Below are 42302 nucleotides of genomic sequence, written 5' to 3'. Positions count from 1 at the left end.
AAAGCGAGCATCTGGAGGGGAAATCAACCACAACTCACTACCTGGTAAATAGCAACAAAGTATGTGAAAACAGCCTTCATTTTAAATTAGAAGCGCTTTCATTCCAGTTAACCAAAACGACTCTTCAGAAGTTATCACCCTAGTTTATGTAATCACTGTCTTGTTTGATAATCAAGCTGACCATGTTCATTAAAAATCGTTATTTGCCTAACCGAAATGGACGAAGTCAAATAGTTGCTTATAGTAAATTATGTTATGTGAAATGAAAAACCAGTAATGGAAAATCCATTACTGGTTATATCGGCCCATCCTTTAAATTTTTAGTACTTATTAAAAGAAAAATCGTAATATCATCAAGGAAAGCACTCCAATCATAACCGTACCCAAGAGACTCCTCGTAAAAATGGCAACCAGGAAAGCTGGTAAAGCTGCGGCTAAATTCAATGCATTATCCTTAATTGAAAAGACCTGTTCCGATAATAGTAGCTCTTGAGCCAACAACGCCGCCATTACAGCCACTGGCACATGCTTCAGCCAGTCAATGCCCCACTCAGGAATCTGCATTTTACTAAGCAGCATCAATGGAACGACTCTAGGTATGAAAGTTACAATCGAAGTCCCTATGATGACAACAAGGATATATCCGCTTATTTCCATCTGCCAATCACCATCCCTATCGTTGAAGCTACAATCGTCGCTACTATGACGCCAGTACTGCCAGGAAAGAAGAAGCTTACTGCAACAACGATTAATATGCTGCTAATTGCGACTGCAAGATCTATAAAAAAGGCTTTTTTACTTAAAATTTGCAAAACTAAAAGGCCGATGAACATCGCTGGCAAGGCGAAGTCCATCCCATATTTTTCGGGATCAGGAATCCATTGTCCAAAGAAACCGCCGGCCATATTTGCAATGAACCAATTTAAATAGGCTGCAAGATTCAAACCAAGCATCCATTTAAAATCGAGTTGTTTCTTTTTCTGTGCTGATGTGACGGCCACCCCAAACGTTTCATCCGTTAATAGGGCTCCCGTTATCATGTTTTGTTTCAAACTTTGATGCCTGAAATATGGTGCCAATGCAGCACTAAGTAAAAGATGACGACTGTTAACAAAAAAAATCGTAAAAATAATGGCCGATACTGGATGACTTGCAGCTATCATCCCAGCCGCTATGAATTGTCCTGACCCTGCATAGAGTAAAAGCGACATAAATGCCACTTCAATCATACTTAAGCCTGACGTTTTTTCTACGACTCCTGCAGCAAAACCGATACTTAAATATCCCAATAATGTAGGTATACAATCCTTAACTCCTTGCCAAAAGCCTTCCCCTCCTTTAACTTCGGAAAAGCCATCACTTTTCCATTCAGCACTATCCTGACTCATAAGAATTCCACCCTTATTTTAATAAGTTCCTTCAATTCCCCCCCAGCTTGCCGAGCAGAATTGGCAACTCACTATATATTTCAATGATTTCTTCTATCCGCATTCTCACTAAACCGCTTGAAGAAGGGGCAACGAATTCCATTGTCCGCTTCGATGAAGGATCTCCTTGCAGCCCCCAAAAGATCTTCCGTAATTGACGATATTCCTGATAGACACCCTTGCCAACAAAACAGACAAGTTTAGGTTTATACTTTTCAATTTTCCTTTTTAGCTGCTTCCTTCCTTTTATGTACTCTTCTTTAGTGATTTCGTCAGCACCTTTTGTAGGCCTGGAAACGATATTGGTAAAACCATAACCTAAATCCATCAATGACGAGTCTTCAGTTGGGTGATATTTCCTTGGCGTCAGCCCTGACTCGAAGAGGATTTTCCAAAAACGATTGTTTGGATTCGCATAATGGTGGCCAGTCTCTCCTGACCGAATGCTTGGATTGAAACCAACAAACAATATATCCAGATTTTCCTTCAAATGATCATCGATGCCTTCCATTATAAAACTCCTTTTCAAATCTCTTATATAATTATTGTACAAAACTGAAAAATATTTAACTACCTTTTCCGCCAATTTCACAAACTTATATCCAAAAACTTAACAACGATTTAAGTAGAATGAAAGATGATAACTCCATAATTTTATGACATCCTGTCAAATGGAATATTGAAGATCTATTGCACCTCTTGAATTCAGTATTCTTTTTTCACAGAAAGATACATGCTATAAAACTAGAAAAAACTACACTCACGTCTCTTTATCTAATGAGTGTAGTTTAAGGAATCAAATGACCCCGACCAATTAACACAGCCCCTTTCATTTATTTCCCTAATGAATAGAATGACTGATTAATATGATATACCTTTGCTTAACCAATCGGCATGTACGAATCCGAGGGCATTTCAAACCTACAAAAAAACAGCCATCTGATGGGTGGCTGCTTCTTCATATAACTTATAGTGGGCTATCTACGCGAACATATTCAATCTGATCCAGTGGTATTGTAATGATATCTAAGTTACTTTCATAGCCCGGAGCCGTTTCTGTTAATCGAATTATTTCATCGGTTACTTCATGTAACACTCCCACGATTAAATCACTGCTCGTAGCCACTTCAATCGTGTTCCCAATGTAATGTCTTAATTGTCTATAAAAAATACTAGCTAACAATGCATTCTCCTCCTTAAATAGGCTCTCTAACTGAATTTTGGGCGTAAAGCGGAACAAGTACAACAGATCCAGCTGCTTCAGTTATTACGATATAATCTTCCTCAATAACACTTAATATTCCCGTCACAGGTGCAAAATCAGTTGAAACCGTTACCGTTCTTCCTAGTAATCTTCTTAAAACCCCTTTCAAATCATTGTACGAATCTCCTGATGCCCCTGGGGCTCCAGGTCTCCCCGGAGCTGTTCCATTTTCAATAAGCCATTTATAGTAGAGATAGTCGCAGGAATTCTTTTTATATTGCTTCTCTTGCTTCTCACTGCTCATTTTTTTACCACCTTTTTTATTTTCTATTTTATTCCTTCATCATTTTTCACTTCTTTATTTCCTTCATCCCCAATGCTCGGATTTCTTTTTTCCTCTTCCTTTTTGCAACGGTCCCCCTTCTTTTCCTTAATACAGCACTGAACTCGTTGTCGATCGAGAATGTGTATCCTTGTATGGTTCCAACCGAAAATGAATTTCGATCTGGATTTTTGCTACTATGTTACCTAGATTCGATCTCCTTGAATTCCTTGATCCATCAGAGTCAATTGCTTTCTTTGAGGATTTTGTCATATTGCTGCGCCTTTCTTATATCGCTTCAAAAGTAGTATATTGATGACTGGTCTTTCGGCTTGGACTAAACAACCTTTTTTTTAATTACTTGAATTATTTTTTGAAGGTTTTACAAATCCATGTCCATTTCTTTAAAGGCTGAATATGATACAGTTGAGGTGATAACTATGAAATATAGACAAATAAGGGATTACATAAGCTTAATTCCTTCATGCTACAAAACATCTGAACTAATCGAAGAATGTCCGGATACAGGGTCAAGTCAAGCAACTTACCCATTTTTCAAATGTTCACTTCCTATTAATATTGTTTTTTCAGAAGCATTAAATAATGGTTATTATGTTAGATGGGGGCAATTTGATGCTGACGATATTATTTGTTGTGCCGTAACTAGGACGGATCAAGAGCCCATCTCATTCTTAAGACAAGAAATAAACAGCGTTATTTCCCCATTTTCTTCAAATCAAATTAAACTTCTTTCATTTCCTGAATCGGGTGAAGTTTCCCCAAGAGGGAAGATATCATGAAATCAATAAGAGTAATGATGGTGTTAGATGCGATGGATGTAAGTGGAACGGAAACGCATGTTTTGAGTCTTGTGAAGGAATTACAGTCTAGAGGGATTTATACAGCAGTTGTTACAGGAAACGGGAGTATGATAAGTCGATTACGAGAAACGGGATGTAAAATTCATCAAATGAATTTTCCTAAAACATTAACAATCAATTCCGAGGCAGAATCTCTATTATTAAACAGTTTGGTAGATTTGTTACGAAAAGAACAAATTTCACTAGTGCACGGTCACCAGATTACATCCGGCAACATCTCTGCCAAGGCAGCGAAACTCTCAAACATTCCATTCGTATTCACTCTTCACGGGACATACTTCCCTAAATCCGACATAAAAAGTGTCTTACGGATTACAGATGCCGCAGTTGCAGTTAGTGAACCGGTAAAAAAACAAATTCAGCCATTTTTCCCTAAGAATATTTCAATAATTGCAAATGGTATTGATACAACCGATTTTTCCCCTTCCCCTTCATTGGAATTAAGGAAAAAAATGAATATTCCTCCGAAAGCTAAAGTAATTCTTTACTGCAGCAGGATAACTCGACATAAAGCAAAAATCTGCATGCTTTTAATCAAAGCCTGCAGGGATTTAAAATTAAAGGATATTCCCAACCTTCATGTGATCATCGTAGGCAACGGAAGCCAACTAAAGGATATTAAGAATATGGCAGCAAGTATCCATTCTTCGTGTAAGGAAGAGTTCATTCATTTCACCGGGGAACAACAAAATGTGAAGGACTATTATGCACTTGCAGACTATGTTGTAGGTACTGGCAGGGTCGCTTTGGAAGCAATGGCATGCGAAAGACCCGTTATTTCGTGTGGAAATCTCGGATACTTTGGTGCAGTGAATAGTAATAACTTTCAACAAGCGTGGGAATGCTACTTTGGGGATCATGCTGCAAAGCAGGCCAGCAGCCAGGCCATTATTTATCGGGACTTACGAAACCTCCATCAATCAAGTATTGGGGTTCAAACAGGCAGGGATTTAAGAAAATTGGTATTGGAACATTTCGATAGTAAAAAAAATATATTACCGCTTATTGAATTATATGAAAGCACAATTCAATCATTTGAACAGCAGCAGGCCATAAATTAATGGTTCTGCTGCTGTTTTGAAATATAATACTCTCACAATGATAAAGATGTTCTAGGATAGGGGTGCTCTTGATTCTTTGCTAGGAGAATAAAACTACATAGATATTGGAGGCATAAGTCTCTCGATTTTTAGGATAACTAAAAAGCGTATACTTAATGGACACAGCTATGGGGCTGGGAACTGATTGAGTCTATAAATAGGATCTAGTTTCATCGAATGACTTTAATGACTTTTCTCGTAGGTATTTATGTACCTACGAGTTTTCATAATAGGTAACTGAATTTCCTTTTGTATACATCAACCTCTGCCTAACTCGGGAATTAGGAAACATTCTGCTGTTGTTGTTCGATATGATCATCTTTTCTTGCTGTGGACATCTTATTGATGGTAAAAAGAATTCCTGAAAGCCATATAATCACGATGCCTGTATAGATATATATATGGGCTTCAATCGGAATCCATGCGGCTAATAGGGTTCGTACATTGATTAAGATAATGAAACCACCTACTAAAACACCCATTAATTGAGCAGGTAGCATTCTGACGAGCCAGGCTGCAATTGGTGCCGCAACCACTCCGCCAATAATCAACGCGGCCACCCAAAGCCAATTGACCGCTTCCCATCCAAGAGAAAGGATAAAACCAAGACTTCCAAAGAAAGCGATGGCAAATTCACTCGTATCTACAGTTCCTACGGCTTTTCTCGCAGTCATCCCTTTTTTTGACAATAAAACAGGCGTTGCAATCGGGCCCCATCCACCTCCGCCAGTTGCATCACAAAAGCCGGCAAAAAGGCCCAACGGAATGGATTGTTTTGCGGTTAATGGGTTTACCGTTTCGTTTTCCTTTGACGGTTTAAAAATAAATAAAAAGCGGAATAAAACGTACACACCAAGGCCAAATAAAAATATGGCAATATACGGTTTAGCTAATTCGGCAGGAAGGTTGCTCAGGAAACATGCACCTACAAATGCGCCCACCGAACCTGGAATGATCAAGCGATAGACCATATTTTTATCCACGTTCCCAAACTTTATATGTGAAGCTCCGGACACTGCTGTGGTCACTACTTCTGATAAATGAACGGATGCCGATGCTACTGCAGGGGCAATCCCGAATGTCAACAATAAGGAAGTGGAACTCACCCCATACCCCATTCCAAGTGAACCATCTATTAATTGGGCTAAAAACCCGATAAAGGCTAAAACAATTAACTTTTTCATGACCTTCCCCTTTTTCAATAAAATAGAACCTTGATAACATCGACCCGACAGACGGTTACAGTTGCCTGAATAGATCATTCAAATTTCTTTTAAGACACGAAGAGGCACCTAACCAAAATGAAATGACATGTTGGTTAGGTGCCTTCAGTTTTTCTGATCAGCCCAATGATTTACTTATTCAGCTTCTACTGGCAAAAGCCTAGCTAAAAAACGATATCTTTCTTTTAGGGAATATTTATAAACATCCTCTATTGACTCTTTCAACAACTTAGATTTTGCCTCTTTTGAAAATGAACTCTTCTTAATAATCATCCTTGCTTCAAAAAGGAATTCAAGATACTCTTCAAATGACTCATCATATACTTCCCCTAAGTCATTCCGGATTTTTTTTGCCAGTGTCGGACTTGCTCCATTGGTAGAAACACTTATGGAAAGCATGCCTCTATTCAATGTAGCCGGAATATGAAAATTACCCAGCTCATGATTACTAATTACGTTTACTAACTGACTTTGGGATGTATTCTCATAAACTCGTTCATTAACTAATGTAGAGTTTGTTGCAACTATGATTAAAAAGGCATCTTTATAGTCGGTTTCTTCCACTTCTTTTAGTAAAACTCGAACCTTGCCTTCTTTTTCCAATAGTTGAAATCCCTCGCATATCTCAGGGCTTACGATGGTCACTTCAGCACCAGCTTCCAACAAGGGGCCGGCTTTAAAGTAACCTATTTTTCCACCGCCGATAATGACACACTTCTTGTTCGCGATATTAAGCGTAATTGGATACATAAGCTCCCTCTCCACTCACTTCATGAATTCGTTCTGATATTGCATGTTCAATCTTTGGATGATAACCTAAGTAACGGCAAAGTATGATTTTTTGCCTTCCCTTTTTTTGGATCTTTCTCAGCCTATTTTCGATTGACTTCATTAAGATACCAGTAAACAATAGGTAAGGAATGATAAAAACTTGGTTTGGTCGGGATTCCTCAGCAAAATCCAATGCTTCTTCAAAGCTTGGTGTGGCAGCTGTCAAATAACATTCCTGGACCCGGCTTTTAGGAAACCTGTTCCTAAGCAAATCCGCTATTCGGCCTAAATCCCTTTTCACATCGGGATCACTGCTGCCCCTTCCGACCAATAAAACCAAAGAATCCTCAGTAACCCGCTCTTTTGTTTCTTCCAACCGTTCCACTAAAATGTCAACCATTTTATCACTGACACCAATCGGTCTTCCGTATCTCAAGTCAACTGCAGGGAACCGTTTTTTCATTTTGTTCAATATGACTGGTATATCATATTTTGCATGTACAGCAGTCAGCAATAGAACGGGAATAGCGATGATTTTCGTCGCTCCTTTTTGTACACACCGTTCGTAGGCGTCTTCTATCGTTGGAGTTTCCAATTCTAAGAAGCAATACTCCTGAATGGAATTTGGCTGTGCTGCCATACAAACTTTAATAAAGTCAATGGCTTGGGCTGAAGCTTCTTTAACGCGGCTTCCATGGCAAATGTATAAAATGGCTTCCATTAAAATGCCTCATTTGCCAACAAATTTTCGGCTTGTTTTGCTTCAAACCATTTAATTTTTTCACGCAAATTAACGACATCGCCCACGACTATCATGCAAGGGTTCGAAATCTGTTCGTTTTTGGCCGTATCCACTACATTAGCCAAGGTACTGACAGCTGTCCTTTGTGTTTTTAAAGTCCCCCAATGGATGAGAGCTACCGGAGTCTCTGGACTTTTTCCATGCTCCATAAGTTTTCCTTGAATATATGGCAGGTTTTTAACACCCATGTAAATGGCTAATGTATCGATTCCTTTTGCAAGGGCTTCCCACTTGATATTATCCTCTTCATCCTTTTTCCGATGACCGGTGACGAACGCGAAAGATGATGCGTGGTCCCTATGTGTAACTGGAATTCCTGCATAGGCTGTAGCGGCAATTCCAGCTGTAATTCCTGGTACAATTTCAAAGCTCACTCCACTTGTGGCAAGGGCTTCCGCTTCCTCTCCGCCTCTACCGAAGACGAATGGATCGCCACCTTTCAATCGGGTGACGACTTTTCCCTTTTTTGCATATTTGATCAGGAAACGATTGATAGTATCTTGCTGCAATAAATGGTAATCCGGAAGTTTACCGCAATTAATCAACTCTACATCGGCTTTTGCATAATTTAATAGATCTTTATTGATAAGTCGATCATATAAAATGACATCAGCTTCTTGAATGCATTTTAATCCTTTTAATGTAATTAAATCTGGATCTCCGGGACCGGCTCCTACTAGATATACTTTCCCCATTTATGCAACCTGCCTTCCCTTAGAGAATCGTTTCGAATTCCGATAAAATGAAACCAGCTCCATTTTTAATTTTCTTTTTTTCGTATAATGAGATGTCGTCCACCTCAGGCATTTTCAAATAATGCTTTTCCAGCTCGATATCAACAAGTTCAAACGCCTTTTCATCTGAATCGGCAACAATGATGACATGGATTGGCTCTTCCTTGATAGTGACTTCAAATCTGTATAGATTCATGAATTGCTTACCTTCCCCTATTAAACGGCCACTTCGGCCATTATATCATCAAGCTTACTTTGTAACTCTGCTATTCCTACCCTTTCCACAAAATCAAGGAAGGTTTCGGATAGAAGCTTTGTTTCTTTGAAAAATAGGATTAGTTCTTTCAGAACATGATAGAGCTGTTCAGCTTCCACTTTTCCTTTAAGTTTTTCATTGAACTTCCCGCCTTCATTCAGCGTTCCTCCGACGTATATCTCAAAAGCTTCGACCATCTTTTTGTCCTGATTTTTCATTTTTATGCCTTGAAGCCCTATTTCGGCGATTGCTCTTTGACCGCAATTATTCGGACAACCGACCATATGCATCCTTACAGGCACATCGAGATCTATTTCCTTGTCCAGTGTTTCAGAAATGGTCCTCATTCGTTTTTTTGTTTCAACGAGTGCCAGGTTACAATACTCGATGCCTGTACAAGAAACGGAATAACCAATGAATTTTTTTGGTTGATATGGAAATCTTTCAAAGATGGATTCCTGTTTTAATTCCTCAAGTTTTGCATCCGGCACATTTGGAATGATTAAATTTTGAGAATTACAGTTGCGGATTTCACCATTTCCATATTTCTTCGCAAGTTCGGCAAACTCGATCACTTCGTCTGGATTTAGACGACCAACTGGTATATTGACTCCAACATAGTTCAGACCATCTTGTTTTTGTTTATGGATGCCATAGAAATAACCTGCATTCCATCCCTTCACTGCACTTTCTCCCTTTTCAGGAAGCGGCCCCGTGTATTCCAGCAATTTTTCCTTGAATTGTTCAGGACCCCAGTCAGCCACAAGGAATTTCAATCGGGAGCGATGACGCTTTTCACGGTAGCCAAAGTCACGGAATATGGTCGTGATGGCTGCTGCTACTTCGACTGTTTTTTCAGGTAAAATGAATAAGTCAAGTTCTTCTGCCAGCATCGGAACGGAGGAAAGCCCCCCGCCCACTTTTACGTGAAAGCCAACTTCCATTACTCCATCAATTTCTTTTGTAGCTGGATTGAATGAAACACAGTTGATTTCAGCATTCGAAGCATTATGGATATTAGCACTAATGGACATTTTATATTTCCTTGGAAGGTTCGAATAGTCTTCGTTAAGGCGGAAATACTCAAATACATCATTTAGGACTTCACGTGTATCAAAAATTTCGTCAGGGTCGATGCCAGCTAATGCATTCCCGATGATATTACGTGTGATATCACCGCATGCACCGGCCGTAGTCAGTCCAACCTGTTCTAAACGGCTTAAGATATCCGGGACTTGTTCGATGGTCAACCAGTGAAATTGAATGGCTTGACGGGTTGTAATATCATATACATCCCTCCCATAATCTTTAGCGATGTTAGCTAGTGCCATTTGTTGATCATAAGTCAGGATACCTCCGGGAATAACGACACGCATCATCCAGTAACCAGCTTCTTTTGGCCGTTGCAGGTATAGGCCTGCCCATTTGAACATATCCCAATTCTCTTTAGGAATGGAATCAAAACCATTTGCAGCGTAATGTGGAATATCATCGAATATCTTCAATCCGTCTTTTTCCAATTTCCAGATTTCCGTTTTATTTTTAGCGATTAGTGGATTTTCCGACCAAAATTTCTCGTAAACCATTACATTTCCTCCTTGATTAGATCGCTTTCTTTGCTGTCAAATAGCCGATTACCTGTTCAACGCATTCTTCAATGCTGTATTGGTCGGATTCTAAAATGATTTCCGGTTGTTCAGGTTCTTCGTATGGAGAGTCGATTCCGGTAAAGTCTTTAATGATTCCCTTACGCGCCTTGTCATACAGACCTTTTGGATCACGCACTTCGCACTCTTCGATCGGACATTTTATGTATACTTCAATAAACTCGCCTTCTTCGAGTAAATCACGTACAATCTGCCGATCAGCTCTAAAAGGTGATATGAAGGCGGTCAATACGAACTGCCCACTATCCACGAAGAGCTTGGAAACCTCACCTATCCGCCTGATATTCTCGGTTCGATCCTCTTCAGAAAAACCTAAATCTTTATTTAAACCATGGCGGATATTATCACCATCCAAAACATAACTTCGAATATTCCGATTATATAACTCTTTAGCGACCGCGTTAGCAATCGTTGATTTTCCGGAACCCGAGAGTCCTGTAAACCAAAGAACTGTGCTATCATGCCCGTTCTGCTTCCGGCGGAGCTCTTTGGTCAATGACGTTTCATGCCAAGTGACATTCGTACTTTTACTCATATAATAATCCCCCTCATCATGTGATCCTTCAATTTATGTCCAATCAGTTATAAACTTCATTCTTTTTTAGACCTTCGATCAGCACCTCGATGACTTCTTTACGGCTAAAGGTAGCTGGAGGAATTTCTCCATTTCGCAACATTTCCCTTACCTTCGTTCCGGAAAGGATGACATGGTCTTCCTTTCCATGCGGACAAGTTTTAGCTGAAGCCATATTGCCACATGCTTTACAGTAAAAACTATGTTCAAAGAATAATAGTGTGATCCCTAATTCATCCGCGTTAAAATTCCCAAAGATTTTTTGAGCATCATATGTGCCGTAATAATCGCCCACACCCGCATGATCACGTCCGACGATAAAATGGGTGCAACCATAATTTTTACGGACCATCGCATGGAAAATGGCTTCTCTTGGTCCTGCATAACGCATGGCAGCAGGGAAAACGGCAAGAGAGACACGATCCTTGGGATAATATTTATCAAGCAGCACTTTATAGCTCTCCATTCGTACATCTGCCGGAATGTCATCGGATTTAGTGGCCCCTACAAGAGGGTTTAAGAATAAGCCATCGACAATCTCCAAAGCTGTCTTTTGAATGTATTCATGCGCACGGTGAACAGGGTTCCTCGTTTGGAATCCGACAACGGTTTCCCAGCCTTTTTCAGCAAAGGCTTTCCTTGTCTCAACTGGGTCCAAATAATGGGCTTGAAATAGCGGACGCTTTATTCTCTTGACTAATTTTATTTCTCCGCCGACATATACATCCCCGCGGTTATATAAATTTCTTACTCCAGGATGCTCCCCATCATCCGTTTGATATACTAAAGTCGCTTCCAATTGTTTATCGGGAGTGAAAATATCAGAAACGGAGAGGACCCCATATGTTTCACCCTCATGAGTCAGCTTCACTTCTTCACCTATAATAAGAGATTCTGCAGCTTTTTCAGTCAAAGGCAGCGTAATCGGGATGCTCCAAACATGGCCGCTGCTAAGTCTCATATCCTTGACAACTGTCTCATAATCACTTTTCGTAAAGAATCCTTTAATCGGACTGTAGGCACCAGTGCCTATCAATTCAAGGTCACTTAATGCTATTTCATCAATTTCGATTGACTTTGTTATTTTACTAAAATCATATTTTGGTTCCCAAAGATCGATTAATGTTCCTCCGTGCGGTAGACTGATTGTCATGCTAATTTCCCCCTATGGTTTCTATTTATTTTAAGATAAATGCAATCCGCATTCTGTTTTTTGCGCACCTTGCCAACGGCCTGAGCGTAAGTCATCGGCATTGATGGCAGGTGCTGTACACGTTTTACAGCCAATGCTCGGATATCCATTATCATGCAGGATATTATACGGAAGTCCATTTTTGTGGGCGTAACGCCAAACATCTTTCCATGTCCAATGAATGAGTGGACATATTTTAATCGATTTGAACTTATTATCCTTGTTGATATACTCGGTCAGCGCCCTTGTTTCGGATTGCTCCCTCCGCAGTCCAGAAAGCCAGGCTGTTGCCGTTGAAAGCACATCAGTAAGCGGAGTGATTTTCCGGATGTTACAACACTTATTGGAATCACTAACCCATAATTCATCTCCATATTCCGCTGCTTGTTCCTCAAGCGTCAAGGCAGGTTTCTTCATTTCGATCGAAAGCTTTGGATATCTCTTTTTCACTTGATCGATCAGTTGGTAAGTTTCCTCGAAATGTACATCTGTATCCAGGAAAACAATTTTTGCCGATGGGTTGACCTTCGCCAATAAATCCGTAAGCACGATGCCTTCAATACCAAAACTACAGGCATAAATGAGTTTGTTTCCATATTGTTCATTCGCCCATTGCAGAACTTCCAAAGCACCTTTTGTCTCACTATCTTCAGGAAATGCAGGTAAATCCCCGGTGTTGAAATTTTTATAATTTATTAATGCAGCCAACTTTATTACCCCCTCTAAGAACTTGCTCTATGTTTCACAGGTTAGAGTAACTGTAGATCCATTCCCGTTGTAATCTTCTCGAGTTATATGATCCTAGGAAAAAGAGACGAATCTAACCAATACTCTTTTTATATCAGTTAAACCCGCCTCTAGTTTTTCTAGTCAGCAGATACCTTATTTAATTCTTAGTTTTTCATTTCTTTCCATTTGAATGATTTTACCATCTTGGACAATAAGTGTAATGGATCCATATTTCATTGAATTAAGCATTTCTTGAAGTCGTTCAAATATTTCTGCAAGCTGATTCTCTTTATCCAAACCTGTTCCCCCTTTAAGGAATTCCGGAATATCTTTTTTTAGAGGCTGATTAAACGAATTTCTTAAATTTATATAATTCCTAACAACCTTACATTGCTATGGTTTGCCAATAATTTTTTCGAAAAACAAAAATCTTTCCATGATGGAAAGATTCCAAGGTAAATATTCATTACCTTATCTTCCAAAATGATCAACATTTTGTTGGATGTAGCACCTTGCATATCATGCAGGTTGCTGGACTTCAAAGGGCCAATTCCCTCCGTCGCTCTGGATAAGTTTTATTATTTTAAATATTAACATAAATTTAATCCTTGTCAATGGAGTTTTCTTATAAATTAACTTGGTTTAATATACTGGATGAACTGTTATTTTTATACACACTATTCCATTAATGATTTTATGTTCATTTAAATACGAAAATAGACTCATTTTTTTAGTTAAAGTCTCCAAAAAAATGCGCCTATTTCATTAATTAGCCTATTATTGACGTCTGGAATTATTTTTAAAAAAAATATTCGAATACCAGTCCTTTTGTTGAAGTCGATAGCTTGCAGCCATTAATTCCTTAATTGAATCGCTTCTACAAATTCCTGAACCTGACTCTGAACCCGATCCACTAAATTCAAATCATTAATCGGGTTTTCTGAATTCTGTTTATCTATTTCCTTATCCACAAAATATATGCCCTGCAACGGCTCGCCTTTCAATATTGAAATTAATGGTTTAAGCGCGTAGTCTATCGCCAATAAATGCCTGTTACTTCCGCCAATCATAATTGGCAGCACTGGCTTTCCCTTAAAAGCTCCTTCTGGCAGCATATCAATCAAGGCTTTCAATATGCCTGTGTAAGAGGCCTTATATACAGGTGAACCAATAATAATTCCTCTAGCTTCTTGAATTTTTTCTGAAAGCTTTAAAATTTCTTCACTATTATATTTCCCCTGGAATAAATCATCTGCTGAGAATTCCGTAATTGAGTAATAAGTTGTGGTAAATCCTTCTTTTTCAACTAAAGATTGAATATGTTTTAGTGATATGTCCGTTCTTGATGGAACCGCTGGACTTCCTGATAAAATTACGATTTCGCTCATTATAAATCCCCTCCATGTTACATGATTTCCAGATAAAATCCTCATAATGTCATATCGTGCAGTATGTATTTATCGTAATAGTCTGAAAAATATAAGTCAAATTTTACACACCTGTTTATTTAATTCACGAATTGACTTCGTCAATAAGAATGATCGCTACCCATTCAAAAATAAAACGGTCATATTTACGACTTGATGCTCATGCCTTTAAATATGACCGTTTTATTATGTATGATTGTTTTTCCCATGAATACCATAAACCAAAAGTTGAGCAATGCTCTTAATTCGCTCAGCAGTAAAATATGGTTCCTTTTTCTGTTGATGAATCTCATAATGAGTGGATAACGCCAATGTGAAGGAAATGATCCCTACATTAAATAGAATAATATCAGAAATATAATGTATCTCTCCGCTATCTATTCTTTTTTGTATTTCTACATGTTTGGCATTCGGCTTGAAAATCTGATCCACATATTGCTTTGAAATATCTTGATCGAATTGCGTTTCCCGAAATAATATCGAAAATTGTTCTTTATTTTCCAGAATTTTGTTTATCATGGTGCAAACGTGATTCTCCACAAGATCATCCGTAGATAGATGGCTAGTCCCGTCTTCAGACTCCTCTTTTTCATTAGGAGTAATTGTAGCCAGAAGCAAATCTTTTTTGCTTTCAAAGTATTTATAAATAGTAGCTTCGGAAACATTGCATGCAGAGGCAATTTCATTCGTTCTTGTCATGTCAAAACCTTTGGTGGCAAAAAGCGTCCGGGCTACATTTATGATTCGTTCTTTGGTTTGCTGCCCTTTTTTCAAAAATATCAACCTTCTTTTATAAAGATAAGACCGGTTTCACCAATCTATTTCCCATGATATCTCGATGGTGCTAATCGGTCAATATTACCATTGATCTATAGAAATCAATATTCCCAAATATCATATATAGAAAATCATTTAAAAGATGCATAGCCATCATCAACCATGACTACACTTCCATTGATTGCATCCGCTTCTTCCAAAGATAATAGATAGACAGCATTTGCGATTGCTTCTGGCTTAATTAATTTACCGCGCATTTGACTTGCATGCAATTTATCGATGATTCCCATATCCTTATAGCCTTGTATGATTGGAGTGTCAACACCCCCTGGTGCAATGCCCACTACGCGTATTCCGTAAGCACCCAATTCCAAAGCAGCTGTCTGTGTCATCATCCTTACGGCGCCTTTAGACGCTTGATAGGCGAAAGTCCCGTGGGAAGCTAAGTAGCCAAACACAGAGGCTGTATTTATAATGACACCATTGTTACCTAGTTCCTTCATTTTTCGTCCCGCTGCCATGATTCCAAAGGCCACTCCATGCTGGTTCACACCAATCGTTTTGAAGTACCCTTCCATATCTTGATCGAGGATCATCCCACCGCCCCCGATGCCGGCATTATTAAACATGATATCGATCCTTCCGTATGCTTCCACCGCTTTATTGATTAACGCTTCAACCTCTTCAAGCTTAGAAACATCCGTTTTTACATAAATGGCCTCTCCGCCATCCGCTTTAATCCGTTCAACGGTTTCCTGTCCCATTTCATCATTAAAATCCGCAACAACGACCTTGTCCCCTTTTTCTGCGAATTTCAAGCATGCTGCTCGGCCAATTCCGCTTGCTCCTCCTGTAATAACTGCAACTCTTGCTGTCATATACATTCCCCTTTCAAAGCCAAAATAAAAATGTAAGTAAATACTTACTTTTTTTATTATAGAACTATAGAATAGTAAATTCAAGCAATATATTATTTTAATCACTTTCAGTCAATAATGCATAAAAGTAAAAGCTGTCCTAATGATAGGATAGCTTTTACTTTGGTTAACAGGTTTTCAATTCTTCTTTAAATATGGATGTCTTCACCATTTCTATGAAAAGCTGCATGAAACGATCATCCCCTGTTAATTCTGGATGAAAAGCACTGACAAGGACATGTTCTTGTCTCGCAGCCACAACATTCTCTTCATAAACAGCCAATATCTCCACATCTTCTCCAATACCATCCGCGAATGGCGCCCGGATGAAAACTGCCTTAAAAGGTTCTTCCAGTCCTTTGATTGATAGTTCGGCCTCGAAACTATCCCTTTGGCGGCCAAACCCGTTTCTTTTCACGGAAATGTCCATTAGTTCAAGATAGGCCTTCTCATCACCATTCAATTCTTTGGCCGCCAATACCATCCCCGCACATGTACCGAAAATAGGTTTTTTATGTTCGAAGAAAGTTTTGATCGGTTCCATAAATCCGTATCGATCCATTAGCTTTCTCATCGTAGTGCTTTCTCCGCCTGGAATGATTAAGCCATCGATTTCATGCAACTGTTCGGGTTTTTTTACTATTATTGCTTGTTGGCCGGCAGCTTTGATTTGGTTCAAGTGTTCTTCGACTGCACCCTGTAATCCCAAAACACCGATAGTTATCATATTACCATCCACGTTCCTGCATCCGTTCTGCTGGAGCTAGTTTAGAAATATCAATTCCTTTCATTGCACTGCCCAACTCTTTGGACAACCGGCCAATCAACTCATAATCGGTGAAATATGTAGTAGCTTGAACGATTGCCGATGCGAATTTTTCTGGATTCTCTGATTTAAAAATACCAGATCCCACGAATACGCCATCTGCTCCCAATTCCATCATAAGCGCTGCATCTGCTGGAGTGGCAATTCCGCCAGCTGCAAAGTTAACTACAGGCAATTTTCCTGTCCGTTTGATTTCTCTTAAAATTTCGAAAGGGGCACCGATATTTTTTGCTTCAGTCATTAATTCATCATCACTCATGATGCTCACTTTACGAATTTGGGACTGTACCTTTCTCATATGACGCACAGCTTCCACAATATTACCCGTACCTGGTTCTCCTTTTGTACGAAGCATCGATGCTCCTTCGCCAATACGGCGTGAAGCTTCGCCTAAATCACGGCAACCACAAACGAAAGGAACTGTGAAATCACTTTTTAAAATATGATATTCTTCATCGGCAGGAGTCAGCACTTCACTTTCATCGATATAGTCCACTCCCATGGATTCCAGAATCCTTGATTCAACAATATGGCCAATCCTTGCTTTAGCCATGACCGGGATAGATACAGCATTCATTACTTCCTCAACGATTCGCGGATCCGCCATTCTTGCTACTCCACCAGCAGCACGAATATCTGAAGGAACCCTTTCCAATGCCATGACTGCAACAGCACCTGATGCTTCAGCGATTTTTGCTTGTTCTGCATTAATGACGTCCATAATTACGCCACCTTTTTGCATTTGTGCCATTCCTCTTTTTACTGTGTCAGTTCCTAATAATTTTTCCATTTCTCTTCCCCCTAATATTTGCATTTTTTAGATTTGTTAGGCTTAGTATAAAAAAATGTTGACCGCATTGAAAGTGTCAGTTTTAATAAATTTAATGGGTTCAGTTAATTTTATCTAAAAAGGTGGAAACAAAATGAATATGCTAACTTGTGATTTAAATCGATTTAGTGAAGTTCCTTTGTACGAACAATTATATTCACATATTAAAAAAGAAATCATTGATGGCCGTCTACTTTACGGCACAAAACTGCCCTCCAAACGTAAATTGGCAGAGTTCCTTCAGATTAGTCAAAACACTGTCGAGACTGCATATGAACAATTAACTGCTGAAGGATACGTTGAAGTCATACCAAGAAAAGGTTACTATATTCAAACATTTGAGGATCTAGAGTATACACAAACCAACCAAGTTTCCTTGGAAAAAATTAATGATAAAGAAGGGGAAGTGTTGTATCATTTTCATCCCAGCCAAATTGACACGGAAAACTTCCCTTTTGAAAAATGGAGAAAATACACGAAAAATAAAATTGATGAAGCACATCAAGAACTTCTTTTACTGGGGGATTCTCAAGGAGAATATGAATTACGATGTGAAATTGCCCATTATTTGTATCATGCACGCGGAGTTCAATGCGTTCCCGAACAGATCATCATTGGTGCAGGAATGGAAATTTTATTGCAGCAGCTTGTCCTTCTTTTCGATAAAAATACCATTTATGGTGTTGAAGATCCAGGGTATCACTTGATTCACCGGATATTACGCAGCTACCCAAATGAAGTCCATCCACTGCAAATTGATGAAGAAGGCGTAAAGGTCAACCCAATTGAGAATTCAAAGATCGACGTAGTGTATGTCACTCCATCACATCACTTCCCCTATGGGACAATCCTATCTGTTAACAGACGGACTCGATTGTTGAACTGGGCTCAAGGTGCAGCAAACCGCTATATTATCGAAGACGATTATGATAGTGAATTTCGTTATAGTGGAAAAACAATTCCTTCCTTACAAAGTATGGATGCTGGTGAAAAGGTGATTTACTTAGGATCATTCTCCAAATCTTTGATGCCATCAATTCGGATCAGTTATATGGTTCTTCCCGCCCCATTGTTACAAATGCATCAACAGGAATTATCCTTTTACCATTCAAGCGTTTCACGGATTGATCAACATGTGTTGACACAGTTCATGAAGGAAGGGGATTTCGAAAAGCATTTAAATCGGATGAGGAAAGTTTACAGGCGCAAGTTGGATAAAGTGATCGATCTGTTTAAACCCCATGAGCAAATAAACATCATTGGTGAACGCTCAGGATTACATATCGTTCTCATCGTTAAGAACGGCATGGACGAACAGACACTTATTCAAAAGGCAAACAAAGACCATATTAAAATATATGGACTTTCCACATATTCAATCGAAAAAATTGACGAAAATCCTCCAAAAATCATTTTGGGCTTCGCGGGGATTCCTGAAGATGAATTGGAAAAGGCCATTCACCTTTTATTGAAATCATGGGGTTTATGAAGACGTGAACTTCTTTAAGTTTGTCGATTAAAATGGGGTTCGGAATGCTCTCATCCCGATTCCCTTTCATGATTTTAATATAAGACTTTTATTTGTGATGAAACCAAATTGAGGAATTTTGCGACACTCCTGCCAAAAGTCTGGAGCCTCCTCACCGCTAGATGCTTGCGGTGAGGAGCTTGGCAAGGAACCGGCGGGAAGAAGCCTATTTCAATATGTGGACCGCAAAAAGAATGCTACGGAATCCGAATAATGCGGAACGGTCGAATAAAGTGCGATGTAGGACGAAAAAGTACGGTGTACGGCCGAATATTTGCTCCGGCTGAAAACAACTGAGACGTTTTTTTAAAAAAATACTGCAGGCAAACTCGCTTTTCTTCGAGTTTGTCTACAGTCTGAGAAGTTCACTGTCGTGAACTTCTTTTTTTAACTATTAGATAAATATTGTTCCAACATATCCTTTGGTACCATGCTACCACCTGTCGCCCAGATGATATGTGTGGACTGGTTCATTTTATCCAGCAGTAACATGGAAGTCATCATACTGGAATCTAATCCTGAAGGCCTTCCGACAGCCAGTCCATCCGCTTTAATCAAATTATCGATTCCAAATTCCTGTGCCGAGACTTTATCATGAAGACCTGTCATCAATCCGGGCGTCATGCATGGTGAATACGTCGGCTCTGCAAAAAACAATGAACATCATCCTCGAAGGCCAGCTTAAGCTCATATTTGATACCACCGGGACCACCGCCGACACCGCATGGTAAGTACACAAATAAAGGGTGATCTTCGTCAATTGGAATTGGCATATCTTTCAGCTGATTCTTCTGGCGTGTTGCAGCCGCCGCGTAACTGAGCAGCAGAACCATTGAATTTTCAGCATCAATAAAATGGCAATCGGGATTAAGTGAGCTTCATAACGGCCTTCTTACAGCTTTACTATCATCATCATATACTTTTACAATGACACCAAGACTTGTCAATTTTTCCTTTTTCCACTGTTTGCCATCTACCGACATATGGACGTTACGAAAGGCATTAACAATATAATTTGCGAACCTATCCAATCTGTCCTCTGCCGATTTAACTCTGTTCCGCTTGGACGATTGGATCTTCTTGAACGGCTCCGTAATCTGGATTCAGCAAGAAGACTTCCATCCATCTTTATAAGATTTTAAAGTAATGGATCTTTCGCCTTCCACTCCGTCATCGATAAAACCTGCGATTTTTTGCTTCTCCATAGCAGTCCCTCTTAGAATATGTATAAAAACAGTATTCATCATCTGCTATAACGCAACAAACTGCCATGGAGATTAATCATTTTTTTAGGGAAAATCAGCTTAGAATGTCAAATTCACTTTTAATTTCCCTCGCACACTATTAATAAACCAAATTTCCTCAGCGCTATTAAGGTCAGTTTTTAAAATGGGCTTTTCCTTGATTTCCTTCTTCCTTATTAATTCTTGACGAAAAGTTCCAGCGAGCAGACCTGATTCCACAGGAGGGGTATAGTAGTCACCATTTATCTTCACCACTACATTCCCGTTCGTGAATTCCGTGATGAATCCTTCTTCATTCCAAAGTAGAACGTCAACGAAGTCAGGATTATTCTTTTGAAAGCCTTCATATACATCACGATTAGTCGTCTTATGACAAAGAAAGGGATTTCCACTTGATATTGGAGTTTCAGCCAAGATAGCCGTTAATTCTGAATCAAGCGGCTTAATTGCTTGTCCGGAAACTTCCATTTCACCATTTTCTTTAAGCAGTACCCTTACCTTTTGCAATTTGCCTTGGTTTAAATCCGCATACTTTTGGAGTTCATCTCTAAGTTTCATTTCAAAGAACTGATAATTGAAGTAATCAGCAGATTGTTTCATTCGATCTATATGATCATTCAACAAATAATATTCGCCATCGCTTAGCTTCATCGATTCCAATAATTCGTAAGCAGGCCTTTCCACCGTCAATAATTTGGCCTTTAAAAAGGCTTCGTCATATTCTTCGGTTAACTCGGAATCCCAAGTGATTCCCCCGCCTACCCCATACTCGGCATTACCTGTTTCCTTTTCGATCACGACCGTACGAATCGGCACATTAAAAACTGCTTCGGATTCAGGGGTGATAAACCCGATTGCACCGCAATAAACTTCACGTGGTGAATTCTCGATATCAGTGATGATTTCCATTGTTTTTATTTTAGGTGCACCTGTTATCGAACCACATGGAAAAAGGGCCTTGAATATATCAATGATTGTTGTTCCTGGTTTCGTATCAGCTGTTATTGTGGAGGTCATTTGCCAAACGGTCGGATATTTTTCAATTTCCTTAAGTTTTGGAACCTTGACGCTTCCTGGTTCTGCAATCATTCCCAAATCATTTCTGAGCAGGTCCACAATCATGTAGTTTTCAGCTTGATTCTTTTCCGAGGCTGCTAACCAGTCTGCATTGTATTGATCCATTTTCAGTGTCGTTCCCCGCTTTACCGTTCCTTTCATAGGCCTTGTAATTAGCTGATCATCTTCCCAGCGGAAAAACAACTCGGGTGATGCCGAGAGGATACGATGTGTCCCAACGTTCAAATATGCACTATAATTCGATCGTTGAGCTCTCTTCAAGCGATCAAAGAAAGCGAAGTCGTCCCCTTCGAACTTGGATTGCAAACGCATCGTATAATTCACTTGATACGTATTGCCCTTCTCAATTTCGGATTTTATTTTTTGAAAGCCCGTATGATAGGTTGTTGAATCCATTTCTGATTGCCATTCAGCTAACTTAAAAGCCCCTGGCATTTTTTCAGGGAATTCTTCCGGTTTATCAAAAATACCGAACCATAATAATGGCATTTTGGCTCCATCTTTTACTTTAAAAGATTTTTCAAAAGCAGGTGCCGCTTCATAGGATACATATCCCGCTGCATAATGCCCCTGGTCGATCGCTTCCTGGACTTTTTGAAATTGAGGAAGGACATCCCCAATGGAATGGGCAGTAAACACTTTTTTCGGCTTCGTAAAATAGAGCGGCCTGCTCTCACCTTGTTTATCTGTGAAGTGAAATATTAAGGATATAGGATCTTCTCGTTTCATTCTTCTCTCCTATCTTTGTTTAAAGAGTCAATCGGTATGTATTTTATAAAAAAGCTTGCAGACAAGTGATCTGCAAGCTCATTCATTGACACTTATTTCATTCCAGTAACTTCTGCAATGATTTCATAAGAACGAAGGCGTGCATTCTGATCATAAATGGCAGAGTTTATAATCATTTCATCCGCCTGTGTTTCATCTAAAAAGGTCTGTAACTGCTCTTTTACCTCTTCCGGATTTCCGATAATGGAGGCATTCAATTGTTTCATGACAATGGCCTTTTCATATTCTGTCCAGATGCCTTCCATCGTATCAACTGGAGGAGCAAGTTGTCCAGGTGTGTTCCTTATCAAATTCAAAAACTGCTGTTGATAAGATGTGGCAATCCTTTGTGCCTCATCAGTTGTATCAGCTGCAAATACATTGACACCAACCATCACATAAGGTTTATCGAGAACGTCGGATGGTTGGAAATTATTGCGGTAACGAGCTAAAGCCGGTTGAGTATTTTCAGGGGAAAAATGGCTTGCAAATGAAAATGGCAATCCAAGCTGTGCTGATAATGCTGCACTGAAGCCGCTTGAACCAAGAAGCCAAATCGGGATGTCCTGTCCTTCGCCAGGGATGGCCCGAACACGATTATGTTTAGAATCCGCATCTAAATAACTGCGGAGCTGCGCCAATTGTTCAGGAAAATCCTGTCCATTATTACGCACATCACCCCGGAGCGCCATGGCAGTATATTGGTCGCTTCCCGGAGCGCGCCCCAGTCCTAAATCTATTCTACCGGGATACATTGCTTCCAATGTTCCAAATTGTTCTGCGATAACCAGTGGTGCATGATTTGGTAGCATTATGCCTCCAGAACCCACACGAATTCTTTCTGTCTTCCCTGCAACATATCCTATCAGCACGGAAGTTGCAGAGCTTGCGATCCCAGGCATACTATGGTGTTCTGCAACCCAGAAACGGTTGTAGTTCCATTGTTCCACATGTTTTGCTAAATCTATTGTATTTTTAAAAGCTCCCGAAACTGTACCACCTTCAACAATTGAAGCTAGGTCCAGTACGGAAAAAGAAATGTCGCTAAGTTTTTTTCCATGTTGATCAGCATTCATATCTTCAACTTCTTTCAATTATGATATTAAATGGACGCAAAGTCATCATATAGAAAATGCACACAAAATGCACATAAAATGCTCGAAGGGGATTAATTGTTAAGGAGTTCCTTAGCAATCAAGCGATAAGAATTCAGCCTGTCCTCCAATTTATGAGTGATGGTTATCAGCATTATTTCATCTGCTTGATATTTTTCCTGAATTTCCAAAAGGCGATACTTCACTTGAGAAGGTGTACCAAAAATCAGTTTTTCATGCATGGTTTCCATCAGTACTTTTTCTTTTTCAGTCCAATCATGATTCCTTACCTCTTCTATACTTGGAACCTGTTTTCTGTTCCTTTGTCCAATTTGTATTTTCCATAGGGTGTTGCTAAGAGCGATTTCTTTCGCAAGTTCCTCGGTTTCTGCACATATGGCCGCAACCGAAACGATCGTTTTTGGCTCTTCAAGAAAACCTTTTGTTTGGAAGTTTTCACGGTACTGTTGAAGACTCTTCAATCCATCATTTTCACTCATAAATTCACCAAATGCGTATGCAGTACCATTTTCAGCAGCAAGTTTTGCACTTTTCCCGCTTGTTCCCAATATCCACGGTTCAGGCGGTACCTTTGGGATAGGAGCAGCAGAGGTATTTGAAAACAAATGTTCTTTCGGGAATTCATCTCTAAGAAAATTCAACAGTTCCTGAACAAGTTCAGGCATTTTGTAAACATTCTGCAAAAAATTATCGGATAATGCCATCGTAGCTTCGGCAGATCCCCCAGGAGCACGTCCTATGCCCATATCGACCCTGCCTGGAAATAGGGTGGCAAGCATATTATAAATCTCTGCTATCCGATATGGCTTATAATGCGGAAGCAGAACTGCCCCAGATCCAATTCGTATATTTTTTGTTTGCGCACCAATATAGCTTATCAATACCTCTGGAACGGAACATGCCAATCCCGGCAGATCATGATGTTCAGTTAACCAGATCCTGCTATAACCGAGTCTATCTCCTTCTTGTGCAAGTTGCAGTGAAGCCTGCAATGCCTCTTGTGCTGATTGTCCGGTTGCAATTGGTGATTGATCTAAAATGCCCAGTTTCATTTTGTTACCTCCTTTCTTCTCTTTCGTAACGTAATGGTAAATCATAATTAGCCGAAAGTCGCCTGAAAAGCTTGGTTTGTTATTTTAGTTTGCAACCTTTAGCGGAAATTATATGGAGTTGAATCCAGACTGGAGTTTGTGAGTGGAATATATATTCTGACGAGGTCTTTGGTTTAATATATTATTATTTTAGAAGGTGTTCCTATTGATATTTATTCTATCGAGGTCACTTAGGGAATATACACTTTGAAAAATGAAGAAAAGCCCTAATATAGGGCCTTTCCAGAGCTATTCACTTTTTATGAATTGAGATAGTAATTCATCAGCCATTATTTGCGAATCCAAACGAGCCGCTATAAATGGGGGCTGGATCCGATTATTGGACTCTACGGGCAAACCTAACCAGATTACTCGTTTATCAAAGATGATAAAGGAAAAGGAAACTGGTGAACAAATAAAATGATCAGAGATGATATCAGGGTTCCTTTTTGCTGATATGATCGTCAATTTCACTGCAGGGTTTCGTTTCATTAAAAACTCTTGCCATTCTTCCGACAAACTGTTCAAATCCGGCACTGCTATTACCAACTCTTGTTTTGTTGATTCAATATCTTCCAGAAAATCGCCTAACTTACGGGCATGCATCCATTTTAATTTCGGGTGCTGGTGTTTAACCCATTTTCCAATGTCTTTCTTTGACACAATCTGATCATTTTGAATTTGATGATCGACAAGTTGACGAAGTGTTTTGCTGCGATAAACATGTTTGTTAACAAATGAAGTGTCACTAACATGTACGAACTTACCCTTAGTCCTTGTTATTGCAACGTTAATGAGCCTTTCACTTTCTCTTCCGGTCAATAACATTCCTGCCCTGTTTTGCGGATAACTATCAACTGTGTCAAAAATCATCATCTCCCGTTCGCTTCCCTGGAAACGATGTACAGTTGCAGCGATGATATCGGCCGTTTGCCGTTCTTTGGCATATAAATCATCCAATAGTTTTTCCATCAAGTCTGCCTGAGCACGATACGGAGCGACATAACCAATTGACCTTGTCCCTCCCACATAAGCTTCATGAATCAGTTGAAAAGATAAAAGTAATTGCCATATATTCATTCTCGAGTGGGAAGTGCGTTCCGTGATGCAATATTCCCCTGATAAGCTAGTATCTACAAGTGCCGCCGCCTTATTGGCAAATGGTTCCGCCAGCATGATGCTCTCCCTGCTTGTGGCAACACTTTCATGATCACCTACAAAATTGTTATAGACGACACGATTAGTGAATGCTGAAATATCCGGATGCATGCGGCGCTGTTCTTTTAGTAGGAATAAATGAGGATGAAGTTCCCCTTCCTCCACAGACTGAGCAACACCCGCCCGATGAAAGATGTCTTCCTTTAGCCAAAGTTTCACAAGGGAATCACGAGCGGAAGCAATAGGCGGCAATTGTTTGAAATCACCACAAACGATAATATGTTTGGATAACGCTGCAGCGAAAGCCACCTGTGGTACGTAAGCCATGCTCGCTTCGTCCAAAATTACTAGATCATACTCCTTTTGATAAACCGTTTCATCATTTGCGGCCTTTGCCAAGGTCGTTCCGATGATTTTTGCTTCTTTTACGAATTGCATCTCTTTATGGCGTATTTTCTCCAAAACTTTTGCCAGTTTTTTCTCTATCTCGATTAATTGATCCGTATCCCTTTTGCTGAAGGAGCCAGCCAAGTCATGTTTTAATAAACGTTTCTCTTCAGCTAGCTGTTCTTTTTCGTTAATTAATGCCGGTTCATGTTTACCTAATAGTTGCCCCGTAACAATATCATCATGGATGGCAAGGGATTCACCGATTTGAGACCCATAGCGAAGCACATCGCCTTCTTTGAAAAGATCTTTCTTTTTAATGAATGAAGAAATTTCAGCCATCAAAACATCGACAGCCTGGTTGCTATGGGACAAGACCAGCACTTTTTTATCTTGTAAATAATGATTGGCCACCGTACGTGCCAATGTATAGGTTTTTCCTGTTCCAGGTGGACCCCAGACAAATGTGACAGGATTGAACTTCGAGCGGGCATATAATTCTTTCACACTGCTTAGTTTTTCATTTACAGGATGTTTTTGCGGCATGGACGGATCCATCAGGCGTTTGATCCGAAGCCTTTTCTTTTTGCTTCTCTTGATTTCGTCCAAGCGGATAATCAATTGTTCAAGCAATTCCCATGGATCATGGTATAAAAAGGCTTCGCCGATCATATCGCCTAACGAGCGATCAAAAACAATGATTATACTTTTCCCTTCCGATGAGAGAATCCTGCCATCCTGTTTAATTCCTCCCCATTCAAGTCGAACGACGGAACCGACAGGAACTTTTATCGATGAACCTGTTTCAAAATAATAGCTGAAAGAACCGTCACTTGTAAGCAGATGACCGTTCGAAACCAGGTATTTTGTGCTGCCATATTTTTTTAAATGCAGGATTTCAAGCTGAAGTGCCTGCTGCCATTCTTTTATAAAATTAACTGTTGAATTCATTTTTTCACTTTCCTCACAAAATATGCCATTGAAGTATTAAGAAGCTGGCCCAGTGGCTAGGCTCTGATGTAAAATAATTTACTGTCCATATGGAATTGTTTACAAAGGCACCTGTTTTTTTACCATATAAAAGAAGGCCCAATCAAAAGATTGGGCCTCTCATACGCCAATAGTGTAACTATAGCATTTTTATAACAGACACACCATGGGCTCTTTTGGAAGAAATGGTTTAGATTAGCCCTCTGACAACTCTGTGAATTCGTCGACAAGATCACTGAAAATCCTCATTGCGTTTTCGATTGGATCAGGTTTAGTCAAATCTACGCCTGTTTTCTTAAGCAGCTCCAATGGGAAATCGGAACTCCCGCTTTTCAAGAAGGTCAAATAACTTTCAAGAGTTTTTTGGTCCCCAGAAAGGATCTTATCTGCGATTGTAATTGCTGAAACGTAACCAGTGGCATATTTGTAGACGTAAAACGGACGATAAAAGTGTGGGATGCGTGACCAGCCAAACTTCACTTCTTCATCAAAAATTATCTCATCTCCATTATAAGCACGGAATATCGATTCATAAGCTGTGTTAAAAACCTCGACATTTAGAGGCTCATCATTTTCAGCTTTTTCATGTACGATCTTTTCAAATTCCGCAAACATCACCTGTGTGAAGAATGTTCCTTTAAAACTATCTATGAAATGGTTGAGTAAGTGTTTTTTCTTTTTCACGTCTTTTGTTGTTTTAATTAAATGGCGAATCAGCAGGATTTCATTCACTGTGGACGCAACTTCAGCAACAAAAATGGAATACCCTGCACTTATTTGCGGCTGGTACTTTGAGCTATAGTATGAATGCATGCCATGTCCGGATTCATGTGCAAGTGTAAATACACTGTCTAAATCATCACGGTGATTTAATAAGATGAAAGGATGAACACCATAAAGTCCTAAATTATAAGCGCCTGAACGTTTTCCAGGTGTTTCCCTGACGTCGATGTATCTTTTTTCCTTAAAGGTTTTCAGAATTGTGATATATTCTTCGCCAAGAGGTTTCAATGCTTCCATCATCAAAGCAAATCCATCATCGTAAGAAATCTCCTCTTTAGCACCTTCGACCAATGGTATACTTAAATCATATGCACGTAGTTCTTCTACACCGAGCAATTTTTTTCTTAAATTGATGTATTTATGCATGGGTCCAATATTTTGTTTAGTAGACATAATCAAATTATCATATACTTCTTTTGGAACCTGATCTCCGAATAAGGATTTTTCCAAGGCAGATGGATAATTTCTTAGTTTTGAAAGATTCACATTATTCTTGATTGCCGTAGAAAGTGTGGAAGCGATGGTATTTTTCAACTGTACATATGGCTGATAATATGCGATATACGCCTCTTTTCTCTTATCACGATCATCGTGTTCAATCAATTTGGAATACATTCCTCGTGTAAGCTCAACCCTTTCGCCGTCTTCATTCGTGACTTCCCCAAATTTAATATCAGCATTGTTGATCATCCCGAACGTTTTTTGTGGTGCTGAAAAGGCTTCGCCTACTTGAGAAAGGACCTCTTCTTGTTCTTTCGTTAACACATGGGATTTATAGCGATAGGAATCCAGTAGATCTTCTTCAAAATATTTTAAGCCCTCGATTTCTTTTATGTACCCTTTTAATGTTTGTTCTTCAAGACTCAAAAGAAATGGCATGAAAAAGGCAGATGCATTACTAATTTTTTGCCCTAACTGACCTGCTCTATCTTGTAATGCCTGCGATGAGGTAACCCGTGTATCCAAATCTGTTTGCAGCATGGCATATACATATAGCTTGTTATAAATGTAGCCGAGTTCCTCACTTAATCGTAAATACTCGAACAAATCTTTAGCAGACTGAATATGCCCATCATAAGTTTTTAATTTTTCTGTCATCCTAAGGACTTCTTGATAATCTTTTTCCCAATTGGCCTGATCATCGTAAATATCCTTTAAGTTCCATGTTTCTTCTTCTTTGATTTCATCACGTGATTTAAACGTTTGCATATGACACTTCCTTTCAGGCTTATAGGCTTACCCTTTATTATAATCGACTTTCAGAAAAATCTGCATAGAAAAACCAGTATGCTAAAAATACATACTGGTTTTCTTTTTTATCAATTAGAATTTTGCTGCAGTTTCAGCAACCTTTGCCAATCCTGCTGCAACGATATCCTGTGTACGGTCTGGATATTGATTATGTCCCTCGATAACAACTGTTTCCGGGGTCGTTATGCCCCATAATTTTAAATTCATCGTTACGTATTTCACTGCCATTTCAGCAGCCTCCATTCCAGGTAAAGCATAATCCGATCCGCGAGCATTAAGTACAGCCACTTTTTTCTCAGGAATAAGACCAACTGGGCCTTCAGCAGTGTATTTAAAAGTTGTACCCGCTTGGGCAAGATAAGAAATATATGTTACAAGTGGAGCTGGTACAGTTGCGTTCCATAGTGGGAAGGCAAATACCACTTTGTCGGCAGCAAGGAATTGATTCAAGTATTGTTGCACGATATCAGCAATCTCCACTTCTTCCTCAGTCAATTCCATACCTTGGCTGCGTTTATAAAGGGCAGTAATTGCTGTATTTCCATAGTATGGTAAGTTCAGTTTAAATAAGTCCAATTCAGTTACTTCATCGTTACTATTCGCTTCCTTGTATGTGTTCAAAAAAGCTTCATACATTTTCACGCTAATGGCTTGATCCGCTGGACGGTCATTTGATTTAACAAATAATACTTTAGACATTGTCAGTTCCCCCAATAGTTAATTTTTATATATTTGCCATGAAAAAATAGTACAGTTTCAAAATAAATATTCAATCCATATATCTCGAATTAACTGCAATTACTACATTCACATTATAAGACTGATAATCCAAGAAGGCAAGAAATATGTTTTTTATATTAAAATGGGCATTTCAGGAATTTTCTCTTGGTTTTTTTACAACCCTAAAGTCATAATAAACCGAGAGCAATTTGCCCTCGGTTAAGTTAACTCTTTATGATGGAAGGGACATTTCCCTTTTATCGGCTCTATATCATCCCCGATGAAAAATTGTTTCCATTCATTATGATCTACATCACCAAAATGACTGATATCAGGATGTTTAGGCAGGTTATCCCATTCCTCTACTCGTTCACGAACTTTTTCACGTGACATAATCCCGCCTTTTTCCGTTCCTTCTAATCCTTCAAAAATCATCCGGGGTTGAAATCCAAGAACAAGGCTATTTCCTAAATCACGGGTTTTTCGCTGTTTATAAGCAGGTGCATTGCCAAAGACGAAGATTGGTTCACCTGCAAAATGATAGTCCCATAAATAATGCTGGGGATCTTTCGGCTTTTTAATTGGCCAAGGTTTTTTATCCTCTTTATGTAGGTATTGCAGGATATCCCAAAACTTTTTTCGGTACAGTCCTATATCTCCCTCTATTTGTTCAGGCTCCATAAAGACAAACAGGCCATGCCTGATATATGGTGGTTCTTGAAATAAATCCAGAAAGCTTTCCACTGCTTTTGGAAGATTGGACCAATCTTCCTGTGTGATATAAGCATAACGAAGTTCCCCTTTATTTTCAGCTTTCATACCAAAATAACAAGGAAACGTTTTATCCGTCACTGTATTATGGAAAGTTTGATATTCTTTAATTAGCCATTGCGGCACTCGATCGGGATTTGTCATATCTTCTTTCGTTAACAAATTTGAATTAACAGTCAGCATCATTGTTCTCCTTAAATCGTTTTACTAAATGATACCCACTATAAATAAACTAAAACATCTCTCGAACTGCCAATCACCACAATCAGGTACACCTCATGTAAATTCTTCTTTATTTAAGATTTGATAAGTGCCTCCCCGTTCCATTGTGATTCCAATTCCCACTCAAGAAATGTAATACCGGTTCAGCAAAAAAACAATTGACTCCGCATGATAATCATTTTCTTTCCTTTAGGTTAACCTAACAAAAAACAAGGAGTGATGTTTGATGGCAAGGAGAAAAAAAATTCTGGTAGCTGAAGCGCGAAAAGGACTCGATGATTTAAAAGCCAAAGTTGCTGGTACAAAGAATCCTGAAGAGGCCAAGTTTGAAGTAGCAAAAGATATTGGCGTACCGCTGAAAAAAGACTATAACGGTGAGCTGACATCCAAGCAGAATGGAAAAATAGGCGGAAAGTTAGGAGGCGGCATGGTCAAGGAACTTATAAAGATGGCACAGGAAAACTTAGGAAAAAAACATTAACCTTTCAATCCAAAATGTTACGCTCGCTTCAGTAGGCATATCATCGAAAACTGACAAAACGAATATTTTGGGACTTATCATGATGGAGGGCAGTTATTGCACTCGCAAAAAAGCTACCCTTCTTGGGCGGCTTTTTTTAAAAATTAATGATGGTCACAGGTAAAACTCTTGAAATTTCTGAGCTTAATAATTCCGACGACTTCGGATGTTAGTGGCAGCTGTATCCCTCAATATTGCAGTCAGCATTCTCTCCATATGTGTCTGGCTAATTCCATATCACTGAAGTCAGAGGATACCCAAGATCAAATAGGAAACCCGGAGCTTTTCTACCACTTTCGCTAAGATCCCTTTTGAATCTTCATCATGTATTTTCACTTTAAAGGCTTTGGCTCTCAATGGGTCTATGGCAGGTATTACTTCGGGAATTTACTCCATGACAACCGGTTATAACACCCGCATTGGCCAAACCATTCGGAATACGTCATACCGCTCCATATGCCTTTATGAACCGGAATCGCATTCTGCGCACTTCAAAATGCAGTGATTCCCATCATGCTTCCACTCAACATTTCCATTCTTGCCTAAATCTTTTTCCATCCTTCACTGCTATCGGTAATTTTTTCCAATAACCCAAATCGCCTGAAATGCATGAGCAACAGTTATTGATGTCTTTGTAGGTGGAACAGCTTTGGTGCCTAAAGTCTGCTCAAAAATTTCGGAACTTTTTAACTACACCTGCATTATCCAAACCCACATCACTCACGAGAATAATCCTATGGGCCCCATGACCATTGATTAGGTCCGGAATGATTGAACGAGTATTGGGACCACTGTAAATCTAAGGCATTAACCAGAAACTAGGATTTCCATTCACCTTAGATAAACTTGTCTTTATTTACGATTAAGATTTTTCAATTCGAGCTTCCATGTTCCTGGTGTCCATTCATTGTGGAATCCTTCTTTAGCATCCAAAATCAGAAATGCAGCTTAGTAACCTGTATCGGCTTCACAAAACCCCATATTCCTTTACGTTACTTTGATAGATTTCTTCAATTCCCTTTCCTTTTGCCCTTGCCAAGATCTCCATCCGTACTGATAATTGTTTCATGGTAAAATCGAAAACAGCTTGTTTGTCATTACCAAATGGATTGCCTAACCGATCATATCCCTCTGTATTTAGCGCGATGGCCAATGGTGAAAGTTCCTCCATCCTCTTTTCAACTTGTTTAAAGATATGTGGATGTTCACTGATGATTCTCTGCAGCAGGAAAGTCCCATAAGCAATATGGCGTGATTCATCTTTTTTCAAAAGACCCACGCCCTTTAATAAACCAGGCATCATTTTACTAGCTTCGAGAGTCTGATAGAACCCGAAATATCCAGTTTCTGCAAGAACGCCCTCTGTAAACATATTATAAACAGTGGCCGCTTCTGCCAATGCTTCAGGGGATTGGTCTGATAAAAGTTTCCCCATCGCTTCCGGCAATATTTCATAAAAAATGGATTTATAAATGTCTGAGTGATAAACCGACAAATCACCCTTTTCACCAACTTGATCTAATGTATATCGAAAGAACTCCATATGCTTCGCTTCCTCGAATAAAAATGTCGTTAAGTACATTTCTTCCTCGATTCTACCTTCTTTGGCTATCGTCATAATGAGGGGGAGCAAATCCAAAGTCACGGCTTCTTCTCCGCCCTGAAAAAGGGAGATGATCCGTAATAATGCTTCCCTTTCATTATCAGTAAATGACTTCCAATCTTCTTTATCTTGGCTGAAATCAATGTCACGGGGATTCCATATACCGAATTTCTTTGCCTTTTGATAAAGTTTAAATGGTAGGGTATCTTCTCTAAAACTCCGGCTGGTGGTCGTTAAATTCTTTCTTTTCATGTAAATGCCTCCTTGAAATATGATCTGAAAACTTCTGAATCCATAAGGAATTATTTAATTGGTAAGAGTTTTCATTATATTGTAAGATATTACTAGCATTTATCCTAGCACTGAAAATGTAGGGAGGAATAAAGTCGAATGCTTGAGGAAACCCTGATGAATCATGTAAAAAAGATTTCCCAACAAAAGGATATTGCAAATAAATCACAAATGATTGTAAAGGGCTGTGTGAATTTTTTTTCTTTTCAACGTGCATCTTTATTCAGTTACTCATGTTTAACAGGAGTGGGTGAAGGAATATGCGCATGTACTGGTGAAGATACTTTTTCATTACATAATATTAAAGAAAACATTCATGATATATATCCTATCCACCAAGCTGTCATCCATAACAAACCCATATACTTAACCATTCAACATGCGCAATCCTCCATTCCTGCAAAATACGTTAAAAAATTTTCCATCTCATCATTGGCAATCATACCGATAATTGTAAATGACATGGTCATCGGTTTTGTTTTGGTTGACCCCATTCAGGCAAACGAGCCAGTTACCAAGAATGATTTAATGAAGCTGTCCCATTATTTGAAACTGGCTGTCAGTTCAACATTGGATTCGGCTCCTCCCACTTACCATCTAAGTAAACGTGAAACGGAGGTCCTTCAATATTTAGCCAATGGTTTAGGATTAAAGCAAATGGCATCAAAAATGAGCGTTAGTGAATTTACTGTCAGAGATCATATTTCTTCTGCAATCAGGAAATTAGGAGTGAATCACCGAACTGAGGCGGTGGCTGTTGCAATAAGGCACAAAATGATTATGTGAAAACAAAAAAACCTTCAAAGAAGGTTTTTTTGTTTAAGTATCATTGAGTCACTTTTTCTTCAACTTTCGCAGTCCAATTTAACTCGTCTGAAATTTTACCTGTTTGGACACCTGTCAGTGTATCATAAAGCTTTTTAGATAGTTCCCCAGTTTCCCCGCTTTGAACGATCATTTCTTCACCATTCCATAAAAATTCACCAATTGGCGATATAACCGCGGCTGTACCCGTTCCAAAGGCCTCTTCCAAATGACCTGATTTATATGCTTCTTTGACTTCCTCCATGGAAATACGTCTTTCCGTCACGGGAAGATTCCAATGTTTAAGCAATTCTATAATGGAATCACGGGTAATACCCGGAAGGATACTTCCATTTAAAGCAGGAGTGATAATTTCACCATTAATTTTGAAGAAAACATTCATGCTTCCAACTTCTTCAATATATTTTTTCTCTACCCCGTCTAACCAAAGAACTTGGGCATAACCCATCTTTTCGGATACTTCCTGGGCTTTAAGGCTCGATGCATAATTCCCGCCTGTTTTAGCTTCTCCTGTACCACCATTAACTGCACGTGTGAAAGCTGACTCCACGGCTATTTTAACTGGATGAATGCCTTCTTTATAATAAGAACCTACAGGTGACATGATGATGATGAACTGATATTTTTCTGATGGAGAAACTCCAAGGTAAGGCTCAGTAGCTATTATGAATGGCCTGATATATAAGGATGTACCTTCTGCCTGAGGAACCCAATCCTTATCAACGCTAATTAAAGTTTTTAAGGCCTTCAATGCAAAATCAACGTCGATATCCGGTATGCACAATCGGCTATTTGAACTATTTAAGCGTTGGAAATTCTTTTCCGGACGGAATAAGATTATTTCATCTTCTGGTGTTGCATATGCTTTTAATCCTTCAAAAACAGATTGACCATAGTGGAAAATCATAGCTGACGGCTCTAGTGCGAGCGGTTGATAAGGAACAATTCTTGGATCATGCCACCCTTGCCCTTGTGTGTAATCCATAATAAACATATGATCGGTAAACTGCTTACCGAACTCAAGCTGGTCCGCCTGTGGTTTTTCTTTCTTTGTTGTACTAAGCGTGATTTGCATGTCGTGTTCCTTCATTACCAAAACCCCTTGTTGAATAAATTTACAAGATTTCACTTCCATAAAATCTATCTTTAATTAGTTTACTCCTATCAGGAATCATAGTTCAAGCCTTTTGACCAAATTTTCGGAATTTTTTAAAATAAACGAGTTAGACTTCCTACTATGATTCCTGAAAAAAGAACCGGTTATTCCTAAAACTTTTCAATAAATATCAAAACCAGTTGTTCGTTCAGGTTTCTTGAATTCCTGAATATTAGGGTTAATTTTAACAAATTATCAACAATAATGCCAATGTGAATTTTGTATTTCTTTCAACATGGAACAGACAGTAATCCGCTTGTCGTTTCCACTCCTTTAAAATGGAATGACTGAATAAAAAGATGTGTAGCGGATTCCTTATGAGCTACAGCATCCGAACCGATACTCAACTTAATACTTATATGTATATTAACAAGGAACATATAAGGAATGAAACACTTTTTATACCATTTCATAAAGTGGGGTCATGAATGGGTTTTTAGATATATTTCCAATTTCAATCCATTATGGTACATAGATACAAATTTGTTGTTAAATTCAATTTAGTAGTTTACTACTAAAAAATAATCTTATATACTTATCCCCAAGATAGATAAAACGCATGCAAATCAAAATATTATAGATAAAACGCATGGTACTTTATTATTTTTGACGAGAAGGGGTAACAACATGACAAAAAACAGGTGGTTAATCGCTTTATCCGCTATCGCTATTCACCTTTCCATTGGTGGTGCATACGCATATAGCGTATACAAAAAACCTTTGGTTGAGACTATGGGGTGGTCAGAAACTGAAGTCACGTTAGCATTCACAATAATGATGGCGCTTGCAGGAACTTCTGCAGCCTTCTTTGGGAAATATGTAGAAAAAAATGGTCCAAGAAAATCAGCTTTGGTTGCTGCTTTATTATTCGGTTTAGGACAAGCTGGTTCCGGGTTGGCTGTAATGGTCGATTCACTACCACTTTACCTATTGACATATGGGGTTTTAAGTGGTCTTGGTATGGGGATCGGGTACATTTCACCAGTATCCACTTTAGTTAAATGGTTCCCTGATCGCAGGGGATTGGCGACAGGAATGGCAGTATTAGGTTTCGGTGCCGGAGCCCTCATAACAGCCCCAGTAGCTGCAAGCCTTATGGAATCCGTTGGCATTTATACAACTTATTATATTTTAGGCGCAGGCTATTTCATCCTAATGTTCTTAGGTGCAACCTATATTGCACCTCCAAAGGCTAACTGGCTACCTGAAGGAATGATGAGAGATATTGAGTCCGGTAAAAAAGAATTGAAGAAAGACCTAAGGCAATTAACTGCAAAAGAAGCGGTTAAAACTAAACACTTCTGGATGTTATGGTCAATGAAATTAATTAATACAAGTGCGGGTATCATGATGATTTCGGTAGCTTCACCTATGGCTCAAGACGTTGTTGGGCTTTCTGTGGCAGGTGCTGCAACATTAGTCGGTATTATGGGAATCTTTAATGGCGGAGGTAGACTTGGCTGGGCAGCGGCCTCTGATTATATAGGCCGTCCAAATGTCTTCGTCATTTTCTTCATCATACAAATTGGAGCGTTCCTTTTACTTCCAACTACTACAAATACACTATTGTTCCAAGGACTCATCTTGTTAGTCGTTAGTTGTTATGGGGGAGGATTTTCAAATCTACCTGCATTTGCCGGGGATTTATTTGGAACCAAGGAAATTGGGGCCATTCACGGGTATCTTTTAACTACATGGTCTCTAGGCGGAGTTTGCGGACCAATGTTGGTTACTGCGATTAGGGAAAGTACGAACAGTTATATCCCGGTATTCTACGTTTTCGCCGTATTAATTGCGATAGCATTCGCCATCTCTATCTGGTTGCGTTTGGACATTAAAAAAATGCAAAGAAGACAGAAACAAGGATTAACGAATACATTAAGTAAAATATCCTAATTTATAACAAGTATCTTATGACCTGGCAAAAAGGCATTTCTCAAGTAAACTTCCAAAAACGGCGGTTAACTTTGATGATGCCTTTTTTTAGTTTTTTGAACATTATCCAATAAATATAAGTCTTCACAAGCATCTGGACAGACTCCCCTTTCCTACCTTGGCGCCCGTCAAAAATATGGGAACTTCAAAAGTAAAAGAAATTCGAATTCCAGCCCTGTTACTGGTCATAGGAAACTGAACAAGTTATATAGTTTAACATGAAGCCAAATAAGGGAATCAAGTAAGAGATGGAATTAGGGGGGATTGTTTTGTGGATCAATAAACCGTTTTTTAAATATGCAAGCGGAATAATTTTGATCATTTTAATTATATTTTTACTAGGTAAGATTGATTATGTTTTGCTCCCGCTACAAAAAATCATTGCAGCTATATTCTTCCCTATTATAGTGGCTGGGCTTTTATACTACATATTACGGCCAGTCGTTAACTTTTTAACTGAATATATCCCTAGGACTTTTAGCATTTTCATCGTCTTTTTGATTATATTCAGCATGATTGGGATGGTAAGTTACTTTGGAAGTCCTGTAATTGTGGACCAATTTCAAAAATTATCTGAAAACCTCCCAAGCAAAGTCAAGGAATTCTCTAAAGAATCCGAAGATATAATTGAAAAAAATGACTTTGGCATGGTTAATATGGAAGATCTGAAAGAAAAAGCGGTCACACATTTAAAAGATTATTCGGAAAAACTCTTAGGGAATGTCCATACTATTTTCTCCACGATCACTAGTGTATTGACCGTTTTGGTCATTACACCATTCATTTTATTTTATTTCTTGAAAGATGGAGATAAACTAAGACCATTTCTATTAAAATTTATTCCGAACGACGTAGAATCAGAGGGGAACACGATTTTAAAAGACGTTGATAGAGCTCTATCAATTTATATTATCGGACAATTCATCGTATCAATCGTCATTGGGACTTTGATGTATATTGGCTACCTAATTATCGGTCTCGATTATGCACTCGTATTAGCCCTATTCGCCATGATTTTTACTGTTGTACCATTCCTTGGTCCATTTATAAGCATCATCCCTGCTCTTTTCATCGCCTTACAGCAAGACATTGGATTGGCAGTGAAAGTGCTCATTGTACTTACAGTCGTTCAACAGGTCGAAGGGCACTTGGTTACACCGAATATTATGGGAAAACGGCTCAACATTCACCCACTGACGATTATTTTATTGCTGCTTGCTGCAGGATCAATATATGGTTTCATTGGCATTTTAATAGCTATCCCCACTTATTCCGTAGTAAAAACGATTATAGGAAACTTCAGGAAGTTTTATAGGTTACGAAAAAGGATCACATAATCAGGAATGGTTGTATCCCCCTTATATCCACCAATTTACGGGGACCTATCCTAGAACTGCACCCCGTTGATCACCATCTAACAACCATCTAACAATTGGAGGTTTTTTTATGACCAACTCTTCATTAAGATAAATGTAATAGCTGTTTTTCCATAAAAGCAAAGGATTATTTGTCAACGGTTGCCACTGAAATATATTGTTAATCTAATACTTAATAGAGAATTGGGAGCCTCAATTTAAAGAACATGGCGATGTTAGTTTGGTGTCTAACATTTACGGGGCAGTTCACTTTTGCCTACGGTCTTTTTTGTTTTAAAATAGAAGGATTAAAACTTGAGGTGATAAGGATGCTTTCTAAACATGATTCTATTCAGCGAGATCATCTTGAAATGATTACTTTAGATTAAAAGATCCAGCGAACCATTTGGCTCGTAAAATGGAGGCCGCCATTGTTTTTGGGACAATTGTACACCTGGAAATACGCATGATAGTCACATCTTAGAGTCACTTGTTGGCCAAGTAATTGAAAAAGTTGGGAAACCCGAAGCTGTTGCAAGCAGATGCAAAAGAAAAGCATGGTATGCGTTGGACTACTTTAAGGGGACTTAAAAATTGTCGATCAGGCGATGGTCACTTTCCCTGCAATGAAAGTAAAGAAGATGGCCAATTGGACCTGGCAAGGTCTAAAAATGGCCTAACAGCTCGTAGAGACCCAATTCCATAAAAATTGAGAAAAATTCAAAGGGAATTTCAAAAGGGGTTCGGAATGTTTTAATTCCGAACCCCTTTTGTCTACAAACTGCCTTATCCGATTTTTTTTGTTTTCAAGAGGTGTAATGAGTATGGATCGAGATTGCCAATTTTAAAAATTAAGTGCCTGATTTCAGAAAAGAATAGTGTCCGGCCGCAAGAAAAAGCAAAAGTAGTATACGGACTAAGCGAAGATATTTAGTTAGGCAGCGTGAACCCGATAATCTCGGGCCCATGCCTTAAAATTTCAGCTTGATTCGTTGATGATTGCAGGAATGTATATAATCTTCTAGCTCTTGTCTAAAAAATGCACAATGCTCTCGAATTCCTGTAAATAAAGTAATTCAGATATTAAACATCTGTGACTCATTTTTAGGCTTTGTTCTTCAGTGTTTGTTTAATATTTTTTTAATCCACCGTTTGAAAAACGCTTTGACGCTTTTCTTTTTTATTACTTGAATGGCTTGATTTTTCTTCTCAATATAAATTACTTCATTGTTTATGGCACTATTTTCTGCTAGTACTAGACCCAAATCGGAGTTATGGTCTTTGTTGAGAACAATTTTGTAAGGAATATTATGACTTATTGCCAATTTAATATATTTCCCTAGATATTGATAGTCCATCTGACCATTTAAAAACAAATTTGAACGGGGATGCCGCTTCATCATTTGCTCAATCTCCGGATATACATTCATTTCAAAGACTTGGCTTTTTTTTAGGACGATGACGACTCGCTCCCGTAATGTACCCAGGAATTCCCTTCGTTCGCCAGGCTTGATTTCTTTTGGACCGTAGATTCCTTGCTCTAGATAGTCCTCCACTTTTAGGCGTGACAATTTTTTCCCACCTCCGGTTTCACTTCAATAATGTATGAAAAATGGCCAAAAATAGTGCCCATCTCCTTTGGAATGCTAAATGTAAAAAGTAGTTGGGGTTAACTTTCCCCTTTTGTAGTCTACCCTTCCTTAAAAAAATTGTCACCCTAGCTTCGCTTCATGCATAGGATAGTATATGTGTGAATATAGGTTGCTTAAAAGAGGGACGGGGAAAAACATGAAAAAATTAATTGTATTTGTATTGATATTCGCCTTTAGTTTTGTTGGGTTCAGCAATACTTCAGGTGCAGCCGCAAGACAACTGATCATCATCAATAAAGCCAATAACCAGCTAGCCTATTATGAAAATGATAAATTGGTGAAGGTGTTCATCGTGGCGACAGGAAAAAAAGCCTCATATACTCCTGAAGGAAAGTTCAAGGTCGTGACAAAGATTGTGAATCGTCCCTATTATAAAGGCAACATAAAAGGAGGAGATCCAAAAAACCCTCTGGGGAAACGATGGCTGGGGATAAATGCACGGAATACACCAGGTAATACGTACGCAATACACGGCAATAATGATTCTAAAAGCATTGGCAAGTATATAAGTGCCGGTTGTATTCGCATGTATAACGATGATGTTCAATGGCTGTACGATAAAGTGGGAATGAACACTGTTGTCTTAATTGCCAGTTCGAATAAATCATTTGCTTCCATAGCTGCTACGAATGGATATAAGGTGAGCGGATCTAAAAGCCTACCTGTACAGAATACCTACATTTTCCTGAAGAAAGGAAGTAGTGGCCCCCAAGTAATTGAGCTACAAAAAAGATTAACGAAACTTGGATACAGCACTAAAGGAATTGATGGGGGATTTGGAAAAAATACCGAAATGGCTGTAAAGAAATTTCAAAAGGCTAAAAATCTTACATCTGATGGGGTCGTCGGACCACAAACAAAAAAAGCACTTGGACTTAAATAATTACTATTACTGATATCCCCTGATTAGAGGATATTTTTTTTTTGTCTAAACTGTAACAAACCATACATTATTACCCATATTGTCTGTAATTTCCCACCACCACTTATTGGCTTTATGTTATAATTTTTACATAAACAGCTAATCATAATCGCACTGCATTACATATAAGGAGGTAATACAAATGTACGATGAACTTCTCATATTATCCATTAAGTCAATTTTTGTTATCGGCACCATCGCAATGTTTGTGATTTTAGGATTCGTAAAAGGACGCAAGTTTTAAATTACCCAATTCTTTAAAATATCCTTATTGCCTGATTACTTGTATTATGTTCATACTGGTAATCAGGTTAATTTCACTCAGAAAAAAAAGCATATCCTCACTGGGCATGCTTTGCTTTACCAATTCCAGTAATCCGTTTTATCTAAAATTTGATCAATATCAAATGTATCAATAAGGATTGGAACTGATTCTTCTGCAATCTCTTCAGTCGCTCGCAATAATTGGTCGATATCAATAATGGCCAAAATAGTCCTCTCCCTTTTTTAATGGTCTTTACCCTCATTTTTAATACATTAAACAGTTCGTTCAAAAGATATTTTATTAGAGGGTAGCCCTTTAATTTTACATTTGACAATTATTTAAGGTGCAGTGAACCATTTTTTTCAGATCCTTCCGGAGAAAGCGTATGTATCAATTTAACCAGTTTATAAAATGTCCCACTGCAGATGGTTACCTCGGGCAGATTATGAAAAATTGATTTTTTATTAATATGATAATTGTCTTTCTCAGGTGAATACACAATAATTTTCTTATTTAATGATAAAGCATATCCAAGCTCATAAAGATTGCCTTTACCTGCAGTTAGGAAGATCAGCATGAAATCAGCTTCCTCAATCCCCCTTTTTTCATATTCTCCAATACCTTCAGCAATTTGGTTATTTTCATCATCCGCAATTAAATTCCAGTCATTCACACATGTAAATCCTTTTGAAGTCAATTTCTTGATCAATGACCTTACTTGCTTCAAATTTTTTTCGTCTGATGCTATATAATATTTCACTCATACACCTCCAAAATATTTAACTATTGATACTTTTTACCTATATTAACTATACTATACATATTCGTTATAAAGAACGCAATATCCTTTCCCTAAAAATTAAAAATAATTAAATGACACCGTTTCAATCAAAGAAATTTGAAGCGAAAAAACCATCATTCCTTTACAGATAATGATGGTTTCAGACTGTAGACAAACTCGATGAAAATCGAGTTTGTCTATTTTTTATGAGTTGTACAATTTGGCCGTTGATTT

Annotated in this window: 40 protein-coding genes, 2 pseudogenes and 1 riboswitch; of the genes and pseudogenes, 9 read left to right on the top strand and 33 right to left on the bottom strand. The window is 38.7% G+C overall.

Going from position 1 to position 42302, the window contains the following annotated elements; all coding sequences use genetic code 11:
- Window positions 1–330: 330 nt before the first annotated feature.
- From ACFX4X_RS20050 to ACFX4X_RS20030, 5 genes are all read right to left on the bottom strand, one after another.
- A complete protein-coding gene (locus tag ACFX4X_RS20050; RefSeq protein WP_125162687.1) occupies window positions 331–657 on the bottom strand; it encodes an AzlD domain-containing protein in 327 nt (108 codons plus the stop codon).
- The gene (locus ACFX4X_RS20045) at window positions 648–1388 is read right to left on the bottom strand and encodes an AzlC family ABC transporter permease (RefSeq protein ID WP_377385742.1); all 741 of its coding nucleotides are present in this window, start codon (window positions 1386–1388) and stop codon (window positions 648–650) included. Before ACFX4X_RS20045 ends, ACFX4X_RS20050 begins: the two co-directional genes overlap by 10 nt.
- Before the next feature lie 31 nt (window positions 1389–1419).
- Window positions 1420–1938: a mismatch-specific DNA-glycosylase gene (locus tag ACFX4X_RS20040; protein ID WP_377385739.1), complete on the bottom strand. Its 519-nt coding sequence runs from the start codon at window positions 1936–1938 to the stop codon at window positions 1420–1422.
- Between the two features lie 456 nt (window positions 1939–2394).
- Window positions 2395–2610 (bottom strand): LSm family protein, encoded by a 216-nt coding sequence (locus ACFX4X_RS20035; protein ID WP_377385736.1) that lies wholly within the window; start codon window positions 2608–2610, stop codon window positions 2395–2397.
- A gap of 13 nt (window positions 2611–2623) precedes the next feature.
- Window positions 2624–2935, bottom strand: a complete 312-nt coding sequence (locus ACFX4X_RS20030; protein ID WP_377385733.1) for a hypothetical protein — start codon at window positions 2933–2935, stop codon at window positions 2624–2626.
- A gap of 458 nt (window positions 2936–3393) precedes the next feature.
- Here ACFX4X_RS20030 and ACFX4X_RS20025 point away from each other — a divergent pair, with 458 nt between their 5' ends.
- Window positions 3394–3753 carry a hypothetical protein gene (locus tag ACFX4X_RS20025; RefSeq protein WP_377385730.1) on the top strand — a complete coding sequence of 120 codons (360 nt, stop codon included), beginning with the start codon at window positions 3394–3396 and terminating at the stop codon, window positions 3751–3753.
- Complete coding sequence (locus ACFX4X_RS20020) at window positions 3750–4895, top strand: glycosyltransferase (RefSeq protein WP_377385727.1); 1146 nt, start codon at window positions 3750–3752, stop codon at window positions 4893–4895. Before ACFX4X_RS20025 ends, ACFX4X_RS20020 begins: the two co-directional genes overlap by 4 nt.
- 320 nt (window positions 4896–5215) lie before the next feature.
- Here ACFX4X_RS20020 and ACFX4X_RS20015 read toward each other — a convergent pair whose 3' ends face one another.
- The 15 genes from ACFX4X_RS20015 to pdxS form a co-directional block, all read right to left on the bottom strand.
- Window positions 5216–6118, bottom strand: coding sequence for a sulfite exporter TauE/SafE family protein (locus ACFX4X_RS20015; protein ID WP_089364668.1), 903 nt, complete (start codon window positions 6116–6118; stop codon window positions 5216–5218).
- A gap of 174 nt (window positions 6119–6292) precedes the next feature.
- The gene (locus ACFX4X_RS20010) at window positions 6293–6907 is read right to left on the bottom strand and encodes an NAD(P)-binding protein (protein ID WP_284470632.1); all 615 of its coding nucleotides are present in this window, start codon (window positions 6905–6907) and stop codon (window positions 6293–6295) included.
- The gene (locus ACFX4X_RS20005; protein WP_061463376.1) at window positions 6888–7649 is read right to left on the bottom strand and encodes a sirohydrochlorin chelatase; all 762 of its coding nucleotides are present in this window, start codon (window positions 7647–7649) and stop codon (window positions 6888–6890) included. The genes ACFX4X_RS20010 and ACFX4X_RS20005 overlap by 20 nt, the downstream gene beginning before the upstream one ends.
- Window positions 7649–8425, bottom strand: a complete 777-nt coding sequence (gene cobA / locus ACFX4X_RS20000; protein WP_284470631.1) for a uroporphyrinogen-III C-methyltransferase — start codon at window positions 8423–8425, stop codon at window positions 7649–7651. The genes ACFX4X_RS20005 and cobA overlap by 1 nt, the downstream gene beginning before the upstream one ends.
- 19 nt (window positions 8426–8444) lie before the next feature.
- Window positions 8445–8660 (bottom strand): DUF3906 family protein, encoded by a 216-nt coding sequence (locus ACFX4X_RS19995; RefSeq protein ID WP_061463378.1) that lies wholly within the window; start codon window positions 8658–8660, stop codon window positions 8445–8447.
- Between the two features lie 20 nt (window positions 8661–8680).
- Window positions 8681–10306, bottom strand: a complete 1626-nt coding sequence (locus tag ACFX4X_RS19990) for a nitrite/sulfite reductase (RefSeq protein WP_284470630.1) — start codon at window positions 10304–10306, stop codon at window positions 8681–8683.
- Between the two features lie 16 nt (window positions 10307–10322).
- Complete coding sequence (gene cysC / locus ACFX4X_RS19985; RefSeq protein WP_284470629.1) at window positions 10323–10922, bottom strand: adenylyl-sulfate kinase; 600 nt, start codon at window positions 10920–10922, stop codon at window positions 10323–10325.
- A gap of 43 nt (window positions 10923–10965) precedes the next feature.
- Window positions 10966–12114, bottom strand: a complete 1149-nt coding sequence (sat, locus tag ACFX4X_RS19980) for a sulfate adenylyltransferase (RefSeq protein WP_377385720.1) — start codon at window positions 12112–12114, stop codon at window positions 10966–10968.
- Between the two features lie 30 nt (window positions 12115–12144).
- Window positions 12145–12849, bottom strand: coding sequence for a phosphoadenylyl-sulfate reductase (locus ACFX4X_RS19975; protein WP_377385747.1), 705 nt, complete (start codon window positions 12847–12849; stop codon window positions 12145–12147).
- Window positions 12850–13035: 186 nt separating this feature from the next.
- Window positions 13036–13152, bottom strand: coding sequence for a YezD family protein (locus ACFX4X_RS19970; RefSeq protein ID WP_375166291.1), 117 nt, complete (start codon window positions 13150–13152; stop codon window positions 13036–13038).
- Between the two features lie 198 nt (window positions 13153–13350).
- Window positions 13351–13457: riboswitch (SAM riboswitch) on the bottom strand.
- A 279-nt stretch (window positions 13458–13736) separates the two neighbouring features.
- On the bottom strand, window positions 13737–14270 hold the full coding sequence (gene ssuE, locus ACFX4X_RS19965) for an NADPH-dependent FMN reductase (RefSeq protein ID WP_284470628.1): 534 nt from the start codon (window positions 14268–14270) through the stop codon (window positions 13737–13739).
- Between the two features lie 225 nt (window positions 14271–14495).
- On the bottom strand, window positions 14496–15083 hold the full coding sequence (locus ACFX4X_RS19960; protein ID WP_089364662.1) for a TetR/AcrR family transcriptional regulator: 588 nt from the start codon (window positions 15081–15083) through the stop codon (window positions 14496–14498).
- Window positions 15084–15217: 134 nt separating this feature from the next.
- Window positions 15218–15964: an SDR family NAD(P)-dependent oxidoreductase gene (locus tag ACFX4X_RS19955; RefSeq protein WP_089364661.1), complete on the bottom strand. Its 747-nt coding sequence runs from the start codon at window positions 15962–15964 to the stop codon at window positions 15218–15220.
- Between the two features lie 166 nt (window positions 15965–16130).
- Window positions 16131–16730 (bottom strand): pyridoxal 5'-phosphate synthase glutaminase subunit PdxT, encoded by a 600-nt coding sequence (pdxT, locus tag ACFX4X_RS19950; protein WP_061463386.1) that lies wholly within the window; start codon window positions 16728–16730, stop codon window positions 16131–16133.
- Between the two features lies 1 nt (window position 16731).
- Window positions 16732–17619 (bottom strand): pyridoxal 5'-phosphate synthase lyase subunit PdxS, encoded by an 888-nt coding sequence (gene pdxS / locus ACFX4X_RS19945; protein WP_089364659.1) that lies wholly within the window; start codon window positions 17617–17619, stop codon window positions 16732–16734.
- 133 nt (window positions 17620–17752) lie between these two features.
- Here pdxS and pdxR point away from each other — a divergent pair, with 133 nt between their 5' ends.
- Window positions 17753–19147 carry a MocR-like pyridoxine biosynthesis transcription factor PdxR gene (gene pdxR, locus ACFX4X_RS19940; protein WP_089364658.1) on the top strand — a complete coding sequence of 465 codons (1395 nt, stop codon included), beginning with the start codon at window positions 17753–17755 and terminating at the stop codon, window positions 19145–19147.
- Window positions 19148–19573: 426 nt separating this feature from the next.
- On the opposite strand, the pseudogene ACFX4X_RS19935 reads toward pdxR, so the two are convergent.
- The 8 genes and pseudogenes from ACFX4X_RS19935 to ACFX4X_RS19900 all read right to left on the bottom strand — a co-directional run.
- A pseudogene (locus tag ACFX4X_RS19935) lies at window positions 19574–20175 on the bottom strand (D-serine ammonia-lyase); the annotation flags it as partial.
- Window positions 20176–20490: 315 nt separating this feature from the next.
- Window positions 20491–22236, bottom strand: a complete 1746-nt coding sequence (pabB, locus tag ACFX4X_RS19930; RefSeq protein WP_377385713.1) for an aminodeoxychorismate synthase component I — start codon at window positions 22234–22236, stop codon at window positions 20491–20493.
- Window positions 22237–22328: 92 nt separating this feature from the next.
- Window positions 22329–23351: an LLM class flavin-dependent oxidoreductase gene (locus ACFX4X_RS19925; RefSeq protein WP_318683852.1), complete on the bottom strand. Its 1023-nt coding sequence runs from the start codon at window positions 23349–23351 to the stop codon at window positions 22329–22331.
- Window positions 23352–23443: 92 nt separating this feature from the next.
- On the bottom strand, window positions 23444–24442 hold the full coding sequence (locus ACFX4X_RS19920; RefSeq protein WP_377385710.1) for an LLM class flavin-dependent oxidoreductase: 999 nt from the start codon (window positions 24440–24442) through the stop codon (window positions 23444–23446).
- Window positions 24443–24730: 288 nt separating this feature from the next.
- Window positions 24731–26977 carry an AAA domain-containing protein gene (locus ACFX4X_RS19915; RefSeq protein ID WP_284470622.1) on the bottom strand — a complete coding sequence of 749 codons (2247 nt, stop codon included), beginning with the start codon at window positions 26975–26977 and terminating at the stop codon, window positions 24731–24733.
- A gap of 234 nt (window positions 26978–27211) precedes the next feature.
- Window positions 27212–29008 carry an oligoendopeptidase F gene (gene pepF, locus ACFX4X_RS19910; RefSeq protein ID WP_284470621.1) on the bottom strand — a complete coding sequence of 599 codons (1797 nt, stop codon included), beginning with the start codon at window positions 29006–29008 and terminating at the stop codon, window positions 27212–27214.
- A gap of 114 nt (window positions 29009–29122) precedes the next feature.
- A complete protein-coding gene (locus ACFX4X_RS19905; protein ID WP_377385707.1) occupies window positions 29123–29764 on the bottom strand; it encodes an FMN-dependent NADH-azoreductase in 642 nt (213 codons plus the stop codon).
- Window positions 29765–29989: 225 nt separating this feature from the next.
- Window positions 29990–30724, bottom strand: a complete 735-nt coding sequence (locus ACFX4X_RS19900) for a YqcI/YcgG family protein (RefSeq protein ID WP_377385704.1) — start codon at window positions 30722–30724, stop codon at window positions 29990–29992.
- 265 nt (window positions 30725–30989) lie between these two features.
- Between ACFX4X_RS19900 and ACFX4X_RS19895 the strand changes: the two genes are divergently transcribed.
- Window positions 30990–31244 carry an alpha/beta-type small acid-soluble spore protein gene (locus tag ACFX4X_RS19895; RefSeq protein WP_061463398.1) on the top strand — a complete coding sequence of 85 codons (255 nt, stop codon included), beginning with the start codon at window positions 30990–30992 and terminating at the stop codon, window positions 31242–31244.
- A 1006-nt stretch (window positions 31245–32250) separates the two neighbouring features.
- Here ACFX4X_RS19895 and ACFX4X_RS19890 read toward each other — a convergent pair.
- A complete protein-coding gene (locus ACFX4X_RS19890; protein WP_377385701.1) occupies window positions 32251–33138 on the bottom strand; it encodes a R2-like ligand-binding oxidase in 888 nt (295 codons plus the stop codon).
- A gap of 138 nt (window positions 33139–33276) precedes the next feature.
- On the opposite strand from ACFX4X_RS19890, the gene ACFX4X_RS19885 reads away from it, so the two are divergent.
- Window positions 33277–33963, top strand: a complete 687-nt coding sequence (locus ACFX4X_RS19885) for a helix-turn-helix transcriptional regulator (RefSeq protein WP_377385698.1) — start codon at window positions 33277–33279, stop codon at window positions 33961–33963.
- A 40-nt stretch (window positions 33964–34003) separates the two neighbouring features.
- On the opposite strand, the gene ACFX4X_RS19880 is transcribed toward ACFX4X_RS19885, so the two are convergent.
- Window positions 34004–35092: a branched-chain amino acid aminotransferase gene (locus ACFX4X_RS19880; protein ID WP_061463403.1), complete on the bottom strand. Its 1089-nt coding sequence runs from the start codon at window positions 35090–35092 to the stop codon at window positions 34004–34006.
- 693 nt (window positions 35093–35785) lie between these two features.
- On the opposite strand from ACFX4X_RS19880, the gene ACFX4X_RS19875 reads away from it, so the two are divergent.
- The 3 genes and pseudogenes from ACFX4X_RS19875 to ACFX4X_RS19865 all read left to right on the top strand — a co-directional run.
- Complete coding sequence (locus ACFX4X_RS19875) at window positions 35786–37054, top strand: L-lactate MFS transporter (protein WP_284470616.1); 1269 nt, start codon at window positions 35786–35788, stop codon at window positions 37052–37054.
- A 308-nt stretch (window positions 37055–37362) separates the two neighbouring features.
- Window positions 37363–38430 (top strand): AI-2E family transporter, encoded by a 1068-nt coding sequence (locus tag ACFX4X_RS19870; RefSeq protein WP_284470615.1) that lies wholly within the window; start codon window positions 37363–37365, stop codon window positions 38428–38430.
- Window positions 38431–38986: 556 nt separating this feature from the next.
- Window positions 38987–39128: pseudogene (locus tag ACFX4X_RS19865) on the top strand (IS5/IS1182 family transposase); the annotation flags it as partial.
- Between the two features lie 438 nt (window positions 39129–39566).
- On the opposite strand, the gene ACFX4X_RS19860 reads toward ACFX4X_RS19865, so the two are convergent.
- The gene (locus ACFX4X_RS19860) at window positions 39567–40019 is read right to left on the bottom strand and encodes a YueI family protein (RefSeq protein WP_377385694.1); all 453 of its coding nucleotides are present in this window, start codon (window positions 40017–40019) and stop codon (window positions 39567–39569) included.
- Between the two features lie 217 nt (window positions 40020–40236).
- Here ACFX4X_RS19860 and ACFX4X_RS19855 point away from each other — a divergent pair, with 217 nt between their 5' ends.
- Window positions 40237–40983 (top strand): L,D-transpeptidase family protein, encoded by a 747-nt coding sequence (locus ACFX4X_RS19855; protein WP_284470613.1) that lies wholly within the window; start codon window positions 40237–40239, stop codon window positions 40981–40983.
- Window positions 40984–41382: 399 nt separating this feature from the next.
- On the opposite strand, the gene ACFX4X_RS19850 is transcribed toward ACFX4X_RS19855, so the two are convergent.
- Window positions 41383–41511: a hypothetical protein gene (locus ACFX4X_RS19850; RefSeq protein WP_377385689.1), complete on the bottom strand. Its 129-nt coding sequence runs from the start codon at window positions 41509–41511 to the stop codon at window positions 41383–41385.
- Window positions 41512–41621: 110 nt separating this feature from the next.
- Window positions 41622–42047: a nucleoside 2-deoxyribosyltransferase gene (locus tag ACFX4X_RS19845; protein ID WP_284470612.1), complete on the bottom strand. Its 426-nt coding sequence runs from the start codon at window positions 42045–42047 to the stop codon at window positions 41622–41624.
- Window positions 42048–42302 lie beyond the last annotated feature (255 nt).

It is taken from the genome of Peribacillus sp. YIM B13481, assembly GCF_042787985.1.
GTDB lineage: Bacteria > Bacillota > Bacilli > Bacillales > DSM-1321 > Peribacillus > Peribacillus simplex_A.
The sequence above is the reverse complement of the archived record's forward strand: the minus strand, read 5'-3'. Positions and strand labels throughout refer to the sequence as shown.

Excerpts from the sequence above, each read along its gene's own strand:
- ACFX4X_RS20050 (WP_125162687.1), bottom strand. The coding sequence starts at position 657 with ATGGAAATAAGCGGATATATCCTTGTTGTCATCATAGGGACTTCGATT.
- ACFX4X_RS20045 (WP_377385742.1), bottom strand. The coding sequence starts at position 1,388 with ATGAGTCAGGATAGTGCTGAATGGAAAAGTGATGGCTTTTCCGAAGTT.
- ACFX4X_RS20040 (WP_377385739.1), bottom strand. The coding sequence starts at position 1,938 with ATGGAAGGCATCGATGATCATTTGAAGGAAAATCTGGATATATTGTTT.
- ACFX4X_RS20030 (WP_377385733.1), bottom strand. The coding sequence starts at position 2,935 with ATGAGCAGTGAGAAGCAAGAGAAGCAATATAAAAAGAATTCCTGCGAC.
- ACFX4X_RS20025 (WP_377385730.1), top strand. The coding sequence starts at position 3,394 with ATGAAATATAGACAAATAAGGGATTACATAAGCTTAATTCCTTCATGC.
- ACFX4X_RS20020 (WP_377385727.1), top strand. The coding sequence starts at position 3,750 with ATGAAATCAATAAGAGTAATGATGGTGTTAGATGCGATGGATGTAAGT.
- ACFX4X_RS20015 (WP_089364668.1), bottom strand. The coding sequence starts at position 6,118 with ATGAAAAAGTTAATTGTTTTAGCCTTTATCGGGTTTTTAGCCCAATTA.
- ACFX4X_RS20010 (WP_284470632.1), bottom strand. The coding sequence starts at position 6,907 with ATGTATCCAATTACGCTTAATATCGCGAACAAGAAGTGTGTCATTATC.
- ACFX4X_RS20005 (WP_061463376.1), bottom strand. The coding sequence starts at position 7,649 with ATGGAAGCCATTTTATACATTTGCCATGGAAGCCGCGTTAAAGAAGCT.
- cobA (WP_284470631.1), bottom strand. The coding sequence starts at position 8,425 with ATGGGGAAAGTATATCTAGTAGGAGCCGGTCCCGGAGATCCAGATTTA.
- ACFX4X_RS19995 (WP_061463378.1), bottom strand. The coding sequence starts at position 8,660 with ATGAATCTATACAGATTTGAAGTCACTATCAAGGAAGAGCCAATCCAT.
- ACFX4X_RS19990 (WP_284470630.1), bottom strand. The coding sequence starts at position 10,306 with ATGGTTTACGAGAAATTTTGGTCGGAAAATCCACTAATCGCTAAAAAT.
- cysC (WP_284470629.1), bottom strand. The coding sequence starts at position 10,922 with ATGAGTAAAAGTACGAATGTCACTTGGCATGAAACGTCATTGACCAAA.
- sat (WP_377385720.1), bottom strand. The coding sequence starts at position 12,114 with ATGACAATCAGTCTACCGCACGGAGGAACATTAATCGATCTTTGGGAA.
- ssuE (WP_284470628.1), bottom strand. The coding sequence starts at position 14,270 with ATGAGCGAAATCGTAATTTTATCAGGAAGTCCAGCGGTTCCATCAAGA.
- ACFX4X_RS19955 (WP_089364661.1), bottom strand. The coding sequence starts at position 15,964 with ATGACAGCAAGAGTTGCAGTTATTACAGGAGGAGCAAGCGGAATTGGC.
- pdxT (WP_061463386.1), bottom strand. The coding sequence starts at position 16,730 with ATGATAACTATCGGTGTTTTGGGATTACAGGGTGCAGTCGAAGAACAC.
- pdxS (WP_089364659.1), bottom strand. The coding sequence starts at position 17,619 with ATGGAAAAATTATTAGGAACTGACACAGTAAAAAGAGGAATGGCACAA.
- pdxR (WP_089364658.1), top strand. The coding sequence starts at position 17,753 with ATGAATATGCTAACTTGTGATTTAAATCGATTTAGTGAAGTTCCTTTG.
- pabB (WP_377385713.1), bottom strand. The coding sequence starts at position 22,236 with ATGAAACGAGAAGATCCTATATCCTTAATATTTCACTTCACAGATAAA.
- ACFX4X_RS19925 (WP_318683852.1), bottom strand. The coding sequence starts at position 23,351 with ATGAATGCTGATCAACATGGAAAAAAACTTAGCGACATTTCTTTTTCC.
- ACFX4X_RS19920 (WP_377385710.1), bottom strand. The coding sequence starts at position 24,442 with ATGAAACTGGGCATTTTAGATCAATCACCAATTGCAACCGGACAATCA.
- ACFX4X_RS19915 (WP_284470622.1), bottom strand. The coding sequence starts at position 26,977 with ATGAATTCAACAGTTAATTTTATAAAAGAATGGCAGCAGGCACTTCAG.
- pepF (WP_284470621.1), bottom strand. The coding sequence starts at position 29,008 with ATGCAAACGTTTAAATCACGTGATGAAATCAAAGAAGAAGAAACATGG.
- ACFX4X_RS19900 (WP_377385704.1), bottom strand. The coding sequence starts at position 30,724 with ATGCTGACTGTTAATTCAAATTTGTTAACGAAAGAAGATATGACAAAT.
- ACFX4X_RS19895 (WP_061463398.1), top strand. The coding sequence starts at position 30,990 with ATGGCAAGGAGAAAAAAAATTCTGGTAGCTGAAGCGCGAAAAGGACTC.
- ACFX4X_RS19890 (WP_377385701.1), bottom strand. The coding sequence starts at position 33,138 with ATGAAAAGAAAGAATTTAACGACCACCAGCCGGAGTTTTAGAGAAGAT.
- ACFX4X_RS19885 (WP_377385698.1), top strand. The coding sequence starts at position 33,277 with ATGCTTGAGGAAACCCTGATGAATCATGTAAAAAAGATTTCCCAACAA.
- ACFX4X_RS19880 (WP_061463403.1), bottom strand. The coding sequence starts at position 35,092 with ATGAAGGAACACGACATGCAAATCACGCTTAGTACAACAAAGAAAGAA.
- ACFX4X_RS19875 (WP_284470616.1), top strand. The coding sequence starts at position 35,786 with ATGACAAAAAACAGGTGGTTAATCGCTTTATCCGCTATCGCTATTCAC.
- ACFX4X_RS19855 (WP_284470613.1), top strand. The coding sequence starts at position 40,237 with ATGAAAAAATTAATTGTATTTGTATTGATATTCGCCTTTAGTTTTGTT.